This is a genomic window from Candidatus Aquiluna sp. IMCC13023 (assembly GCF_000257665.1).
GTDB lineage: Bacteria > Actinomycetota > Actinomycetes > Actinomycetales > Microbacteriaceae > Aquiluna.
Genome location: NZ_AJKR01000002.1, coordinates 282439 through 340109 on the forward strand (window position 1 = coordinate 282439; position 57671 = coordinate 340109).

Below are 57671 nucleotides of genomic sequence, written 5' to 3' on the forward strand. Positions count from 1 at the left end.
GGCCTTAGTTCTGTTCCGGCAAGTTTCTCGAGTGATGTTCAGACTCTTGCTGTCATCTCATCTAGTCAAGGCAAGGGTCTCGGGAGAATGCTTGCAAATAAGTTAATCTCCAAAGCCTTGGCACTTGGTTCAGAGGCAGTGTTCCTCGAGGTGCGCGTTGATAATAATGCGGCAATAAGCCTTTACAGCTCGCTTGGATTTGAGCAGATTGACCTCCGAAAAAACTATTATCAGCCCTCTGGGATGGATGCCTTGGTGATGAGGTTGGCCATTGAGCAACCCATTGTTCTGGGTGTTGAAAGCACCTGCGATGAAACTGGAATCGGGATAGTCAAGGGCAATCGGCTTCTTGCAAACGCTCTTCACAGCTCCATGGACGAGCACGCAAAGTTCGGCGGTGTTGTGCCGGAGGTGGCTGCAAGAGCCCACCTCGAGGCGCTGAAGCCAACCATTGCTCAAGCCCTCAAAGAGGCGAATCTCACGATGAGTCAGATCGACGCGATTGCGGTGGCCAATGGCCCGGGGTTGGCAGGCGCCTTGATGGTTGGAATTGGAGCGGCCAAGGCGCTTGCGATAGCGCACAACTTGCCTATTTACGCTGTCAACCACTTGGTAGGCCACGTGGGTGCGGACGTGCTGGAAAATGGAACAGTTTCGCTGCCGACGATTGCACTCCTGGTTTCGGGAGGGCACACGTCCTTGCTGTTGGTGCGTGACTTACTTGATGATGTTGAGCTACTGGGTGAAACAATCGATGATGCCGCCGGCGAAGCTTTTGACAAGGTAGCCAGAGTTTTGGGCCTTCCATACCCGGGTGGACCGCAAATAGACAAGCTGGCAGAGGCTGGAAACCCAAAAGCAATCCGATTCCCACGTGGATTGTCGTTACCAAAGGACATGGAGGCTCACAGGTTTGACTTTTCATTCTCGGGCCTCAAGACGGCAGTGGCAAGGCACGTTGAAAAGGCCAGCGATGCCGGACTGGAGATTTCAAAGCCTGACGTTGCTGCAAGCTTTAGGGAGGCAGTAGTGGATGTGCTGCTGACCAAGGCGATCAATGCCTGTGAGGCTCACGGGGTCGAGCGATTACTGCTTGGCGGCGGCGTTGTTGCCAACGCGCGGCTCAGGCAGGTGGCGAAAATTCGCTGCGACGAAGCTGGTATTGAGCTGCGGATTCCACGTTTCTCGCTGTGCACGGACAATGGAGCAATGATTGCCTCCATTGGTGCACAGCTAATAATGGCCGGCCGGCCACCGAGCGGTCTTGGCTTCGGAGCGGAGTCCACCCTCGAGGTCACAAAAGTCCAGACGATTTAGGCGCTACCAGCGGGGATTCGTCGGCATGCGTGGTCATGACGACTAGTCACTAGTTGCTAGTCGTCAGCTGAGGGGCTGACAGACCAGTGCTTTGCGAGCGTCGCCCACCCTGGTGAGAATTAGAGTGGCGGCGTTTTTTCCTTTTAGTTTCAACTTCGGTCGAAGCTGCTCAGGAGTGATGTCTACTCCGCGTTTTTTTATTTCAAGTGTTCCAATGTCAAGTTCGCTCATTCTCTTGGCAATCCTCTTGACATCAAGAGGCAAGGACTCCATTACCTCAAATCCCCTGAGCCAAGGAGAACTCAGTTCACTGTCGGAACTTAGATATGCGATTGAAGGTGCGATGCCCCAGAGTCCATTTTCGATAGCAAACGCTCCAAGAAGGTGGGACCTAACAAGTGCTGGGTTGGGGTCGTAAACATACTTTCCAACTTCACTTATCGGTGCCTGAATAAGGTCTCCGGAATACTCGGTTATTGTGTCGGCCAAAATAAGGGCTGATCTCTTGCCGCTTTCACCCAGCTCGCCAAACCACAGCACGGTTTCTACAAGTTCATTGTTGTGGGAGACCCAATTTGCTTCGCAGTCTTCCGGGATCAATTCGTGAGGCAAGCTCCCGGCGAGCTTTATGCCCGCCGTGTGCTTGGCTCCGATTTCAAAGGCAAAGTTTAGATTCGGTGAAAAGTCCTCTGGCTTGAGCATCACTCTTCCCGCTGCTTTTGAACTAAGTTTTCTTCTTGCCGGGTCAAGCCAGAATGATGTCGATTTGGATTCGATTTTGAGAGCATCGGCATTTGAGACCGCAGCCATTGGATAGTTGTTCAAATTGTGTTTTGCGAAGTTGGCGGTCAGGCCGTCCTTTTCGATTGCGGTTACCTCAAGTCCCGCCTGGGCGAAGGCCAGTGCGTCTCCGCCAATGCCACAACCAAGATCCGTGACCGACTTGATTCCATGGGTCAAGAATTTTTGGGCATGCCAAGCGGCAACTTGCTGCCGAGTTGCTTGCTCGAGGCCTTCCTCGGTGAAGAGCATCGTGCTTGCAAGGTCCGAGCCAAATTTTGACACTGCTCGCGAGCGCAGTTTGGCTTGGGAGATGCACAGTGCTACCAGCTGAGGCTCATGCCCCTGCTTCCTAAGATCAGATGTCAGTTTGAGCAGGTCCGCTTTTGCGTCCAGGAAGCCCAACTTGCCAAGTAGTTGCTTGGCTTCAGGTCCAAAAATTGTCTCGTCTAGATCGGGCACTCATTAAACCTACCGCTGTCGATAGCGGTCACTGACCTTGACCAAGTGCTTGATAACACCTAAAGTTGCATTAGCACTCTCGATGGGAGTCTGCTAATTCACAAACTTTAGACAAAGAAGAGGTAACAGTGTCGGTTTCTATTAAGCCACTTGAAGATCGCGTTGTTGTTCGTCCGCTTGAGGCCGAGCAGGTAACTGCGTCAGGTCTGGTTATCCCAGACACAGCAAAGGAAAAGCCCCAGGAGGCTGAGGTCATTTCAGTTGGCCCAGGTCGCTTTAGCGAGGACGGCGAGCGCATACCTGTCGACTTGAAAGTTGGAGATCTTGTTATCTTCTCCAAGTACGGCGGAACTGAGCTTCGTTACGATGGCCAGGACTATTTGGTGCTGTCAGCCCGCGACGTTCTTGCGGTTATCGAGCGCTAGAAATTGACAAAAAAAGACCCGGAAATCCGGGTCTTTTTTTGCGTTTAATGCCCCTAGGCTTGCAAGGTGAAGAAGCGTTCTATAAATACGGTGGGCCTGACATTTGGAGCGGGCGCTTACTTGATTTGGGGTTCGTTTCCGCTACTTATCCAGCTATCTAAATTCGCTTCTCCCTTTGAGACTGTCGTTTGGCGAGTGGTGTTTGGCTTTTTGTTTGCCGCGCTTCTGGTAACGATCACTAAGACCTGGGGCCAGATTATGGCTTTGGTAAAAACCCCGAAAAAACTTGTCTGGGTTGCAGTCGCGGCCATTTTTATCTTTATCAATTGGCAGGTCTACGTCGTCGCGGTTGTTACCGGTAATGTGATCGAGACCTCTCTTGGTTATTTCATAAACCCGCTGGTCACAGTCATGTTTGCAGTGATTTTACTGAAAGAAAAGCTCAGACGAATGCAGTGGGTCGCATTAAGTGTTGGGTTTATCGCGGTCGTGGTACTCACTATTGACTACGGTCGCCCACCCTGGATAGCTATTATTTTGGCGTTGAGCTTTGGAACCTATTCGCTTGCCAAAAACAGAGTGGGCCGAAACATTGGTGCCCTGCAGAGTTTCACAATTGAATCAGCGGCGGTGCTGCCAATCGCCATCATTCAACTAATTGTCGTGGCATCCTTCGGACCGGTAATGCTCCTCAGCGGCCCTATGGAGGCAGCAGTCCTGATTGGCTTTGGAATCATGACCGCGGTGCCGTTGATTTTGTTCGGCGCTGCTGCAAGCCGAATCCCTCTTTCGATGATCGGGTTTATTCAGTACCTCACTCCAGTGCTGCAGTTCTCTGCCGGATACTTCATATTGGGCGAGGATATGCCTCCGGTTCGTTGGATCGGATTTGGATTGGTTTGGGTGTCTCTGGCAATTCTTACCTCAGATGCCCTACGAAAAAAGCCGATTTTGCCGATTGTGGAGGCCCTCTAGATTCGCAATCGAATTGTTACTCAATCTAACTTTTGACCAAATAATACTGTTTTACTCACTGTTTTAGTTTTTTTCGACCGATAGCGTTGAAATAGCCTAGAAAAACAACGACTTTATTCTATGGGTCTCTCCTTTTTGAAATTTTAGGCGGTGCGTTAACCTCCTTGAAATGTCGCAGTTAGTATGCTTTGAGTAGCGCGCGGGCTCCCTGCCTGTGTTCGCATTTAAATTGCTATTTCAAGGAGCAACAATGACCGTAAAGAACAACAGGTCGCGTGCACTCATGGCTTTGTCTGCAGCAGGCGTTTCGGCGCTTGTTCTGGCTGGCTGTGCAGCGACAACAACCGCCGGCGGCTGTGAGCTAGGTCCTGAGCAGGATGGAGACCTAGTACTAAACCTAGGTACCGCACTGCCTTTGACCGGTAACCTCGCTTTCCTAGGCCCACCAGAAGAAGCTGGTGCTGCTCTAGCGATTGACGAGATCAACGCTGCCAACAAGGGACTCACAATTGACGCTACTTTTGGCGACTCTGGTGACACCGACAACAAGGCTTACGACACTGAAATCCCACGTCTTCTTGGCGCAGGTGCTCAGGCAATCGTTGGTGCTGCATCTTCAGGTGTATCACTTCAGTTCATCGACCGCGTTATTGCTGAGTGTGTAATTCACTTCTCACCAGCTAACACCTCAGCAGCTTTCACTGACTACGAGGACAAGGGCCTGTACTTCCGTACCGCTCCTTCAGACGTACTTCAGGGTGAAGTTCTAGGTAACCTAATCGCAGAAGACGGCCACCAGAGAATCTCATTTATCGTTCTAAATGACTCATACGGTACCGGTCTAGCTGAGTTCACCAAAGCTGCCTTCGAGGCTGCTGGTGGAGAGGTTATTGCTGAGCCTACCTACAACACTGGTGACACTAACTTCACCGCTCAGATTGCTGAGGCACTAGCCGGAGACCCAGACGCAATCGTTCTAATTACATTCGACGAGGCAAAGACCATCGTGCCTGAGCTAACAAGCCAGTTCCCTGGTGACAAGCTTTACTTCGTTGACGGTAACCTAACCAACTACTCTGATGACTTCGCTGCTGGCACCCTTGAGGGTGCTAAGGGTACCTACCCAGGCGTGAACGAGGCAAACATTGCTGACTTCGTTGCGAAGCTTGATGCAAACTGGCAGGCACGCGGCAACGCAGCCTTGGAGCTAAACGCTTACGGTCCTGAGACCTATGACGCAGTTATAGTGCTTGCACTTGCTGCTCTAGAGGCGCGTAGCACCCAGGGTGCCAACATGTCAGAGAAGCTTCAGGAAGTTTCTGGAGGTTCTGGAAGCGGTACCAAGTGCACGAGCTTCGCTCAGTGTGCTGACATCATCAACGATGGTGGAACCGCAGACTATGACGGTCCATCGGGAAACATTACCTTCAATGACGTTGGAGACCCAACAGACGGTAACATCCTGATCCAGCAGTTCGATGGAAACAACGTTCCAGCTACCATTCGTGGCTAGTAACTAGTTTCAATCAAGAAACCCCCTCGGGCTTAGGCCCGAGGGGGTTTCTCTTTTAACTGAGTGTTTTGGCCTTTATTGAAACCCCGTGACTGGGTGTCAGGCATTTTCGTCTCTAAAGATGTCAAGAGCCGCTTGCGGTTGAAGGCGCTTAAAGAAGTAATCCCTCAGCATGGCCAAGGGATTACTTTGCTCCAACTGAACGGGGTTGGTAACTCTACTTCGACCTGCGGGAGGTCACTTCAAACGCTGCACCGATGGCAACCCCAAGGGCGATACCCAGGCCAACGTTGTCGATCGCTACGCCGAAAGCCACACCAATCACTACACCTATTGCTACGAAAAAGCCCGGAGGACGTGTCTTTTTAGGTGCCAAGGGTTCCCAGGTAGAGACCGACGACCTGTGGGTCGTTCAGAAGCTCTCTACCGGTGCCTGTGACGGCATCGGTGCCCTGATCTAGAACATAACCTCGGTCAGCGATTTGAAGGCAACGACGAGCGTTCTGTTCAACCATGATGCAGGTCACGCCTGCCTTGTTGATCTCTGAAACTCGAAGGAAGGCCTCATCCTGCCTAACAGGGCTAAGGCCCGCAGAAGGCTCGTCGAGCAGCAGAACGCTTGGCTCCATCATCAGTGCCCGGCCCATGGCAACCATTTGACGTTCTCCACCGGATAGTGAGCCGGCGCGCTGCTTTAGGCGCTTGCCGAGCTCGTCGAAAATAGAGACTACGAATTCAAGACGCTTCTCGTAGTTTTTTGGATCCTGGAAAACACCCATTTGAAGGTTCTCTTCAATGGTTAGTGAGGGAAAGACATTGTTGTTTTGGGGAATATACCCAACACCCTTAGCAACCAGCTGGTTTGGCTTCTGACCCACGATGTCTTCACCGTTCAGAGTGATTGACCCGTCACGAACCTTTACGAGCCCGAATATTGATTTCAGGAGGGTTGACTTACCAGCACCGTTAGGTCCGATGATTCCGATTAGTTCGCCCTTGTCGGCGTATAGGTTGGCCTCATTCAGAATGTTTACTCCCGGCAAGTAGCCGGCGGTGAGGTTCTTGACATCTACAACTCGGGTCATTTGTCTTTCTCCTGGTCGATGATGCTAATTCTCCCTGTGACAACACCAAGATCAGTGTCCTGATGGGCACCCAGATAGGCGTCAATTACGGCCTGCTCGTTCATAACAGTCTCTGGCGGGCCTTCGGCCACTACTTTACCTTCGGCCATTACGACCACCCAGTCTGCAATGTGTCGAACCATGTGCATGTCGTGCTCAACAAACAACACGGTCATACCTTCTTTTTTCAGGTCCAAAACATGGCCAAGCAGGGACTGAGTCAGTGCAGGATTAACACCGGCCATTGGCTCATCGAGCATTACCAGCACAGGGTCGGTCATCAATGCCCTTGCCATCTCCAGCAGCTTGCGCTGACCGCCGGATAGCGATGCTGCGAAATCTGCCTGCTTGGTGTCAAGCTTGAATCGCTTCAGTAGCTCAATTGCCTTGAGCTCAATCTCAGCATCCTGCTTTCTCCAGGATCTTGGAAAAAGAGCGCGGAAGATGCTCTCGCCGACTTGATTCTTCGCGCCAAGTTTCATGTTGTCCAGCACTGTCAAAAGGCTCAAGGCCTTGGTTAGCTGGAAGGTTCGAACTTGACCCATCTGGGCAACTTTGTAGCTTGGAACTCCCGATAGCGAAGTGCCTAGGAACGCCCACTCGCCAGTATCAGGTGTGTCAAAGCCAGTTAGCAGGTTAAACAGGGTTGTCTTGCCGGCACCATTTGGTCCAATAAGCGCGGTGATGGCGTTCTTCGGAATTTCCAGGTGCTCGACATCCACCGCTGTGAGGCCACCGAAGCTCTTTTTGACATGGTCAATAATGAGCATTGGATCGGTCTTTTTACAGCCTGGTGCCGCTTCGCCGATGTGTAGACCGGTTGATTTTATTGGTGAGTCGTTATTTGACAAAGGTCAGCTCCCTCTTGTCTCCGAAAATACCCTGAGGCCTGTAAATCACAAGCAACATCAAACCGATACCCACCAGCACGAATCTCAGCGTTGCCGCTTGAGTTCCGGAAACTGGCAAGATGCCCGCTAACGCGAGCTCCGGCAAGATGTTTGATAAGAATGCCTGGAGTGTCCAGAAGATAACTGCACCAATAACCGGACCCCAGATTGTCGCGGCACCACCGAGTAGCAGTGATGTCCAGATGAAGAAGGTGATTGAGGTCACATACACACCCGGAGAAACGTTCGCGAATGCGGCGTAAATAATTCCACCCATTCCACCGAAGATGCCGCCGATGATAAGTGCCTGAAGTTTGTAAGCGAAGACGTTTTTACCGAGAGCCCTGATGGCCTCTTCGTCCTCGCGGATACCCTTGATAACTCTTCCCCAGGGTGAGCGCATGAGTGCCCACAGGAACCAAACACAAACAGCTAGGACACCTAGTCCAAAGGTAAGAACCCAAAGAGTTTCGGAGTTGTAAGTCCAAGGTCCCCAACCATAGGATCCCGGTGGGAATGGGTTTGCACTCGTGAATCCGCCGGCGTTGTTGTAACCAAAAAGACCGTCCGCGCTACCAGTGACATCGGTGAAGGCTGTGGTCAGGAACAACAGCCTGACGATCTCGGCCGCCGCAATGGTCACGATTGCTAGGTAATCTCCACGAAGCCTCAGCGTCGGGACGCCCAACAGAATGGCGAACAAGATAGATCCGATGATGCCGACAATCATGCCGCCCCACCATGGGAAACCAAAAGTTAGGACCGATATCGCGTACCCGTAGGCACCGATGGCCATGAATCCTGCGATACCGAAGTTCAGCAGGCCTGCGAAACCAAAGTGCATTGCCAATCCAAGTGCTGCAAGTGCAAAAGCAATTGTGGTGGGCGTTAGCAGCCCTGCCAAGGTGTTATTTATAATTGTTCCCCAGTCCATGAGCTACCTCCTATCCGACTCTCTGTCTTCGTCCCATAAGGCCCTGTGGCCTAAAGAGTAGTACTCCAATTAGCACGACGAGCGCGCCGACGTACTTCAAATCTGAAGGTATGAACAAGCTCGAGGTCTCAACCAGAATTCCCACTACGAGAGCTCCAATCAATGCACCGAATGCCGTTCCAAGACCACCTAAGGTAACGGCGGCGAAGATGAGAAGCAGAATCTGCGTTCCCATGTCCCACTTGATTCCGGGTCGGAAATATGCCCAAAGAACTCCGGATAGTCCTGCTAGTGCAGCCGACACGATCCAAACAATTCGAACTACTTTGTCGACGTCGATACCGGACGCGGCAGCTAGGTCCGGGTTGTCCGAGATTGCGCGCGTAGCTTTTCCAGTGTTGGTTCTAAGTAGCCAGAAGGCAAATGCAAGAATCGCAACAATGGAAATGCCCATCGAGTAGAGGTCATTGACGCTCAGTGCAACGGATCCAAAGAGGTTAATCTTCGGCGAATCAAAACCTGGAAGCTGTTCGGTTCCACCACCGATGAAGAACTGAATTATGTACCGAAGAGTTAGCGATAGGCCGATGGAAATGATCATCAACTGAACAATGCCCAGGCCTTTGTTCCGAAGCGGCTTCCACAACCCGGCATCCATGGACCACCCGAACCCGGCAGAAATAATCACGGCCGCCGGAATCGCAGCCCAAATTGGTACTTGAAGTACTGTGCCAAGAATCAGAGCAGCAACAGCTCCGAAGGTAACCATCTCTCCGTGTGCAAAGTTAGACAGACCAGTTGTTCCGAATACCAGAGACAGACCTACCGAGGCAAGCCCGAGCATAAGTCCGAAGTTGATTCCGTAAATAAGACGGGCAACAAATTGGTCAAAGAACGAAACTTCATTTCGCTCACCCTGGCCAATAAAAAAGTTTTTTACGACACGGTCGGAGAGCCCAAGGTCGACATCTTGGGTGGCTCCGCCCTCTAGGACAGCGATGCCTGGAGGAAGTGTTTCTTGGTCCAGGGTGACTGTATAGGTGTCCTTAGTCGGCACTCCAATTAGCCAGCTTCCGTCATCGCTGGTGAGAACCTCAGCGGTATAGGACGGCCCTTCGACCACAATGCGGACCCCGCCAATTGCTTCGCCCTTAATTTTCACGTTACCAAGCACAGCGTGGTCAAACTCTTCTCCGACGCTGTCGGCCTGGGCTGGTGACACCAGAAGACCAAGGCCGATGATCAGAGCGGTGAATACGACTACTACTAGTTTCAGGAAACGTTTTGGATTGCCCACGGAGAGGAAATTCACCTGTCCTCCATATCTGGGTGAGCTGCGTCGCTCACAGTTGACCCTAAAAGGGGTATTGGAAAATAATACCAATTCATAAGAGTACACAATTGTGAACGTACCTATTTGTAATAAAAATTTCACACTTATTTGAAGCGGCTTAGCTCTGTAGACTTTGACCACACCGTCCCGAGCCGTTGCGAGGTTATTTTGGAGCATTCAGACCCTTTTTCCCTAATCGGGTTAACTTACGACGATGTCCTATTGATGCCCGGCAAGTCGGACGTCATCCCCTCGGGGGTAGGCACTTCAACAATGGTGTCCCGGAACATCAGCATTAACATTCCTCTGATTTCGTCCCCGATGGACACTGTGACCGAGTCCCGCATGGCAATAGCCATGGCCCGGCAAGGCGGCCTCGGTATCTTGCACCGCAACCTTTCTATTGAGCAGCAAGCCGACCAAGTGGATCTGGTAAAGCGCAGCGAAGCCGGGATGGTTTCTCACCCTGTTACCACTACTCCTTATGCGACCATCCAGGAAGTAGACGACCTTTGCGGCCGCTACCGCGTTTCCGGGCTCCCGGTTATAGACGAGGACGGCAAGCTGGTTGGCATAGTCACAAACCGAGACATGCGTTTCGTGCTTGAGGTTCAACGGACGACCACTTTGGTCAAGGACGTTATGACCTCGATGCCCTTGATTGTTGGTAAGGCTGGCATCCACCCAGATGAGGCGATGGCACTACTTGCTCAGCACAGAATTGAGAAGCTTCCGCTAATTGATGACAACGGCAAGCTCAAGGGCTTGATTACCGTGAAGGACTTTGACAAGAGCGAGAAGTACCCAAATGCCTCTAAAGATGGAGCAGGGCGGCTATTGGTTGGCGCAGCTGTTGGCGTTGGCCCCGACGGCTGGGAGCGAGCAATGGCTCTTGTCGAGACCGGTGTAGACATTCTTGTTGTTGATACGGCTCACGGTCACAACTCAGCTGTGCTTGAGATGATCAAGAAGTTAAAAAATGAGCCTTTTGCAAAGCACACCGATGTACTGGGTGGCAACGTGGCAACAACCGAGGGTGCCAGGGCAATTGTCGAGGCAGGCGCTGACGGTGTAAAAGTTGGCGTTGGCCCTGGGTCAATTTGTACAACCAGAGTGGTGGCCGGTGTGGGTGTTCCTCAAATCACCGCCGTTCACATGGCGGCGCTCGCAGCCAGAGAGGCGGGCGTTCCAGTTATCGCCGATGGTGGCCTTCAATATTCAGGAGATATCGCCAAGGCCCTGGTAGCTGGTGCCAACTCGGTGATGCTCGGTTCGCTTTTGGCGGGAACCGATGAGGCCCCTGGAGACATTACATATGTAGGTGGCAAACAATTTAAGACCTACCGCGGCATGGGCTCCCTCGGTGCAATGCAGTCCCGCGGTCAAGCGCAGTCCTACTCAAAAGACCGCTACTTCCAGGACGATGTCCTGAAGGAAGAAAAGCTTGTGCCAGAAGGCATTGAAGGACGCGTTCCTTACAGGGGAACAGTTCCAACCGTAGTTCACCAACTAGTTGGAGGGCTAAGGGCTTCGATGGGCTATGTCGGAGCCGCAACAATCCCTGAATTGCAGCAGAATGGCAAGTTTGTCCGGATTACTCCCGCCGGGCTCCGCGAATCACATCCGCATGACATCCAGATGACCATTGAGGCGCCAAACTACGGCGCCCGCTAGGCAGGTAATAAAAAATGACTGAAGTAGAAATCGGCCGATCGAAGAGAGCAATCAACGGCTACGCATTCGATGACATCGCAATTGTGCCAACCAGAAGAACCCGGGACCCGGGAGATGTTTCAACCAGCTGGAGTATCGACGCCTTCCAGTTCGACATGCCGGTAATCGCGGCCCCTACTGACTCGGCAATGAGTCCTGCGACCGTGATTGCACTTGGGAAGCTCGGCGGACTTGGTGTTCTTGATTTGGAAGGCCTCTGGACCAGGTACGAGGATCCAACTCAGCAGTTAGCTGAAATCGCGAATGCCAAGGACGAGGACGCCACGGCAGTCTTGCAGCGCGTCTACTCTCAACCGATTCAAGCCGAACTCATCAGGGCTCGTCTTGAAGAAATTAGAGCCGCCGGTGTCAGGGTTGCCGGAGCACTTTCTCCTCAGCGAACAGCGGAGTTTTCCGAGATTGTTTTGAAATCCGGAGTCGATATGTTCGTTATTCGTGGAAACACAGTTTCGGCCGAGCACGTGTCGCAAGGAGCAGAAGCGCTAAACCTCAAAGAATTCATTTACCAGCTTGATGTTCCGGTGATTGTGGGCGGGGCAGCTACCTACACCGCCGCATTGCACCTCATGCGAACTGGTGCAGCCGGAGTCTTGGTTGGCTTTGGCGGCGGAGCAGCCAGTGCTACCAGAAAAGTTTTGGGCATTCATGCTCCGATGGCCACCGCCGTTGCTGATGTGGCTGCGGCCCGCCGTGACTACATGGATGAATCCGGTGGTCGCTACGTTCACGTAATTGCTGACGGAGGACTTGGCACATCCGGCGACATGGTTAAAGCAATTGCTTGTGGAGCGGATGCCGTGATGTTGGGCACCGTTCTTGCAAGAGCTGCCGAAGCACCAGGCCAAGGCTGGCACTGGGGCCCAGAGGCGGTAAATTCCTCGCTTCCAAGAGGTCAGCGAGTGTGGGTTGGCTCGCATGCTCCACTTGAGCAAATTTTGATGGGACCCACTAGCTCTGCAGACGGCACTGCAAACTTAATAGGAGCACTGCGTCGGTCAATGGCCACCACCGGGTACTCGGACGTCAAAGAATTCCAGCGCGTCGATGTAGTTGCGAATTCATACATCTAAATGAAACCGAGTTTCTTCTCGATTGCCCGCAAGCCCAAATGGCTCGGGGGGCTAGCGATAGCCGCATTGGTGGCGATTTCCTTCTCGTTGCTAATGCAGTGGCAGCTAGAGCGAACCTTTAGTTACGTCGGCGTAAGTGAGCAGGAGCTAGCGCCTGTTCCACTAAGTGAACTTGCTGGACTCGAGGGCATTACTCCTGGAGCCTACGATCGCCTCGCGACCGTGAACGTAACTTTAGATCCAGAAAACTCATTTATTGTGCAGGACCGTCTTCAGCTAGTTGGCAATGATTTGGTTCCAGGCTATTGGCTGATCACCAACTCTTTTGTCGAAATTGGTGACCAATTAGTTAGTCTCACCCTTGGCCTGGGTTATTCCGAGGACGTCTCTGAACTTCTCACGGCACAGAGCGAACTGGAAAGTTCGAATCACAGCATCACCGGCTACGTTGAGCCGAACGAGGCAGTTAGAGAATCTGACTCGAAAGACTTGCTTGGTTCGGTATCGCTCGCGCAGCTTGTGAATCTCTACAGCCCGGAACAGGTGGTTAGCTATCCGGTTTATTTGATACTCAGCGAGGGCATAGATCTTCCGGTCGAAAGGATTTCGATCGACATCAGGGCTCAGGAAATAGAGGTCAACTGGTTGACCGCTTTTTACGCAATCGAGTGGGCCTTTTTCGCCCTAGTGGCCTTTTATCTTTGGTGGCGACTAGTTCAGGATGAGCGGGCACGACTGAGTACGTGACCGAATTGTTATTTTTTATTGTGGTTTTTTGCCCGTTTCTATCTTTTTAGCTGAGAAAAGCCTGCTAATTTATTAGCTACTACGGGAACCAGACAATTTCGGAGACTACAAAGATGTTGGCAGAAGAGCGAAGGCTACAGCTGAGCGAGTGGGCTCGCGTAGAAGGCCGTGTCGATGCAAACGTAGCTGCCTCGAACCTAGATGTCGCAGTTGAGACCGTTAGAAGAGACTTAGATGTTCTTCAGCGCCGCGGTGTTCTGCGCCGCGTGCACGGCGGAGCAATTTCACTTGAGAGATTTGCTCACGAGTACACAATCCCAGAGCGATATGGACAGAATCCGAATCAAAAGCGACTGGTCGCCGATGTTGCGGCTTCCTTTATCCCCGATGAGGGATGCATCTTTGTTGACGGTGGCACTACTACTGAGTGCCTGGCTGTTTATCTTCGAAACAAGCCCGGTCTGTTGGTAGTAACCAACAACCTGACCTTGGCCGGAAAGATCGCCGATTCGACTACGCAGACTTATTTGCTCGGCGGCAAAATCAGGCCCGCCACCTTGAGCGCCGTGGGCGCCAAAACTTGTGAAGACCTGCGGGAACTAACTGCTTCGGTTAGCTTCATCGGGGCCAACGGCTTCTCTCTAGAGGCAGGGGCCACGGCATTTGATACCGACGAGGCCCTAGTGAAAAAGACCATGATGGCTAACTCCCGGGAGCGAATCCTCTTGGTTGATAGCGGCAAATTTGGCTCGACCTACCCGGCAAAATTTTCTGCTTTTTCAGGTTTTGACCGCATAGTGACTAACGTCGATGTCGACGCTTCGTTCACAGATGCGCTTGCGGGAAGCGGGGTCCAGATTGCTCTGGCCCAACAATAAATTTCACTGGCAGAGAAGCCAGTGGAAGAGGATGGAGAACGGCCGATTACTTGCCTGCAAGCAAGCAGTTGACCTGACTCTGTTTAATAAATACAACCCCTTATTAGGAAGGTAGTACCCATGGCTAATTTCATCCCCGCGGGTGACGGCACTCACACAGGCTGGAAGTCGTTTGTTCAAAAGGTCGGTGGCAACCTCGCCGGCATGGTAATCCCAAACATTGGCGCATTTATCGCCTGGGGCTTGCTGACCGCACTGTTTATCCCAACCGGCTGGCTCCCAAATGAAGAGCTAAGTTCAATGGTTGGCCCAATGATCATCAACCTATTGCCAATCCTCATCGGTTACACCGGTGGACGTTTGGTCCACGGTCAGCGTGGTGCTGTTATCGGTGCCGTTGCAACCGTTGGTGTGATTGTTGGAACTTCAATTCCTATGTTCCTTGGCGCCATGCTCATTGGTCCATTGGCTGCATGGGTATTGAAGAAGATTGACGCCGTGCTAGACCCAGTAACCCCAACCGGCTTCGAGATGTTGATTGGTAACTTCTCACTAGGAATCACCGGAATGCTTATGGCAATCCTTGGATTCCTAGGAATCGGACCAACCGTAAACGCGTTCTCCGACGTTCTTGGAAGCGGCGTGAAGGTTCTAGTTGACACAGGCTTCTTGCCTTTGGCCTCAATTTTGATTGAGCCAGCAAAGATCCTGTTCTTGAACAACGCCATCAACTTCGGTGTTCTGGCTCCAATCGGAGCGGTTGAAGCCGAAGAGACTGGCAAGTCAATCATGTTCATGCTTGAGTCAAACCCAGGTCCAGGACTTGGACTACTAGTTGCATTCTGGTTGGCAGGACCGAAGATCCTTCGCGGTTCAGCTCCGGGTGCAATCGTTATCCACTTCCTTGGTGGAATCCACGAAATTTACTTCCCATACGTACTACTTAAGCCAATCGTTGTTCTTGCAGCGATTGCCGGTGGTGCAACTGGTGTTGCTACTTTCGCGGCTACTGGAGTCGGCCTTGTTGCCACCCCATCACCAGGATCGATCTTCGCTTACATGGCGATGACCCCTCCGGGTAACCACTTCGGCGTGCTTTTGGGCATTGCGTTGTCAGCAGCTGTTTCCTTCGTTGTGGCCTTCTTCATCTTGAAGGCAACTCGCTCCGGAGATGATGCTGCAGATCTAGACGCTTCGAAGGCAAAGAGCCAGGCCATGAAGACCGGAGATGCTGCGTAATTATGGCGACTATATCGGGCGCCTCTGTCAAGAACATAGTTGTTGCTTGCGAGGCCGGAATGGGCTCATCTGTGATGGTTGCAAAGCAGCTTGCTAAGCAACTTAAGGCCCAAGAGGTCTCAGTGACTCATTCCCCTGTGAACCAACTGACTGAAACTGAACACGATCTAGTTCTTTGTCACCGCGGCCTTGGCTCAAGGGCCAAGCAAGCGGTGCCGAACTCGGTTGTGATTATGTTTGATATGTTCCTAGGCGATCTAAAAATCGCCGAAGTTGTGTCAAGAATAAAGTCAGGCGACGACATCAGCGATGACTGATTTAGTCCAACAGGCCGGAATAAAGCTAGATGCCACAGCCTCCTCCCCGGAGGAGGCTGTGGACATCTGCGGCAAGCTACTTGTCGAGCTAGGCGCGATAACGAGTTCCTACGCCGATGCCATGTGGGAGCGAGAACAAATCTTCCCCTCCGCTATCGGCATGGGCTTTGCCATTCCGCACGGAACCGACGAATCACGAGCGCACGTTATTTTTGATCAGCTGGTGTTTGTTCGATTGGCCAAGCCAATTTCGTGGGCTGATGATGAAGTGACTTGCGTTCTTGGCATCGCCTCCCAAGGCGATGGACACGTGGAGTTACTTGGCAACTTAGCCGAGATGATTCAGGACGAGGACAAGTTGGCAATTTTGCAAAACTCAGACAATCCTGAGGAAATTGCTCAGCTGCTTCTTGGCAATGACTAGCTGTAACTCAGAGTACGAAAAAAATAAGAACCACTGAGTAAGACAAAATCTAGAAGCACTCAGAACAGTCACAGGAGAAAAACTATGCGGGCAGTGCACTTCGGAGCCGGAAACATCGGGCGAGGCTTTATCGGGGCAGTTCTGCAGGATGCCGGTTACTTTGTGACTTTCGCTGATGTGAATATAGAGTTGATCGCCAAGTTGCGATCCTCCAACGGGTACAGCCTCATCGAACTTGGCGAAGCCAAAAAAGAAACCCATTACGAAAACTTTGAAGTCCTAGACTCAACTGCTGATGAAGCCGCGCTAATCGCTGCCATCGGCCGCGCCAACGTCATTACCGCATCAGTTGGCACGAATATTCTTCCCGCTATTGCGCCAGTAATTGCGCGGGGCATTCAAGCACGGTCAATCGATTCTCCGCTTGTAATCATGGCCTGTGAAAACGCTATCAATGCAACGGATATCTTGAGCTCAAAGATATTGGAGACGCTTATTAGGCTCCCGAAGAACATCTTTTTTGCTAACACTGCTGTCGACCGAATCGTTCCAATGCAGCAAGCAGACACTGAGCCAGACGTCGCTGCAGAAAAGTTTTGCGAATGGGTCATCGACAAAAGCGGGCTAGCTGGAACTGATCTAAAGATTCCAGCGGCAACCATGGTCGATGACCTGCAACCATTTATTGAGCGAAAGCTTTACACGGTGAACACGGCGCACTTGACAATTGCCTACTTGGGCCAACGTCACGGCCATGACACAGTCGCCGAGTCGCTTCGGGATCCGATTGTTCGCGATGTTGTGTCAAGAGTGATGGAGGAGACTTCCATGGTTCTGGTCACCAAGCACGGGTTTGATTCAAGTGACCATGCAAATTATGTCCACCGAACCCTACTGCGCCTCGCAAACCCTTTGCTAGATGACCAGGTCGAGCGAGTTGGTAGACAACCCTTGAGAAAGCTATCCCGGTTTGAGCGCCTTATTGGACCGGCAGCGCTTTTGGCTGAGCTGGGTGAGAAGCCCAGCGCGCTGCTAGAAGTGGTTGAGGCATCCTTGGAATTCTTTAGTCAAGACGACCCTGAGGTTCAATTACTCAGCTCTAAACTGGACTCCTTATCACCCTGGGAATTCACATCGCAGGTTTGCGGAATCCTGCATGATCACCCATTGGCCACCTCGCTAGAGCAGGCAATTGCAAAGCACCAGGGGACACTTAGTCACAAATGACCAGTCGGTATCACGCCGGGAGTTAGTTAGTATTTTTTATTAGAACCTTGAAGGAGAAACCAATGGCCACAATAAATGGCTCAGTTACCGTATTGGATCCGATTGGCCTGCACGCCAGGCCCGCAGGCCAAATCGTGAAGCTAGTAAAGGAGTCAGGCCTGGAGGTTCGAATTGGCAAGGCTGGCCAGGAGTTAGCCAAGGCAAACTCGCCGCTTCGCATGATGGCCCTGAAGGCTAAGACGGGTGAAGAGTTGACCATTGAAGTCGACTCTGATGACGAGGCTGTAGCCACTGCCTTGATTGCCCAGGTTCAAGATTTTTTGAAGGGTTAGATTTGCTAGACAGCGGCACAATTCTTACCGGTATGGGCGTGGGTCTTGGCTCCGTCGCCGCCGAAGTATTTCGAGTAAGGCCTGTAGCTTCATTGCCAAAGGCGGCCAAGCACTCCGGTGATGAAGCTCTGGAATTAGAAAGCCTGAAGACTGCCATTGCGGCAGTTTCACTGGAGATGAATGACCTAGCCGAAAAGGCAGGTGAGACCTCTGCTGAAATTTTTGAAGCCCTGATCATGCTGCTGGAAGACGAAGAGCTATTTGAGACCGCATCGGCTCAGATCTCCCAGGGTTGGAACGCGGGCACTGCTTTTATTAACGCGGTCGAAGAATACGCCGATATTTTTGCAGGAGACACTACTTTTGAGGAGCGCCTAAACGATATTCGTGACCTTGCCAGACGAGTTGCCGCCTCGATCGCGGGCATTTCACTTGGACTGGATATTCCCACCACTGGAAGGTTCGTAATTGTGGGTGAGGACTTCTCACCGGCTGATACCGCTCAATTCACTCAGGCAGTTGTCGGAGTTGTCACGATCCAGGGTGGTCCGACTTCACACACTGCAATCATCTGCAGATCAAAATCGATCCCAGCGGTTGTTTCATGTCAGCAGGCCAAAGACTTGGTTGACGGGATGCAGGTCCTAGTTGACCCGGTGGGTGATCGAGTTGTGGTGGATGGCCAGGAAAGTGACATTACCGAAGCTCTGTCCTTCATCGCAAAAAGCGAAGATCCGATTATTCCGGTGCGCGCAAATATTGGCTCGCTGGAAGACGCGATAGCGGCGAGTGCCTCTGCGGCTGAAGGGGTAGGGCTATTTAGAACCGAGCTTCTGTACTTGTCTGCCAAGACCCAGCCAACTAAGCAGTCTCAGGCCACTAGCTACACAGAGATCTTGAAGGCGGCTCCAGCCGGGCCAATTGTTGTCCGCACCATCGATGCTGGCAGCGACAAGCCGGTTCCGTTTTTGGACATGGGTGACGAAGAAAATCCGGCACTCGGCGTCCGCGGATTTCGCCTGATTGAGAATCACCGTGACTTTATTGTTGATCAACTAGAAAGCCTCGAAATGGCAAGAGAGCAGTCAGGCCGCGAAGTTTGGGTGATGGCACCGATGGTTTCGACTTACTCCGAAGCAATTGAGTTCGCCGCGCTTGCCAGGGAGTCTGGAAACTTCAAGGTTGGAATCATGGTTGAGACGCCCAGCATCGTCTACCAAATTGCACAATTGGCCGGTGCTCTGGACTTTATCTCGGTGGGCACCAACGATTTGTCTCAATACCTATTTGCGGCTGACCGCATGAACCCATCTCTCGGTGCGATGCTCAATCCTTGGCAACCGGCGCTATTGAGAGCGCTGGAGCAAATTGCTGCTGTCAGCCAAGAAGCCGGTGTTTCCTCAGGCGTTTGCGGTGAGAGCGCCTCGGACCCAGCCTTCGCCGTAGTTCTTGCCGGCATGGGGTTCCAGTCCGTGTCTTCGTCTCGTTCTCAGGTGGGAATAGTAAGACAGGCCCTGAGCTCTGTGACAAAGGAACAGGCTAAAGAGGTTTTTGAGGCAGCACTTACGGGTCTGGATGCCGATCAGGCAAAATCTGCGGCCCTTGCGGCCCTTGCGGCAATCTCAGCCAAGTAAACTCAAGAGCATGTCAAGCCCGAATCCAGCTCAAGTTCCTCAAATAAAAAAGGTTCTCCGCTTTTATAAGGCCTCTTCCTATGTAACCGGCGGGTTCCTGATTTTGCTGATGATTACCTGGGGCATTAGACGCCTGCCATTTTTAGGTTTTGATCTTTGGCTGCTCGGTCCAAACGGGTTTTTTAGTTTTGAACAATACGGCGTTGATGGCGAAGGCTTGCCCGATGTCGGTTTCAATCTGACGGTTTGGATCCTAATTATCCACGGCTGGCTCTATGTGGTTTATCTATTTGCGGACTTTAGAATCTGGACCCTCATGCGCTGGTCGTTCACTAGGTTCTTGCTGATTGCCCTCGGCGGCGTCATACCGTTCTTGAGCTTTTACACCGAGAACCGCTACGCCAAAATGGCGCATGAACAGCTTGCCAAACTGGAGGGCAAATGAAGCCGGTACTAGTTGTTGACTTTGGAGCTCAGTACGCTCAGCTGATAGCCAGGCGCGTTCGCGAAGCCAATGTTTATTCGGAGATTGTTCACCACAGCGTCACAGCGGCCGAGATTGCAGCCAAAGAACCAACGGCAATTATTCTTTCCGGAGGCCCGTCCAGCGTCTATGAGGATGGGTCGCCAGCTCTTGATCCAAAGATTTTGGAGCTCGGCGTTCCAATTCTCGGTATTTGCTACGGCTTTCAAGTTCTTGCCCATCACTTAGGTGGTCGAGTAGACAAGACCGGCAAAAAGGAATACGGCGGCACGGACCTCACAGTGAACAAGTCTGGAACGCTTTTAAGTGACCAACCGCTATCCCAGGTTTGCTGGATGAGTCACGGTGATCAGGTCGTTCAGGCTCCTGAGGGCTTTGATGTTTTGGCCTCCACTGCCACAACTCCAGTTGCGGCCTTTGAATCCAAAGAGCGCAAGATTTACGGCGTTCAGTGGCACCCAGAGGTGGTCCACTCCGACCAGGGTCAACGAGTCCTAGAAAACTTTCTTTACGTTGGAGCCGGGATTGAGCCAACTTGGAATTCTGGAAATGTAATCGCGGAGCAGGTTGCAAAAATTCGTGCGCAGGTTGGAGACGCCAGGGTGATTTGTGGTCTGTCCGGCGGGGTTGACTCTGCGGTCGCCGCAGCACTTGTCCATAAGGCCATTGGAGACCAGCTAACGGCAGTATTCGTTGATCATGGTTTATTACGTGAGGGCGAAAAAGAGCAGGTTGAGCGCGACTACGTCGCGGCAACCGGAATCAGGCTGGTAACCGAGAGCGCCGAAGATGTCTTTTTATCAGCACTTGCTGGCGTCAGTGATCCAGAGCAAAAGCGCAAGATCATCGGACGCGAGTTTATTCGTAGCTTTGAAAAAGCCGAGCAGAAGCTCATCGCCGAGGCCAAGGCTGATAATCGACCAATAAAGTTCTTGGTTCAGGGAACGCTTTATCCGGATGTGGTTGAATCCGGTGGCGGCGCAACAGCTGGAATTAAGAGCCACCACAATGTTGGTGGTCTTCCAGAGGACCTGCAATTCGAGCTCATTGAACCTCTTCGCGAATTGTTTAAGGATGAAGTTCGGGCAATCGGCGCCGAGTTAGGGCTTCCGGACGAGATAGTTTCTAGGCAGCCGTTCCCAGGCCCTGGTCTCGGGATTCGAATTGTTGGCGAGGTTACAAAAGAAAGACTTGACTTACTTCGCAAGGCGGACGCAATTGTTCGCGAAGAGCTTTCGGCAGCCGGCAAAGATGCTGAAATCTGGCAGTGCCCGGTTGTCTTATTGGCCGATGTGCGCTCGGTAGGAGTTCAGGGAGATGGCAGAAGCTATGGCCACCCAATTGTGCTTCGGCCTGTCTCATCGGAAGATGCAATGACGGCCGACTGGTCCAGATTGCCCTATGACTTGTTGGCAAAGATTTCTAATCGCATCACCAATGAAGTTCCAGATGTGAATCGGGTCGTGCTGGATATCACCTCTAAGCCTCCGGGCACGATTGAGTGGGAATAGCGTGCTGGTTTTTGGTCATCGCGGTGCTTGTGGGTATCTTCCGGAAAACACCATCGAATCGATGGAACTCGCTTTTGAGCAGGGCGCGGATGCGGTCGAGTTCGATGTGGTCTTCACCAAGGATGGTCACGCAATCATTCGCCACGATCTAGATCTAGCCAGCACTACCGACATCAACGACCACAGCTTCCTGTCCACCAAGATCGACCAACTCACAAAAGATGACGTCTCAAGGCTACGAGCCAAAGAACGGTATCCAGACGGCAGGGTTGATTCGGCTTCCCAAGACGGTAAATACTTTGTGCCAAGCCTCCGCCAGCTTTTGGGACACCAGCAGTTCAATGGCAAGCATCTGATCATCGAGATAAAGCACGGTGCGCATTTCGAGGCTCTTGGAATAGACCCAATCCAGGAAGTAAAGACTCTGCTTGATCAAAGCGACTGGTCCAGCCGCGACATGAAAATTAGCCTTGAGAGCTTCGAGTTCGAATTTCTAAAAAGAGCCAAAGTCGAGATTGGGCCGGAAATCAATTACGTATTCCTAAGTGCCCGGGACACTCTGCCCGAGGGCATAACAGAACTAACGGATGAATTACTCGTTGAAATTGCTGATAACTTCGACGCCGTTTCTGTTGCGATGTCCATGGTCCTGACCGGTGATCTTGTGGCTCGGGCGAAAAAGATGGGGTTAGACATCTACGCCTTCACAGCCCGCCTGGAGACAGCCGAGGGAAATGTCGAAAAATGGTTTGAACGTCTTGTTTCGACGGGAGTCGATGGAATTTTTGCCGATCAGCCTGATCTGTTGATCAAAACCGTAGCCGACCTGACCTAAGCTACCTGCGATGCCGTTAGAGATTTTTGAGCAACCGAACCCGGATGATTTACTAACCGGGCTAAACCCGCAGCAGCAGCAGGCAGTGCGCTATCGCGGACGAGCGCTGCTAATTGTCGCTGGAGCTGGCTCCGGTAAGACCAGGGTGCTAACTCACCGCATGGCACACATGCTAGCCAATAAAGAAATTTGGCCATCTCAGATTCTTGCTATTACTTTCACCAATAAAGCTGCGGCCGAAATGAGGGAACGGGTTGAGAGCCTGATCGGTCAAGCCGGGCAGGGCATGTGGCTGAAGACCTTCCACTCTGCTTGCCTTCAAATTCTTCGGAGAGAAGCCCAACGCCTAGGTCACGACTCAAACTTCAGTGTCTACGACACTGGAGACACTCGTGCGCTATTGAAGCGACTGCTTCGAGAAGCTGGCGCAGAAGATGCGGACATAAAACCTTCGCAGGCAGCCGCAATCATCTCCAATGCTAAAAACGAATTGAAGGACGCCGAAGACTTCGCTCGAAATGCTGATCGCTCGAACCCCAGAGAGCGTCTTGTTGCCGAGGTGTTCCAGGCCTACACGTCCGAACTGCGCAGAAATAACGCCTTTGATTTTGATGACCTAATTGTTGAGACTGTGGGCCTATTACAGGCATTTCCGGAACTTCGCGCTAGGTATCAAAAGCGATTCCGTCACGTGCTCGTCGACGAGTACCAGGACACCAACCATGCCCAATACGCACTCATTCGAGAGTTCACCAGGCCATTGCCAGAAGAACATGCAATTTTTGATGAGCAAACCGGCGAAGTACTTGGCCCAGCTGACCTAACCGTCGTTGGAGACTCGGACCAGTCAATTTACGCATTCCGAGGAGCTTCGATCAGGAACATTACCGAGTTTGAGCGCGATTTCCCAGGTGCAGAAACTATTTTGCTAGAGCAAAATTACCGCTCCACTCAAAACATACTTTCGGCTGCGAACGCGGTTATTTCGCAAAACCCATATCGACCAGCCAAAAACCTTTGGACCGATTCGGGCGCCGGTGACAAAATCACCATGTTCACAGCTTACGACGAGCGAAATGAAGCAGCTTTTGTCGTCGATAGAGTCAAGAAGCTGCACGACGAAGGCGTCAATTACCGAGACATCGCGGTCCTTTATCGCACTAACTCGCTAACGCCATCTCTAGAGGCTGAGCTCAAGAGCCAGCAGATTCCCTATGCGGTTATCGGGGGCTTGAAGTTTTTTGAGCGTCGAGAAATCAAAGATGCGTTGGCCTATTTGTCCGCAATTTCAAATGGGCGGAATGACGAGGCCGTAAGAAGAGTCATAAACATCCCAACTCGTGGCATTGGTCAGAAGACCGAACTAAAAATCGCTCAGTTTGCCAGGACAAATGAAATGAGCTTTCGACAAGCACTCTTATTTGCTTCCGACTTGCAACTCGGACCCAAGCTCCAAGCATCTGTGACGGCCTTTGGGGAATTGCTCAACGAATTAGAAGCAATGACTGTTACTGATGGCCCGGCCGAGGTTTTGAAATTAGCGCTTACTAGGAGCGGATATCGTTCTGAGCTGGAGCTATCAAGGGACCCCCAAGATGAAGCACGGGTTGAAAACTTAGATGCCTTGCTCGGACAGCTATTCGAGTGGCAAGCTCAGTTCCCGGAGGGCACAGTTGCCGATTACCTTGCCGAAGTTACGCTTTCGGCAGCCGCGGATGAGATCGAAGATGAATCCGGCAGCATTTCTTTGATGACGCTTCACACCGCAAAGGGGCTTGAGTATCAGGTCGTGTTCATGATTGGTCTTGAGCAGGGAACATTGCCTCACATCAGGTCTTTTGATGAACCCGGTGGACTGCAGGAGGAAAGGCGGTTGATGTATGTCGGCATGACAAGAGCCCGCGAGCAACTGTTTATCTCTCATGCGCTTCAGCGAACGATTTTTGGAAACACTTCCGGTTTCACCACCTCCATGTTTTTAGCCGACATACCTCAGGAACTAGTTGAAGCCGAAGGATCCGAACGATCCACCGACAGGGCTTATGAGCGTTCGGTTGGCTTCACAAGAGAGCCTTCAAAGTGGAAGGGCGCGATCAACTCGCCAAGTGCGGTCAGGGACAATAAAGACCTTGAGCTTGCAGTGGGCGACCGAGTCAATCACGACACTTTCGGCGAGGGCGCTGTTGTTAGTGTGTCGGGTCAAAACCCAAGACAAACTGCCGAAGTTCGTTTTGAATCGGGGGTCACAAAGCGGCTACTTGTGAAAATGGCACCAATAACCAAGCTCTAGGTAATGAATGCGTTTTTTCAATCGCTAGACTTTAGAAGGTTAAACGTCGGCTAAAAAGAACTGAAAGACCAAAGTGGATCTATTTGAATATCAAGCCCGCGACCTTTTCGAAAAACACGGAGTTCCGGTTTTACAGGGTCGAATCGCAGATACACCTGACGAAGCGGAGGCAGCAGCGACCGCTATCGGCGGCACAGTTGTCGTCAAAGCCCAGGTAAAAACTGGAGGGCGCGGCAAGGCCGGCGGTGTAAAAGTGGCTCACAGCCCAGCCGAGGCCCGGCAAAAAGCCGAAGAAATTCTTGGACTTGACATCAAGGGCCATGTTGTAAAGCGCCTAATGATCGCAGAGGGCGCCAAGATCGCTCAGGAGTTTTACTTCTCAGTCCTTCTAGACCGTTCAAACCGAACCTTCTTGTCACTTTGTTCTGTTGAGGGCGGCATGGAAATCGAGCAGCTTGCCGTTGAACGCCCAGACGCATTGGCAAAGATTCCGGTCTCCGCTGTTACCGGCATAGACAAGGCCTTGGCCATGGAAATTGCGAAGGCCGGCAGGTTCCCGGAAGAGCTAATCGACTCAGTCAGTGATGTAATCCTCAAGCTCTATGACGTCTTCGTAAAAGAAGATGCGACCTTGGTTGAGGTAAACCCGTTGGTGCTAACCGAAGACGGCAAAATTCTCGCCCTCGACGGCAAAATCACCCTCGATGAAAACGCGGATTTCCGTCACCAGCGCGATGACATGGAGCGCGATGCGCTCGACCCACTAGAAGCCAAAGCAAAGGCGATGGATCTGAACTACGTGAAGCTCGACGGCGAAGTAGGAATCATTGGAAATGGTGCCGGGCTTGTTATGTCCACGCTAGACGTCGTGGCTTACGCCGGAGAGGCCAATGGCGGAGTAAAGCCCGCAAACTTCTTGGACATCGGCGGCGGAGCGTCCGCAGAGGTAATGGCCGCGGGTCTAGATGTAATTCTCAATGACCCACAGGTCAAAAGCGTGTTTGTGAACGTCTTTGGCGGCATCACGGCCTGCGACGCGGTTGCTAACGGCATCGTTGGAGCACTAAACACTCTCGGCGCCAAGGCTTCTAAGCCACTTGTTGTCAGACTTGATGGAAACAACGTTGAAGAAGGCAGAACAATTTTGAAGGAATTCAACCACCCGCTAGTGGTACTTGCGGACACCATGGATGGTGGGGCTAACACCGCCGCTGAACTTGCGAACGGCTAAGGGGCTAAAAAATGGCAATTTTTCTAAACTCAGATTCTAAAATCATCGTTCAGGGCATGACCGGTGCCGAGGGAATGAAGCACACTCAGCGAATGCTGGCTGGCGGATCGAACATCGTTGGCGGTGTAAATCCTCGCAAGGCCGGCGAAACTGTCGAAGTTGAGGGCAAGTCCCTTCCGGTTTTCGGAACTGTCGCGGAGGCGATGAGCGCCACCGGTGCAAACGTTTCTGTTATTTTCGTGCCGCCGGCTTTTGCCAAGCAGGCAATCGTCGAAGCAATAGACGCTGAGATTCCACTTGCAGTTGCTATTACCGAGGGAATCCCGGTCCACGACTCAGCTTCGGCTTGGGCATACAACGTCGAAAAGGGACTGAAAACCAGACTTATCGGCCCAAATTGCCCGGGAATCATTAGCCCGGGTGAATCAAATGCCGGAATTACTCCTTGGAACATCACTGGAAAGGGACCAATTGGCTTGGTTTCTAAGTCCGGAACCCTTACCTACCAGATGATGTTTGAACTAAGAGACATCGGCTTTACAACGGGAATCGGTATTGGCGGGGACCCTGTTATTGGAACCACTCACATCGATGCCCTCGAGGCATTTGAGAATGACCCTGAGACCAAAGCTATTGTGTTGATTGGTGAAATTGGCGGCGACAGTGAAGAGAAGGCAGCGGAATACATCTCCAAGCACGTGACCAAGCCAGTTGTTGCCTACGTGGCTGGATTTACAGCTCCAGAGGGTAAGACCATGGGTCACGCGGGTGCGATTGTTTCTGGGTCTGCCGGAACAGCTCAGGGCAAGAAAGAGGCATTCGAAGCCGTTGGTGTGAAGGTTGGCAAGACGCCATCTGAGACCGCCACCTTGATGCGCGACATTATCGCCAACCTATAGCGCGAACCGTGAACCGGGGGCTTAGCTTCGCAATAGCCGCACTGCAGGCTTTGATAATCATTGCCACTGTGGTGGGACTGATGATTGCTCCGCTAACACTTGCTTGGTTTATAGAGGGCGACGGACAAGTTGAATGGATTCTGGCGCTCAGAGTAGCTGTCTATGCATTCTTGCTGGCATGCGGAGTCCCAATTGGCTTTGCTGAAGGAGAGATCCTAGGCATAGGTTTTGAAGCGTTCTTCCTCACAGCGCTGCCACTCGGGCTTACCGGCGTAATCGTTCTAATGGCAATCAGAATCGGTCATCGACTATCGGCCGCTGCCTCGCTTTGGCCGGCATGGCTCGGAGGGTCGCTAGCTTTTGGCGGCATAAGCTACGGAGCCTCACTGCTTGTGGCAGATGATTCGGTAATCGCAGGCACCTGGGAACCGCTTTATTATCCGGCAATATTTTTTGGATTAATACTCATCGCATCGTCCGTGAGCGGTAGAAGATTTGAGCTATTCGAGGGCGCAAATGGCCCGGAGGCCAAAGAGCGAATCTGGATCAGAGGTCTCTTTACTATCGCCTATGCGAAGTTGCACTGGTCAATTCGAACTGCACTAAACCCCGGTGTCAGGGTTGGTTTGTCGGTTGTGGCAGTTTTGATTTTTGCAAGCTCGGCATTGATTGCTCTTGGTTTAGGCTTCGGCTGGATTCAAGTTATCGGTCTTTATCAGGGGCTGGGCTTGAGTATTTTGGGCGGGGTCATGGTGACCATTGGTCAGCTGGCAATCTTGCCAAACCTAATTGTCTATGGGGCATCTTGGATTTCTGGGGCAGGGTTTGCAATCGGCACCGGCTCTTATGTTTCCCCGTTTGCGTCCGAGCTGGGTCCACTTCCCGCACTTCCGGTGTTTGCAGCCTTACCAACCGGGGGCTTTGAGCGCGGGCTTATTTTCGTACTTATTCCATTACTGGCCGCACTTATCGCAACGTTTTTTGTAGCGAGGCACGCGGATCAATTGCGCTGGGAATACAGCACCAGACTAAGTGGGGCTCTATCCCTGTCGTTGGTTGCTGCCTCAACCGCAGCTATCGCCGTCTTCCTTGTAAGCCAGGCAGCATCAGGCAGCTTTGGCCCGGGTCGGTTTGAAACCGTTGGGGCCAATCCACTGATGTTCGCAGGAGTGGTGTTTGTTGAGGTTCTAGTGCCCAGCTTCTTAGCTGCTTTGGTAATTGCTAAGCCATACGGCGATGCTTCCGAGCGAAAGTAGACTGGGTTCATGTTCTCGGTTGTAGTGCTTATTTCAGGTGGCGGTTCAAATCTTCGTGCGCTTTTGACAGCGGCGGCCAGCCCGCTATACCCGGCGAAGGTAGTTGCGGTTGGGTCCGATAAGGCTGCTACCGGCCTAGAGCACGCCGAAGAGTTTGGGGTTCCGACTTTCGTTGTCGAACCTTCAAGGTTCGAAAGCCGAGAAGCGTGGGCCGAGGTTTTGCTTTCGAATATTGAATTCCATAAGCCCGACCTAGTGGTCTTAGCCGGGTTCATGAGGGTCTTGCCTGCAAACATTGTCAACCAGCTCTCTCCGCGAATGATTAATCTGCACCCATCGCTGTTGCCCGATTTTCCAGGGGCCAATGCCGTCGCAGATACTTTGGCAGCTGGGGCTACAGTAACTGGAGCGACCATTCACATTGTTGATGAGGGCGTGGATACCGGCAAAGTTCTGACTCAAGTCAGCATTCCAGTTGCACTCGGAATCTCAGAAACTGATTTGCAAGAGCAGATTAAGCTGGTGGAACAAGAGCAGCTAGTTCAAGCGGTTCAGGACATTGCAACCGGAGCACTCGTGCTCGCCGAAAAGGAACACAATGCCTGATGTAGTGGCCATAAAAAGGGCATTAATTTCCGTATCGGATAAGACCGGGTTGATTGAGCTGGCTACCGCCCTGACTGCGGCTGGAGTGCAGCTGGTGTCAACCGGTTCAACCGCCAAACAAATCGCTTCTGCTGGTATGGCCGTGAAAGAGGTCAGTGAAGTAACCGGATTTCCTGAAAGTCTGGATGGTCGAGTAAAGACGCTGCACCCGTCCATCCACGGCGGCATTCTTGCCGATCTGAGACTTGAAAAGCACAATCAAGAGCTTGCCGAGCTAAACATCGAAGCTTTTCAGCTAGTGGTTGTAAACCTCTACCCTTTTGTTGAGACCGTTGCCAGCGGGTCAACCGGGGATGCAGCGATCGAGCAGATTGATATCGGTGGACCCGCAATGGTTCGAGCTGCCGCCAAAAACCATGCCAATGTGGCGATAATTGTCGATCCAAAGAATTACCCGCTTTTGATAGATGCGCTTGATGAGGGTGGGACAACACTCAGGTTTCGGCAAAAACTTGCTCAGCAGGCATTTGCTCACACCGCCGGCTATGACTCGGCGGTTGCAAGCTTCCTGGCGCGCGAATTCGGTGAAGAGGCCACTCCGGAATCGATCAATATTTCGCTCACCAAAGACCAGGACTTGAGATACGGCGAGAACTCTCATCAGTCGGCAGCACTTTATTTCTCTGGTGATTCTTCAGGTGTGGCAACTGCCATTCAGCATTCGGGCAAGCAGATGAGTTACAACAACTTTGTTGACGCAGATGCCGCGCTTCGGGCAGCCCACGACTTTCAGGCCCCCGCGGTAGCGATCATCAAGCATGCTAACCCGTGTGGAATTGCTATCGGAGCAGATGTCGCAACTGCCTATCAGGCTGCCCACAATACCGATCCGGTTTCGGCCTTCGGAGGAGTAATTGCAACCAATAGCGAAGTTACCGAGGCAATGGCCCTAGCCGTTGCTGATATCTTCACCGAGGTCATAATTGCGCCCTCGTTCAGCTCGACAGCAATTGAAATACTGAAAAAGAAAAAGAACTTGCGAATTTTGGAGCTATCAAGTCCTTATGTCAGAGCGGCGTTAGACATTCGTCAGGTTTCGGGCGGCATGCTTATTCAGGATTCAGACGGATTTGAAGGCCTGAATAATCAGAACTGGCAATTGGTCGCTGGTAAGGGTGTTGAGGCTGACCAGATGCGCGACTTAGAGTTTGCATGGATCGCTTGCCGGTCAGTGAAATCCAACGCGATTTTGCTGGCTAAAAATGGGGCCGCCGTTGGGATTGGCATGGGTCAGGTCAACAGGCTGGATTCTTGCAGGCTGGCGGTTGCAAGGGCTGGCGACAGAGTGGTCGGTTCGGCCGCAGCCTCCGACGCATTTTTCCCATTCGCCGACGGTCTTCAGGTGCTGATAGATGCCGGGGTATCGGCAGTTGTCCAGCCGGGCGGAAGCGTTCGAGACGAGGAAGTGATTGCCGCAGCCAGCAAGGCCGGCATCAGCATGTACTTCACGGGCGAAAGACATTTTTTCCACTAGAAATAATCAAAGCGCATCAAATGTTTACGAGAAAGGCCGTTTGGCCAGAATTACCTCGGAGAGAGCTATGCAGCAGGCTGAATTGGGGACTATAAAAACCCTTTGGCGACTGGTCCCTTTTGCAAGACGGGCACTATGGCGCATTGGCCTTGGCATACTCGCTGCAATCGGCGCACACATGGTGGCTCTTTCAATCCCGCAATTTTTGCAGTCACTGGTGAACTCACTGGTGGACGGCGGTCGGGCCGCATTGCTACCCGCTGTCGGTTTGATTCTCTTGCTCGGGGTTATAGAGGCTGCTCTAGTACTTCTCAGGCGTTGGTTGGTTCTGACTCCTGGAACATTCGTAGAGGCTGATATGCGGAACACTTTGTTCGCCAAGCTTCAAGACTTACCAGTTGCATTCCATGATCGCTGGCCATCGGGGCAGTTGCTTTCCAGGGCGGTTGCCGACCTGGGTCTAATTAGGCGTTGGCTCAGCTTTGGAATTGTGCTACTGATCGCGAACTTCATCACCCTGGTGGTTGGACTATTGATTCTGTTCACCTACAACTTCTGGTTGGGGCTTATCTTTTCAGTAGCGTCTATTCCGATTTGGCTCATTGGATTCCGCTTCTCGCGCGGTTTTGGCACTATTGCCAGGCTCGCTCAGGATCAGTCGGGAGACCTTGCAACACGGGTAGAAGAATCTGTTCATGGCGTCAGAGTCCTAAAGGCTTTCGGCCGCGGCGGTTTTGCAGCTGAACAATTTGCAACCCAGGCCTCGGAACTTAGGAACACAGAGATTAGCAAGGCAAAAGCCGTCGCAAACATCTGGCTCTACCTAATGATGATTCCCGAATTTGCTCTTGGCCTGGCTCTCTTGGCCGGGATTTGGTTTACGGCTAACGGGGAAATGACGGTTGGGACACTCGTGGCTTTTGTTGCAACCGCGATGGTCCTTCGTTGGCCAACTGAGTCCCTTGGATTCTTGCTGGGTATGACACTTGAGGCGAAGACAGCCACAACGAGAATCTTCGAAGTGCTGGATGAGCCGGACCTAATTGCTGATCCGGTTTCTGGCAAGACAATTAAGGAACCCAAGGGCCTACTTGAGTTTCATGAAGTTCACTTTCACTACCCGGATGCTGATCCGAAAAATCGCGACTTGGTCGATGGCGTCAGCCTTCGAATAGAGCCGGGTCAGTCGGTAGCACTTATTGGGCTTACCGGAAGTGGCAAGACAACCCTGACGGCTCTAACAACAAGGTTGTATGAGGTAACCGGCGGCTCGATAACTATCGATGGGGTCGACATTAGAGATTTGACTCGAGCCGACCTTAGATCAAACATCGCAATGGCTTTTGAGGACGCCACTCTTTTCTCATCCAGCGTTCGCGACAACGTTCTCCTGGGCAATAAAGATCAAAGCGAGGATGCCCTAAAGCAGGCCCTCGAGATTGCCCAGGCGCAGTTTGTATACGATTTGCCACAGGGCCTTGATACGCCAATCGGCGATGAAGGTCTGAGCCTCTCGGGTGGTCAGCGCCAGCGATTGGCATTGGCAAGAGCGGTGGCGGCCAAACCTAAGATCTTGGTTTTGGATGATCCACTGTCGGCCGTTGATGTTGACACCGAGGCAATGGTCGAAGACGCGCTTCGACATGTTCTGAAATCAACCACCGCCCTGATAGTCGCTCACCGACCTTCGACGGTGATGTTGGCCGACAAGGTCGCTCTAATGCAAGATGGCAAAATTATTGCCTTCGGTACTCACCGCGAACTACTAGACACCAGCACCGAATACCGCCACGTCATTACCTCTCTGGACACTGACCAGAAAGAGCGTGAGGTGAACGTATGAGTCTTTACGGAACCAACAACGAAGAAAGAACCGATCTAACCAAAACCGAATCTAGGTTCATTAGGCAGCGATCCCGAAAGCTTCTGGGTTCGTTGTTGCTCCCACTTCGCGCAAGGCTTTGGCTCGCTGTAGCAATGATTTTTATCTCCACGACGCTCAGGGTTGCGGGTCCAGCGCTAATCGCATTCGCAATTGACTGGGCACTTCCTAGAGCCATTGAGGACGACTTTTATCCGCTGTGGATGATAATTCTGCTGTATTTGGGAGCCGCAGCTTTTAGTGCGCTGATGGTTTATTACTTCATGATCCTTACGTCAAAAATAGCCCAGTCAATGCTGTTTGCATTGCGGAACAGAATGTTTGTCCACACACAAAAGCTTTCGGTCGAGTTCCACGAGCGCTACACCGCGGGGCGAGTAATCGCGAGGCAGACCTCGGACCTAGAGTCGATTTCCGAACTACTGTCTGGTGGCTTAGGAGAACTAGTCGTTGGAATCTTCTTCATGGTATTCACCGCTGGTGCGCTCTTGATCCTTGATCCAATTAGCTTCCTTGTTCTTATGGCCGCAGGTATCCCACTTGCGATTGTGACTAGGTGGTTTCAGATAAACACGAACCGTGGCTTTAGAGCGCAGCGGGTTGCATCTTCAACCTTGATTCAAAACTTTGTCGAGACCATGACCGGTATCCGCGCGGTCAAGGCATTCCGCAAGGAGGGTCGCAACGAGAAGCACTTTGGTGGCTTGGTGGAAAAGTACCGGCTATTGAACGCAAGACTGATTCAACTTTTTGGAATTTACGATCCAGCATTGATATTAATCGGCAACGCGACCGTTGCTGCGATCCTGCTCGTGGGTGGATTCCGAGTGCTTGACGGAACGTTGGGCATAGGGGTTTTGACGGCAGCAATTCTTTACGCCAGAAGGTTTTTCGACCCGATGGAACAGATTGCAATTTTCTATAACTCTTACCAGTCGGCTTCTGCTGCTCTTGAGAAAATTTCCGGTGTGCTGCAAGAAGAGCCGTCGGTACCAGATCCTGAGAACCCGGTTGAGCTGAAGAACATCAACGGTGGTCTAGTTTTTGACAGGGTGAAGTTCCAGTACAACACCGGTGATATTGTGTTGCACCCGTTCTCGCTGGATATCCCAGGTGGCCAAACTATCGCTCTGGTCGGGACCACTGGCGCCGGGAAGTCGACTCTCGCAAAACTCATATCAAGGTTCTACGACCCTAGCGAAGGGGTCGTTCGTCTTGACGGTTACGACCTAAGAGACATTTCGAATGTGAATCTGCGTCAAAAGGTAGTTATGGTGACTCAGGAGGCATACCTGTTTACCGGATCGGTAGCCCAGAACATTCAGCTAGGGCGCCCGGGTGCATCGATGGATGATGTGGTCAAGGCCGCCAAGGCAGTGGGGGCGCACGAATTTATTCTGGAACTGCCCTACGGCTATGAGACGGATGTCAATAAGCGTGGCGGGAGAGTTTCAAGCGGCCAGCGCCAGTTGATCTCCTTTGCACGTGCCTTCCTGGCGGACCCTGCAGTTTTGATTCTGGATGAGGCAACTTCTTCCTTGGACATACCCTCGGAGGCAATGGTGCAACTTGGTCTAAAGACACTGCTTGCGGGTCGGACCGCTGTGATCATCGCGCATCGACTCTCAACGGTTTCGATAGCGGATCGTGTTTTGGTAATGGAGCACGGAAAAATTATTGAGGATGGTTCACCGGAGCAGCTAGTGGCCTCGGGAGGTAAATTCTCGAAGCTCTACAAATCCTGGAAAGATTCTCTGGTTTAGGGCTCATTGACTGAAACCGATAGGCTAGGGACGGTCATTTAGGCCCGAATCACGCGCTTAATCAGGAGAGTAATGAACAAAATCAGTGTTGTTGGAAAAGTTGTTGAGCTAGACGGCGACGAAATGACTCGCATCATCTGGCAGGACATCAAGGACAAGCTGATTCTTCCTTATCTGGATATTGACCTGGAGTATTACGACCTATCGGTTGAAAATCGAGATGCGACTGACGATCAGATCACCATTGATGCAGCTCACGCCATCAAGAAGTACGGCGTTGGAGTCAAGTGCGCAACGATTACTCCGGACGAAGACCGAGTGGTCGAATTCGGATTGAAAAAAATGTGGCGTTCTCCGAACGGAACCATTCGAAACATCCTTGACGGTGTTGTATTTCGCGAGCCAATTATCATCTCAAACGTTCCGAGGTTAGTCCCGGGTTGGACCAAGCCAATCATCATTGGTCGTCACGCACACGGTGACCAGTACAAGGCCACAGACATCAAAATACCTGGCAAGGGCACTGTCACCATGACATGGGCCCCAGCTGACGGCTCAGAGCCGCAGGTATTGACAATTGCGGACTTCCCGGAGAACGGCGGAGTTGCAATGGGAATGTACAACTACATGGATTCCATTCGTGATTTTGCAAGAGCCTCCTTCAACTACGGCCTGGCTCGAAACTATCCGGTCTACATGTCAACCAAGAACACAATTTTGAAGGCCTACGACGGAGCGTTCAAGGACGCCTTCGAGGATGTTTTCAATACCGAGTACAAAGACAGGTTTGAAAAAGCTGGCCTCACCTACGAGCACCGTCTAATCGATGACATGGTCGCAGCTTGCTTGAAGTGGGAAGGCGGGTATGTTTGGGCTTGTAAAAATTACGACGGTGATGTGCAGTCCGACACCGTGGCGCAAGGCTTTGGCTCTTTGGGTCTAATGACCTCGGTGCTAACAACCCCAGATGGCAAGACGGCACTGGCCGAGGCTGCTCACGGAACTGTGACTCGTCACTACCGCCAATGGCAACAGGGCAACAAGACCTCTACCAACCCAATTGCATCGATCTTTGCCTGGACAAGAGGCCTGATGCATCGAGCAAAACTGGATGACACCCCTGAGGTGGCAAAGTTCGCGCAGGCACTTGAAGATGTAATTATCGAAACGGTTGAGTCTGGAAAAATGACAAAGGATTTGGCTGCGTTGGTTGGAAAAGATCAGCCTTGGCAGTCAACCGATGAGTTCATGGCATCGATTGCCGAGAACCTTCAGTCAAAAATGGCCTAAATAACCAGGCCGCTAGCGGCTTGTGGAAAACTCCCTGCAGGAAACTGCAGGGAGTTTTACTTTGTGTGGCATGAAACTTCGATCATTATTAGCCCTTACTTTTTGCTCCTCAATAGCTTTTGGAGCTGTACCCGCTCAAGCCGAAGAGTGTCCAGACGGAATCTGCGAACTGGTCTTTGAATACACCGGTAATGCCGAGTACTTCACGGTCCCTGACGGCGCCAAAAATGTTTCCTTTGAAATCAGTGGAGCCGCCGGAGGTAGAGGCGGCATGGGCGGCCGCGTAACTGGGGAGTTCATAAACTTCCCGACTGGGTTCTGGGTGTTTGTCGGCGGCGAGGGCGTCATCAATGCTGAGGCCCCAGGCGGATATAACGGAGGCGGCCGAGCCGGAGGCTCCAGGGGCAACGAGGGTTCCGGTGGGGGAGCCAGCGACATTCGCTCCGGTACGAACCTAAACGATCGGATTGTTGTGGCCGGAGGCGGCGGAGGTGGCGGCGGCTATGCCGGAGCTGCTGGTGGTGCCGGTGGAAACCTAGTCGCCGACAACGGCGGATCGGGACAAGGTTCTGGAGGAGGCGGCGGTCGGGAAAGCTCTGGGGGTTCCGCGGGTGCCTCCAACGGCGGCAGTTCGGCACAACCCGGTGGTTTTGGGATTGGAGGAACTGGAGGTAGCAGCTGGAACGCCGGCGGTGGAGGTGGCGGCGGCGGTTGGTTCGGTGGCGGCGGTGGTGGAGCGGATGACGACTCTTGCTGCGCTGATGCCGGTGGCGGCGGAGGAGGGTCTTCATATGCAAACACGTCTCTAGTGACCAACATCAACCATCAAGCAGGAGTCCAGAATGCAGCGGGCCGAGTGGTCATTCGATATGAGGTTCCATCGATAATCACTTTGTTTGCTGGCACCCAGCTAAGTAATAACGAGATTTCGATCAGCATGGAGGTAGAGGGTAGCTTTAGTCCCAACTCGACCCATCTGGAAGTCGTGGACACTGCCTGCATCGTAAGTGAACCTGAGTTAACTGGATCAACATATGTCTTTCAAATTCAGGGCTGCGTCGACTCGAGATTCCTAGCTGCATTGGCACCTGAAGCCGCGGCTTTGCTAACTGATGACACGAGTGCCTCGCTGCAGATCGAGCTTGACTTGGTTGGGCCCGAGTTCACCTTCGATCAAATTATTTCTGCTGATCACGACTACGTGTTTGACCTTATTGGCAGTGAGGATAATTCTGGTTTGTCTTCTGAGGACATTCTTGTCGCAGGATGTGACGAAACAGTGCTTCTGAACCAAAGGCTAAGCCTGAACGATTGCCAGGAGGGCGATATCATAATCACTCTTGCGTCAAACGTTGTGACTGACTCAATGGGTAATCTGGGTCCTTCTGAGCCTACTGTCCTTGAACTATCAAGAGACACAATCGCTCCGACATCGCAATGGCTCGAGCCTGAAATCACCGAGATAGACGGCAACTTTAACTTGGTAATCTCGCTCAGACACGACGATTCTCTAGTGGAGGACGCCGCCGTCGAGTTTCTCGCCGATGAAATAAGTTGCCTTCCAATTACAACATTTTCAGAAGGAGAAGTAACCTTCGAATATATTGGCTGCGCGCCTGGGAGCATGAGCTGGAAATTAGCGGCATTTTCCCTGATTGATTCGGCGGGAAACTCAGGTCCAGCTATCGACTCAGTTCTCGAGCTCACACTTGTAGCCCTAGAACCAACCACAGAACCAACCCCAGCAACACCAGAGCCGGCGCTTGAGGTGGCTCCTCGTGAACCCGCGTTACAGATTCCGAGTCAACTAGCGCCAGGGCTCCCGGATGAGATCCATTCACCGATTGAGGCGCCCGAGTTTGTAGACCAAGAGATCGTTGAAGAGATCCTGGAGTTCGTTGAAAGTGAAGAGGTTATTCCAATTGAAAAAGAGTCACCGCCCAAAGCGGTCTCCACGGTTCCAACTCGGTCAAAGCAACCTGTCTCATCGCCAGTTGATTCAAAGTCAGCGCCGGCCGCTTCTGAGCCTGAGCCTCAAGAACTCGAGAGCGAAGCCACTGTGAAAAAAGACCAAGGCGATTTACTCGATCAGAGCGAAATAGCTTCACAGTCAGCCTACGTAGCTGAGTTGGCTTCGGGAGACCAAAAACCTGCGCGACCAGACTCTGTTGCTCGGATTTCGCCTTGGTTGGCGGGTGGAGCGGTAGCAGCAGTCTTGGCTTTTATTGTTTATCGGAAGATGATGGTACGTTGACCATCAAGTAGCACTCGATGCTCGGCAAACCAGCGAACTGCTTGGGTAAGGGTCTTGGATTCCACGTCTTGGCCGATCTGAACCAGGTGTGACTTGGTGGATGCATGTTCAACTCTGGTCACGTTTTGTTCAATGATCGGACCTTCATCGAGATCTTCGGTCACAAAGTGGGCGGTCGCACCGATGAGCTTCACGCCTCGAGCATGAGCCTGGGCGTATGGGTTGGCGCCTTTAAAGCCCGGCAAGAATGAGTGGTGGATGTTTATTATCTTTCCAGCAAACTCCTCACAGAATTCGGCGGAAAGAATCTGCATGTAACGAGCCAGAACAATAAGTTCGATGTCGTGTTCAATAATAATTTCACGCAATCGTTTTTCGAAGTTGGCCTTATCGCCGAGGTTGTTAGTTGGGAGTGATTCAAAATCAACTCCAAAAAAACTAGCTAACTGTTGTAGGTCGTCAGAGTTGCCAAAGACCTTAGGGATTTCGATTGCAATTTGCCCAGCGCGCTGACGGTAGAGAAGGTCATTTAGGCAGTGATCGGCTTTGGTAACTAAGACGATAGTCCGCATGGGCCTGTCTACATGGTCAAGCACGTACTGCATCTGAAAAGTCTCGGCGATGGCCTCAAATTGTTTTTCGAAGTCTGCCTTTGTTATGTCCGCTTCAATCTGCAGTCTCATAAAAAAGCGGCCAGTGTCCTGTGAGGTGAACTGCTGGCTCTCGGTAATGTTTCCAACGGCAGCAACCACGGCTCCAGAGATTGCGTGGACTATGCCTGGTCGGTCTGGGCAGATAAAAGTCAGAACCCAATGTTCTTTGGCAGCTTGCATTCCTCAATACTATTGGCGCCTACCAGCCCGACCGAAATAACTCTGATAAAGTTGAGAGATGCTTACTCATTCAGTGAAATTTATGTCCCCGCTAAGCGAAGTTGATCCGGAAATTGCCGCGGTTTTGCAGCAGGAGCTTGATCGTCAACGCCACACCCTGGAAATGATTGCGAGTGAGAACTTTGTCTCCGCTGCAATTTTAGAAACCCAGGGTTCAGTCCTCACCAATAAGTACGCTGAGGGTTATCCGGGCAAGCGTTACTACGGCGGCTGTGAAGCGGTAGACATCGCCGAAGATCTTGCAAGAGAGCGTGCAAAGGAATTATTTGGCGCCGAACACGCAAACGTTCAGCCGCACTCGGGAGCCTCTGCAAACGCGGCGGTACTAATGGCCCTGGCAAGTCCGGGAGACCGCATTTTGGGTCTAAACCTTGCCCACGGCGGTCACTTGACTCACGGCATGAAGCTTAACTTCTCGGGACGCATGTATGAGGGGCACTCATACGAGCTAGATCCAGAGACACATCTGATTGACATGGAGACCGTTCGTCAGCGAGCAATAGAGGTAAAGCCAGCGGTTCTGATTGCGGGATGGTCTGCATATTCAAGGCATCTAGATTTTGCTGCATTCAGGGCAATCGCCGATGAGGTGGGCGCCAAGTTGTGGGTGGACATGGCTCACTTCGCAGGACTTGTTGCTGCCGGAGTTCACCCAAGCCCAGTTCCTTTCGCCGATGTGATTTCCACTACAGTTCACAAGACCCTTGGCGGTCCTCGCTCCGGTCTGATTCTTTGCAAGCAAGAGTGGGCAAAGAAGATTGACTCAGCGGTTTTCCCTGGACAGCAGGGTGGGCCATTGATGCACGTAATTGCCGGCAAGGCCGTCGCATTCAAGGCAGCTATGCAGCCGGAGTTTCGAGAGCGTCAAGAACGAACCATTTCTGGTGCGCGAATTATTGCAGACAGGCTGAACCAAGCCGATGTCACTGGGGCCGGAGTTTCAGTGTTGACTGGCGGCACCGATGTTCACTTGGTGCTTGTTGATCTTAGGAACTCTGAGGTTGACGGTCAAATGGCCGAGAACCTATTGCACGAGGCCGGTGTGACAGTGAACAAGAACTCAGTTCCTAACGACCCTAGGCCGCCAATGGTGACCTCTGGGGTGCGCATTGGTACTGCGGCTCTAGCAACCAGAGGCTTTGGCGACGAAGAATTCGTGGAGGTTGGAGACATCATTGCTAACGCCCTCATTCCAGGTGCTGATTTACCCGCATTGAAAGCAAGAGTTAGAGTTCTGACCGAAGCCTTCCCGCTTTACGACGGACTAGAAACTAGGTAGTTGGTTGACCGCTCTAATACTTGATGGCTTAGCAACAGCCAAAGCCATAAAGACAGAGCTTGCAGCTGAGGTTGTTGGTCTGAAGGCCAGGGGTATCAACGTTGGGCTCGGAACAATCTTGGTGGGCGATGACCCGGGGTCACTTTCTTATGTGTCCGGTAAGCATAGGGATTGCGCTGAGGTTGGAATCGAATCTATTCGAATCGATCTTCCAGCAACTGCCTCTAGAGCCGATGTCCAGGCTGCTATACAGGACCTCAATCAAGCCAAGGAAGCGACCGGCTTTATAGTTCAGTTGCCGCTTCCGGGTGGAATCGATGCCAACGAAATGCTGGAACTAATCGATCCCGATAAAGATGCCGACGGACTTCACCCGGTGAATCTTGGCCGGTTGGTTATGAACACCGGTGGTCAAATCAGTAGCCCACTGCCCTGCACTCCAAGCGGGATCATCGAACTCCTAGAGCGCTACGACGTGAGTCTTCGAGGGGCAGAAGTTGCAATTATCGGTCGAGGGCTGACCGTGGGTAGACCGCTCGGGCTAATGCTCACTCGCAAGGGCATTGATGCGACACCAACTTTGCTCCACAGTGCATCCAGGCACATCGAGGAAGTTATTTCGAGGTCAGATATTGTGGTGGCGGCTTTGGGAAGCCCTCACTTCATAAGACCTGAGTGGATAAAGCCCGGCGCTGCGGTGTTGGATGTCGGAATAACAAGAGTTGACGGAAAGCTTGTAGGCGATGTCGACCCTGTTGTTGCGACGGTTGCCGGTCACATCTCTCCGAATCCAGGCGGTGCGGGCCCAATGACCCGAGCAATGCTCGTTAGAAACGTTGTGCTGGCTGCCGGCTAAAAACGGGACCTGATGGCCCAAAGATCCGGGAATACCGGGTTGAAAAGCGTGCTTGCCAAATAGCCTGCTCCCGAAGAGCCTCCGGATCCAATTTTGTGCCCGATAGTGCGCTCAACCATCTTGACGTGACGATAACGCCACTCCTGAAGCCCCTCATCCAAATCGACTAGAGCCTCGCCAATCATGGAAGCTTCCGGGTCATTTCTGTGAAGTTCAATAAGAATATCCTGCAGACCCTCGTGGGGTTCCCAGGCTTCGGTGACGTCTCTAGATAGCAACTCCTTTGGTATTGCTTTTCTCGAGTTGAAATAGTGCAGGGCCGAATCCCACAACGACATCCTTGTCATTGCAGCTTCTACTCTTGCGCGAGCAGGGGAGCCGGCAATTAGATGCTCCGCCATCCCCATGCCCGATTTGGCATCGGCTTTTGCCCCAGCCTGATCTCGTCTTCCAAGAACGGCCTCAAGTTCGCGGAACTGTGCAGACTGGAATCCGCTCGCGGAGCTTAGGCGCTCTCGAAATGAATTGAACTGCAGCGGCGTCATTGTTTCCAGGATGTCCAGTTGAGAGACGCAAGTCTTCATAATGGTTCGGATTCGACCTAGCAGTGCCATGGATCGATGAGAGTTACCTTCTTGCAGCGTGACCTGTAGGGCGGCGACTTCGTGAAGGACCTGCTTGAACCAGAGTTCATAGACCTGGTGGATTGTGATGAACAACAATTCGTCGTGCTCTGGGCCATCGCTCAAGGGCAGTTGCAGCGCGAGTAGTTCGTCAATCTTGAGGTACGAAATATAGGTGACGTGCTTATTCTGTTCCACTGTTATCCATTCGCTGTGTCCGAGTGTTCACTGCCAGCTTTTCTGGCTATTTAGTTTGCATATAAGAGAAGGCTTGAGGCTTAGGTAACCCGGTTGGCATCTTGCTCGATGCTCATGTACTTTCCGCTTTCGACCAAGTCTCGCAATCGCGAAAACCCCTCGAATACCTCTGTGTAGCTGGTCGCCAGCGGAGAAATAGCCACCCGAATTGCGTTCGGCTCTCGATAGTCAGGTATTACCTTTGAGATCTTCCGCATCGCGTATGCGATTTGTCTTGCTTCCGGGTGAGTCAAGATTATGTGACCACCTCTGAGTGCTGCTTGAGAGGGAGAGGCAACTTCAAATCCCAGTGGCTCTAGCCATTGCCTGAACAAGTCCATCATCAGCTCTGTGCCTTTGGCGGCCTTCTCCTCAATAAGTTCAATACCGGCGCGCTCAATCATCTCGTAGGCAACCTCAACAGCTCTGATGCCGATGATTGAGGGACTGGCAATCTGGTAGCGCCGAATGGTGTCAGCCGGCTCAAAATCCGGCCCCATTTCAAACTGCATTTCCTGCGCGAACCAGCCCTGAATTGGAACCCGAAGCTCCGTCTGAATCGATTTTGAGACAAACAGCCAAGCCGGTGAACCCGGGCCAGAATTGCCGTATTTGTAGGTGCACCCAACCGCTAGGTCAACGCCGTTTTTCTCGAAATCTAGCTGAATAGAACCGGCGGCGTGAGAGCAATCCCAGACCACAAGCCCTCCGTGTTGGCGGACTAGATCGGTTATTGCTCTAAGGTCTTGCCTTGCACCGGATCGATAGTTGATTGCTTGAAGAGTGACCATTGCGACGTCGTCGTTCAGGTGCTTAGCAAGCTCGGAAGCAGTAACTCTTTCGAACTCTGACTCGATTCTTACTGCCCCGGGTCCGCCAGAGCCGTCGGTATCAAGTGTTACAAGATTGAGCCCCATTGATTCAGCGATGCCGGCCAGAATGTATCGGTCGGTGGGGAAATTAGATGAATCGATAATCACTGTCTTGCGCCCCGGCCTTGCCCTTATGGCTGCAACGCAGAGTTGGTAGAAATTCACGCTGGTGGTGTCGCAGACCAGGGTTTGACCCTCGCCTGCTCCAAGCACGGCACGAGCCAAAAGATCTCCTGCGGGTTGGGCTTGATCTATCCAGTGCGACCAACCGTCTACTAACTCCGGTCCCCACTCGCTGGTTAAAAACTTATTTACCTCATCGATTGTGCGCTTTGGCAGCCGGCCCAATGAGTTGCCGTCCAGGTAGCAAACCTCGGAGTCCGATATCACAAACTCGTCGCGAAAGTGTGCCAATGGATCGTTAGCATCCAGAAGGGATACCTGTTCGGCAGTGATCTGATTATGAGCGGTCATGCCCCCTACTCTATTGCTAAACCAGCAGTTGGTGCTTTGCTAGGTCAGTGTAGAGCGGGGTGGATTTCACTAGCTCAGAGTGGGTGCCAACTCCAACAATTTCGCCATGCTCTAGAACAATAATCTGGTCTGAATCCACCACTGTGGAAAGTCTGTGAGCAATTATCAAAAGGGTGCGGTCATGCGCTACGGCATCGATGGCCTCGCGCATGCGCTGTTCATTCGGACCGTCTAGAGCACTGGTTGACTCATCTAGCAGAAGGATCTCGGGAGAGGCCAGCAGCGCTCTGGCAATAGCCAAGCGCTGTCGCTCACCACCTGAGAGCATGATGCCATTTTCACCGACTTCTGCGGCCAGGCCTTTGGTGTCTCGTTTTAGTACCTCGGCAAGGTTTACCTTTTTGAGGACCGCTTCGAGCTCCTCATCTGTTGCGTCAGCTTTGCCCAGCAACAGGTTGTCCTTCAGCGATCCCGCTAACACTGGAGCGTCCTGTTCAACATAGCCAAGTTGCTGCCGAAGTGAGTCTCTTGAAAATTCAGTTACCGGTTGACCGTCGAGCAGAATTTGTCCCTTGGTCGGCTCATAGAACCGCTCGATCAGCGAGAAAACGGTAGATTTGCCAGCACCTGAGGGTCCAACCAGAGCGACTCTTGAACCGCGAGCAATTTTCAGATTCAGCTGTTTCAATATCGGTTGAGGCTCTTCACCTTCCTCGGTCGCGTAGTGAAACTCAACGTCTCTGAATTCAATGGCGGTGTTGTTGGTGCCCTTTCTAGGCAGCTTGTCTCCACCAGATTCTTCCTCATCAAGATCCATGATCTCCTTGATGCGAGCCAGCGCACCTAAGGCTCCCATCACTGACGTGTAGGCACCAAAGGCTGAGATAAGAGGCCCGATCATGAAAAACAACAGGATGACAAAGGTAACCAGTGAGGCAATGGTTGTTGCGCCAGTTGCAACCCTTAGGCCACCTAGCCCAAGCACAATTATGAAAGCTGAGTTGAAGGCGACCTGAGCAATAGGGGAGACGATGGCTGAAAGCCTTGCAATGCTGAGTCCCTGGTCGTAGGCAGCCTCAGCGTCCTTGTGGATTTCCTCAGTTTCGCGAAGCTCTGCCCGGGAGGCCTTGATGGTTCGGATTGCACTTAGCGCTCGCTCAACCGCAGCGCTCATCTCACCAACGCGCATCTGCGCTTTGGTAGTTGCAGAGCGTATTCGCCTACCGGTAAGTGCAATCGCTCCAACGGCGACAAACACAACAAGCAGCGTTGTTCCCAGAAGCAGCGGGTCGATAAAGGCCATCACAATTATTGCGCCAGCAAACTGCAGTATTCCTCCGAGAGCATCCACTAGCCCTTGAGTCAACACGGCCTTCAGCAGTGTTGAATCCGATCCGACCCGAGAAACAAGGTCACCGATTCGGCGGCGGTCATACTGCCAAATTGGAAGCCTCAGCATTCTGGCAACCAGCGCTTTTCTCGTGGTCAGCACCACGCCCTCGCCGGTCTTGTAGAGCAGGTAGTACTGGAACCCATTCACCAGCGCCGAGGTTATGACTAGGCCCACAATCAGCGAGGCAAGCAGGGTGGTATCCAGATTTTCTTGCACAGCTGTAATGAGCTGACCAATCAAGAGTGGTTGCCCCAGCGCTAACAGTGAACCGATAATCGACAGCACCAGTGCCAAAATCAAAGTTTTCTTGTGGTCCGCCAGATACGGCAGAAGGTCCTTCAGCTTCGCCCTCGGACCGCGATACTCACGGCTCTTTGGGTTCTGAGTTGGATCTTGGTAATACTCGCTCACTGCTTTATAAACCTAACTTCTTATGGAAGCCATCCCCAAAGACCTGTTCATTGATCAAAAAGTTTATTTCTTGAAGAGAAAGGGCTCTTGTGTAGGCGGTATTTATTGAGAATCTCTCATAATCTAGGTCCTGGAGAGCTGATTTTATGCTCTTATCCAAAACTCTCAGGAACATCAAAGTAGTATTTGGCTGCCGTGGAAAGTCGTTCATCACAGTTCCGCACCCGTACCCAAAAACTCTTATGGCTAGATCCGCCTCATCTGGAGTCGTTTTTTGGATAAACCCGTTGTCAGGAACGGCTATCGCCGGTCGCAGCTCAACACGCTTTTCCCAAATCTGAAAACAGGTTCTTAGGTCGTTGCGCTTTGCGATTTTTTCCCCGAAAACATCCTCGTACTGAACGGCAACGTCAACATCTAGAACTAGATGGAAGCTCGGATCCAAGCGGTTTTGGACCGACCACTTACGCCAGGACCGAGGCACCAAAAAGGCAATGTTGCTGGAGAATTTAGCGGCTCGATTGAAAAATGGCACGGAGAGCGCATTATTTCTTCCAAACGGAGGATTTGAAATGGTTAGCAAATCCGTGTCTTTTGTTTCCCACTCGAGAAAGTCAGCTTGGATCACGCTCGGGTGCATCGGGTACTTATCGACCGAAGTTATCGCCGTTATTCCTGCCAAATTGAGTGCCTCAATAAAACTGCCGGTACCACCTGCGGGCTCAAGAAAGGACCTTTCAATCGCACGGGGGATGGTTCTTAGGGTCAGCTCCACGAGTTCGTTTGCAAGGTCTTTTGGGGTGTAGTACTGCTCGGTTCCGCTAACCCTGCGGTTACCAAGCTTTTTAGTCATCTACTAAAGATACAAGCGCCGTAGCTAAAGTTCTTCTTTGAGGCAGCAGTCGAAATGAGATTTGCAGACCTCAGAAATGCCGAAGATCCCTATAACCAGGCCGCGGCCAGCAGCATATTAGAAGTTACCGTTAGCCGGCCATTAGCGTCGACATGGCAAGCGCGGCCTGAACGGCCTCTGCGCCCTTGTCTTCCTTGGACCCCTCGAGGCCAGCTCGATCAAGTGCTTCCTGCTCGTTGTTTACCGTTAGCAGGCCGAAACCCAAAGGCTTGTTTGCATCGAGTTGCACTCTTGTTAGACCCTCTGTTGCCGAAGAGCAGATGTAGTCAAAGTGTGGCGTGCCGCCCTGAATCACAACGCCAAGCGCGATGACTAAATCGGCGCCTTTTTCAAAAGCCCATTTCGCCGCTAGTGGGAGTTCGAATGCTCCCGGCACCATGTTTAATTGCACATCAACCGCTCCGGAAACTTTGAGTTCGTTTTGAGCTCCCGAGATCAAGCCCGCCATTATTTCCGGGTGCCAAGAGGTTGCAACAATGACGACTTTTTTGCCGATTGCTGAAACTTTAAGGTTTGGTGCTCCGCTACCGCTCACTTGTCCAGATTAGCGGGTAACTCATGTCCCATGCGTTCGCGCTTAGCGGCTAGATACTCAAGGTTCTGCTCTGCTAGGCCAACAATCAGGGGAACTGTCTCGGTCACAGCTATTTCAGCGTTCTCCAGAGACTCTCGCTTTTCAGGATTGTTTGTCAGCAAGCGAACGCTTTTGATGCCTAAGTCTTGCAAGATAGCAATCGCTGCTCCGTACTCGCGTGCTTCGCTTGGGAGACCAAGAGCAAGGTTCGCATCCACGGTGTCTAGGCCCTGTTCTTGGAGTGCATAGGCTTTTAGCTTGTTGAGTAGTCCAATACCGCGGCCCTCTTGGCCGCGCAGGTAAATGACTACTCCGCCTTTAGGATCCGCTGCGATGGCATCCATTGCACCTTCTAGCTGTGGGCCACATTCACACTTCAGCGACCCAAAGGCTTCTCCCGTAATGCACTCTGAATGCAGGCGAACAAGAACATTTTTTCCAGTCGGATTGCCCGAGATGATGGCTACGTGGTCTGCAGTTGTTTGCACGTCGTAATAGCCTCGTACGCGGAAGTCGCCGTGCGTCGTGGGCAACTTTGCTTCGGCGTCGAAACGAATCCTATTAGTGCTGGGATTCAGCTTCGGGGCACGCTTAGCCAAGTGCTCCTTCAGGTTCGAAATGCTAGTCATAGGTAAGTCAAACCTTAGGGCGGTCTGAAATAATTCCTGTCGGCGCATCATTGTTCCGTCGTCATTGACCATCTCGGCCATCATGGCAACCGGCTCAAGGCCAGCTAGTTTCATGAGGTCAACTGCGGCTTCGGTGTGGCCGGCTCTTTCGAGCACCCCACCGTCTTTCGCTCGCAGCGGAAGAACGTGACCTGGGCGTATCAGTGAAAGCGGTCCGGAGCTCCGGTCAGCCAGCACTCTCGCGGTTAGTCCCCTGTCGGCGGCTGAGATACCGGTTGTTGCGCGATCGGTAGCGTCGACGCTCACCGTGTAGGCAGTGCGGTGCGGGTCTTGAGTTTTTACCCACATCAAGGGCAGGTCAAGCTCATTGGCTCGCTGCTCGGTCATGGGCGCACAGATATATCCTGAGGTGTAGCGGATCATCCAGGCCATCCACTCGGTCGTTGCAAACTCAGCGGCAATTATCGCGTCGCCTTCGTCCTCGCGGTCTGCAGCGTCGGTAACCAAAACCGGCTTGCCAGCCCGCAGCGCACTAAGAACCTCTTCGATACTTGATTCGACAATTTCCATTTACTTGAACTCCATGAGTCTCTCGATGTGCTTTGCCATTACATCAACCTCAACGTTGACCTTTGATCCGGGCTTTTTGGAACCCAGCGTTGTCACCTGCAGCGTCTCAGGAATCAAAGAAAGCCCAATCACATCGTCGGATATTTCATTGACGGTGAGCGAGATGCCGTCAAAGGTGATCGACCCCTTCATCACTACGTATCTCAAGAGCTCGCGAGGAATTCTGATTCTTACCCAATCCCAGTTCTCACTGGTCTCACGCGAGACAAACTCTCCGACACCATCGATGTGCCCTTGGACGACGTGTCCGCCGTAACGAGTCTGGGCATTCATCGCGCGTTCTAAGTTGATTGGGTCACCAACTACCACCTCCATGAGGCTGGTTAGTTTGATGGTTTCCATCATGACGTCTGCGGTGAATCCATTCTCATCAATCTCGATAGCGGTTAGGCAAGTGCCCGAGCAAGAGATCGAATCTCCTCGCTTCAGGTCGTCCAGCACCATTTTGCCCTTTATCGTTAGACGCAATGCATCTGGCTGCTTGGTAATTCCAGTTACGGTTCCAAGTTCTTCAATGATTCCGGTGAACATTAGGCGCTCCTCGCTCTGATAAATATGTCGTTTCCAAGTTGTCTGGTTTCAAGTATTTGAAGCTCGGCTGCATCTTCGATGCTGGCAACTCCGATTTGACCGAGTGCCGTGTTTGGGCCACCGAGAAGTTTTGGCGCCAAGTAAACAATGAATTCATCTACCAATTTGGCTGCAACGAATGCGCTCGCAAGCTTCGGCCCACCCTCAACAAAAACGTGCTTTATGCCCAGCGCCCAAAGTTGCTGCAGTGCGTCGTGCAGGTCACGCGTTTGGATTTGAATGGTTTTTGCTTTGTCATTAAAGAGACGCAAATCATTCGGAATTGCTGATTCGCCCAAAACTATTCGGATTGGTTGATCTTCAAAATAACTACCGTCTGGCCTCCTGGCCGTTAGCTCGGGGTCATCGGCAATGGCGGTACCGGTTCCCACCAAAATACTGTCCGCGCTTGCACGCCTCGAATGAGTGTCTGCCCTTGATTCAGGGCCGCTAATCCATTGGCTAGTGCCATCAGAGGCCGCACTGCGGCCATCTAATGTGCTAGCCCACTTCAGGGTCACAAATGGCCTACCGAGGCGCTTAGAGCCGAGCCAGACTCGATTTTGCTCTTCGGCTTGCTTTAGAAGCACATCGGGTATTACTTCGATCCCTGCATCTTTCAAGGTTCGAGACCCCAGGCTTGACTCATCCCCGGGATCAGCGGACGCGAATACAACTCGACTGACGCCAGCTTCAACAAGAGCCAAGGCGCAGGGCCCAGTCTTACCAACATGGTTGCACGGCTCTAGAGTGACCACTGCGGTGTGATTTTCGAGAGAAGCGCCTGGAAAAGTTTCTGCGAAGTGCTCAAGGGCCATGACCTCGGCGTGGTCGCTGCCGACACCCTTATGCCAACCCTCACTCACGACGGCGCCAGTCGAATCCAAAATTACCGCGCCAACCCGAGGGTTTATGCCAATAGCTGGCCCGTTTAGAGAGATCTCCAGGGCGCGGCGCATCGCGGATTCGTATTGCTCTACGCTTGGCATCTTTCCCTCTCGATTCTGGTAACACAGAACCGCGGGAACGGAAAATAAGAGGGCGCAAGTAGCGCCCTAGTTCTTCTCTCATCCGGACTTTAACCGTCGGTCTTGGATTTCCACCAAGTCAACCGCCTGGAGTCTCATCGCTGGTTGCGATGTTCCCAGTCGGGTCGCGGACTATAACCGCCGGTTCAGATTTTCACTGACCCCGAAGAACTGTGCTTACCTGAAACAATACTCTTTTGAGCTTAGAAATTCCTCAGACCGGAGTTACCAGCCCAAGGTTTGCATACACGGCCTTGAGAGTTTTTTCTGCAGTCGCGTTGGCCGTAGCTGCCCCTTTGGCAAGCAATCGATCTAATTCAGCCGGATCCTCGAGTAGTTCATTGGCTCTAGTTCTGATGGGCTCCAGTGCCGCAACTACTACTTCAGCAACTTCAGTCTTGAGTGTTCCGTAACCACTGCCAGAAAGGCCTGCTTCCAATTTGGAGACCGGCTCTCCGGTGAGTGCAGAGTAAATACCGAGCAGGTTAGAAATGCCCGGCTTGTTTTCCTTGTCAAACCGGATATCACCATCGGTGTCGGTTACTGCAGATTTTATTTTCTTGGTTATTTGCGCGGGCTCGTCCATTAGGTTTATCAACCCCTTGGGGTCATTAGCTGACTTTGACATCTTTGCGGTCGGCACTTGAAGGTCATAAATTTTGGCGGTTTCTTTTAGGATTTCTGCTTTTGGAATGGTAAAAGTTTCGCCGTATCTTGCATTAAACCGCATCGCCAAATCGCGGGTAAGTTCGAGGTGTTGACGCTGGTCTTCGCCGACAGGAACTGCGGTCGGTTGATAAAGCAAAATGTCCGCCGCTTGCAAGATTGGGTATGTGAATAGGCCGACAGATGAATTGTCTGCGCCACCCTTTTGGCTCTTGTCCTTGAACTGCGTCATTCTCGAGGCTTCTCCGAAACCGGTTATGCAGTTCAGCACCCACGCTAGTTGAGCGTGAGCAGGGACATGAGACTGTACAAACAATGCACTCTTGGCTGGGTCTAATCCTGCCGCCAGATACTGAGCCGCTGTTCGACGAGTGTTTTCGCGGAGCAGCTTTGGATCCTGCGGGACCGTAATCGCGTGCAGGTCAACGATCACGTAGAAGGCGTTGAACTGATCCTGCATCGCCACCCACTGGGTAAGTGCACCCAAGTAGTTTCCAAGGTGAAGGCTTGCAGCAGACGGTTGCATTCCTGATAGCAGGTTTGGTTTAGTCATCTTCTATTCCTACAGTTCGTACTCAACGACAACGGGGGAGTGGTCGCTCCACCTGGTGTCATAGCTCGGTGCCCGATCTACCTGATAAGTCTGGCTGAGTTTTGCCAATGCCGGGGTAGCAAGCTGGTAATCAATTCGCCAGCCAGCGTCAGTGTCGAACGCTTTACCCCGATAAGACCACCAGGTGTATGGGCCGGGTTGGCCTGGGTGACTGGTTCTTCCAACATCTACCCAGCCCATGTTCTGGAAGCCATCGAAATACACTCGCTCTTCTTGCAAGAAACCGGAGTTTTTCAGGTTGCCCTTCCAGTTTTTTATATCTAGTTCGGTGTGGCCAACGTTTAGGTCTCCAACGACAACGGCGTGTTGGCCTGCGTCCATCAGCTCCTGCATGCGAATCGTCATGGCATCCAGGAACTTGTATTTCTCAATTTGCTTGGGGGTGTCTACTTCTCCGGAGTGAACGTAACAACTGATAACAGTTACCGTTTGGTCACCAACCTCGATCTTGGCCTCTAGCCAGCGTCCAGCAGAATCAAAGTCATCCGGCCCAAGTTTTGTCGAGGATGACAGGACCTTGTGCTTGGAAAGTACTGCAACTCCGGCCCTGCCCTTGGCGGTGGCGAGGTCATCAAAAATGTTCCAGCCCTCGGCAACCGCAAGCGGTCCGTTAGTAGAAAGCTCTACCAAATCTTCGGTAGGGGCTCGAACTTCTTGAAGGCAAAGCACGTCGGGGTTAGATTCCTGAACCCACTCGCCCATGTTTTTGCGCGCTGCGGCCCGGACTCCGTTTACGTTTACGCTTGCAATCTTTAACATCGTCACCAATCTATGAGCTAGATGAGCGCGTAGAGATCTTCACCGCGCACTTCAATTGTTATTTTGCCCAGAGCACTTCTTGCCGGACCGGACTGAGGTTCGCCGCTATCAGTGTCGAATCTTGCTCCGTGGCAACCGCAAACTATCTGTTCTTCGCGTATGCCAGTCACGATGCACCCGGCGTGAGTGCATGTCGCGTTGAAGGCACGGAAAGTTTCTAGAGCTGGCCGGGTAACCAAGATAGTGAGTGCATCGCTTATCTTGTACTTCATTCCAGAGCCGACAATCACTTCACTGGCTTTACCGAGTAATTGCTCTGATGCGGGAGGTGCGCTTGTTTCGTCACCTGTGGCGCTAGGGGAAACTGTTGGTACTGGTTGTGCTTCAGAAGCGCAGGCGGCCAAGGTAAAGGCGGCGGATGTGGCGACAATCCCAGTAAGGGCAGTTCGTCTATTTACGGTCATTGAATTGTCAACAAATAAATTGTCTAAGCTCTTCCGCGCAAGATGGCTTGTTTCACCTCGGCTATGGCCTTAGTCACTTCAATCCCTCTTGGGCATGCTTCGGTGCAGTTGAAGGTAGTGCGGCAGCGCCATACCCCTTCTTTATCGTTCAAGATATCCAATCGCAGTTCTGCGTTTTCGTCTCTGGAGTCAAAAATGAATCGGTGGGCGTTCACGATGGCAGCTGGGCCGAAGTATTGACCATCGGTCCAGAACACAGGACAGCTGCTTGTGCAAGCGGCACACAAAATGCACTTGGTCGTGTCGTCGTAGCGCGCACGATCTTCAGGAGATTGGAGACGCTCTTTCTTAGGCTTATCGGTGGCAACCAAGAATGGGTTGATCTCCAAGTAAGCCTTGTAGAACGGCGTCATGTCGACAATCAGGTCCTTCTCTACCGGTAGGCCCTTGATTGGCTCTACGTAGATGGGCTTAGAGATGTCGAGGTCCTTGATAAGCGTCTTGCAGGCAAGTCGGTTTCTACCGTTGATACGCATTGCATCGGAACCGCAAACACCGTGAGCGCATGAGCGACGGAACGTAAGTGAGCCATCTTGCTCCCACTTGATTTTGTGAAGCGCGTCTAGAACTCGATCAGTTCCATACATCTCGACGTCAAAGTCCTCCCACTTTGGCTCAGTGTCATTCTCTGGGTCAAAGCGCCTGACGATAAGTGTGACCGTGAAGGACTCAATCGTTGGGACGGATAGTTCAGCCATTAGTACTTGCGCTCCATAGGTTGGTAGTTAGTCACAACAACAGGCTTCCACCCAATTCTCATGTTTGTTCCGGTGTTCTTTTCTATTTTTTCCTGCTTGTAGACCATGGAGTGAACCATGAAGTTTTTGTCATCTCGCTCGGTGTAATCCTCGCGCAGGTGTGCACCACGTGATTCTCGGCGCTCGCGGCAAGCAATTACAGTGACCTCGGCAAGATCAAGCAAGAAGCCCAATTCGATCGCTTCTAGTAGATCAGTGTTGAATCGCTTGCCTTGGTCCTGAATAGAAATGTTTTCGTAGCGCTTGCGCAATTCCTGGACTTTCTCCAAAGCTTCGTTCAGTGTTTCTTCGGTTCTGAATACCTGAGCGTTCTTGTCCATGGTTTCCTGAAGTTCTTTACGCAGCTGAGCAATTTTTTCTTTGCCCTTTGCCATTCGCACCTTGGCGATCATTGCAATCACATCATCGGCTGCGTTTTCCGGCATCGGCACCTGAATTGCTGTTTTTGCATACTCGACCGAATACTGTCCAGCGCGCTTTCCGAATACGTTGATATCTAGCAGTGAGTTGGTTCCCAAGCGGTTCGCGCCGTGTACTGAAACACAAGCACACTCTCCGGCCGCGTATAGACCTGGGATGACAGTGTCGTTATCCGAAAGCACTTCGGCCTTGATGTTGGTTGGAATCCCACCCATCGCGTAGTGAGCGGTTGGAAAAACTGGTATCTGTTCGGTGTAAGGCTCAACACCAAGATATGTTCTTGCAAACTCAGTGATGTCCGGAAGCTTTGCGTCAATGACCGCGGGCTCAAGGTGAGTCAGGTCAAGGAAAACATAATCCTTATTTGGTCCGCCACCGCGGCCCTCGCGAACCTCGTTCGCCATTGCTCTTGCGACCATGTCTCTTGGGGCAAGGTCTTTGATGGTCGGGGCGTAGCGCTCCATGAATCTTTCACCGGAGGAGTTCCTTAGAATTCCGCCCTCCCCGCGAGCCGCCTCGGACAGCAAGATTCCCAAACCGGCAAGGCCGGTCGGGTGGAATTGGTAAAACTCCATGTCCTCCAGCGGGATACCTCTTCTAAAGGCAATCGCCACTCCGTCACCGGTCAAGGTGTGAGCGTTCGAAGTGGTTTTGTAAATCTTCCCAAATCCACCGGTTGCAAAAATGATCGACTTTGCCTGGAAAACGTGAATGTCTCCGGTGGCAAGCTCATAGGCAACGACTCCTGCTGGCTTGCCGTCGTTCATTACCAAATCCAGAACGTAGAACTCGTTGAAAAAATTGATTCCCATCTTGACGCAGTTCTGGTACAAAGTCTGCAGAATCATGTGGCCGGTGCGGTCAGCTGCGTAACAGCTGCGCCTAACCGGTGCCTTGCCGTGGTCTCTGGTGTGACCACCGAAGCGGCGCTGGTCAATCTTGCCGTCTGGGGTTCTATTGAAGGGCAGTCCCATGTTCTCTAAGTCAATTACTGCCTGAACCGATTCTTTTGCCAAGATTTCGGCTGCATCCTGGTCAACTAGGTAGTCTCCACCTTTTACAGTGTCGAACGTGTGCCACTCCCAGTTGTCTTCTTCAACGTTTGCAAGCGCTGCGGCCATTCCGCCCTGGGCAGCTCCGGTGTGGCTTCTAGTTGGGAACAGTTTTGAGACGACACCGACGTTGAGGTCTGTGCCAGCTTCGATTGCGGCTCTCATGCCGGCACCTCCGGCACCAACGATTAGTACGTCAAACGAGTGATACGTGATGTTGTCGTCTGATGCTACTTTTTCTGCCAATTTATTTCCCTTACTTACTGCGCTGGGCAGAATGAGGCCAACAGCTCAGCGGATGCGCCAGCTGGGCATGGGTCGAATGTGAAAATCACTAGAGTTCCAAGCAAAATCAAAAGCGCACAAACTGCCCACAAGGTTGTGGTTAGGGCGCGGCGAACTTTGACCTGGCCGGCGTAGTCGTTGACGATGGTGCGCATTCCGTTGGTTCCGTGAATCAGAGCGAGCCAAAGCATCGCTAGATCCCAAACCTGCCAGAACGGGTCTGCCCACTTGCCAGCCACAAATGCAAAGTCGATAGCTTTGATGCCATCACCAAGAACAAGGTTCACCACTAAGTGGGTGAAGATAAGAACGATTAGCAATGGGCCGCTGACACGCATGAACAGCCAGCCGTACTTCTCCCAGTTAGCCTGCTTGCGAGTCCTAGGACGATTTGGTGTTTCGATAGTTACGCTCATCATCAACCCCTAGTGTCCAAAAACTCGTGCGAGGTGCATCGGAGTAAACCCTGCAACCGCGACGACAGTCACCGTGATCACAACCCAGAACATCACGCTTTGATATTTCGTTCCCTTAGACCAGAAATCAATCGCGATTACGCGAAGACCATTCAGGCCGTGAAACAAGATTGCACCCACTAGACCCAGCTCTGCTAGACCGACCACCGGGGTTTTGTAAGACTCTATGACGATGTTGTAGGCCTCAGGGCTCACTCGGACGAGCGCGGTGTCCAAAACATGGACGAGTAAAAAGAAAAAGATACCGACGCCACTGATGCGGTGTAGTACCCAGGACCACATACCGACTTTGCCGCGGTAAAGGGTTCCTGCCGGCTTTATTGCCAAGCTAGCCTCCATGGATAGATCAGAATTTGACCTTAAGTCTAACCCAGGAAATCCCAGCCTTTTGAATCTAAGCCAATAACACCTAGAGTGAATTCGTGAATAAAAAATCAACCGCTGGCCAAGACCATTTCTTCGCAATCATTCCGGCTGGTGGTGTGGGGTCAAGGCTGTGGCCGCTATCCAGAGCCAATGCTCCAAAGTTCCTGCACGACTTGACCGGTTCCGGGCAAACGTTGCTACAGGACACTTGGGATCGCCTATCGCCCTTGGTGGGCAATCGAATGATGGTAGTTACCGGCGATGTGCATGCAACCACGGTTGCAAAGCACCTGCCTGATTTAGACCCAGCGAACCTAATTCTTGAACCTTCACCCAAGGACTCGACTGCGGCTATCGCCTTGGCAGCGGCAGTGCTTTATAAAAGAGACCCGGAAGTGATAGTCGGCTCGTTTGCGGCAGATCACGTAATCAAAGACGACGAAAAACTTCTGCACGCAATCGAAGCTTCAATTGAAATAGCGGCCACTGGGAAAATCGTAACCATTGGAATAGTCCCGACCGAAGCATCCTCGGCTTTTGGTTATGTCAAAAAAGGTCCGGCGATAGCTGGCACCGAAGGATTTGAAGTCGCTGACTTTATTGAAAAGCCGAACATAAAAAAGGCCCAGAAATTTGCGGCATCCAAAAAATATCTTTGGAACGCCGGGATGTTCATCGCGCCCGCGAAGCTTTTGCTCGATGTGCTTGCAAAGACGCAACCAAAGCTCCACGCAGGTGTCATGGAGCTAGCCGAGCATTGGGACACTGAGAATCGCACTGAGAAGTTGCATTCAATCTGGCCGGGACTCGACAAGATCGCGATCGACTATGCGATCGCCGAGCCAGCGGCAAAGCTGGGCTTGGTGGCCGTAGTGCCTGGCAATTTCGAATGGCATGACGTTGGAGACTTCGCCGCAATCGCTGAGCTGCAGTCACAGGGCAATAGCAACAACCTTGCGGTGCTTGGATCAGCAAAAGTCCTGTCCGATTCTTCATCAGGAATATTGGTGAGTGACACGAATCGATTGGTTGCGCTGATTGGACTTGAGGACATCATTGTTGTGGATACAGCCGACGCACTTCTTATCACGACAAAGGCCCACGCTCAAAAGGTCAAAGCAATGGTTGAGGCGCTCAAGCAAACCGGGCACTCCGACCTTCTTTGAACAAACATCTCAATAATGTAAAGCTTTGGAATATAGGTTTCAGCTGCGATTTGTGCCGCTAAAATAAGTCCAAAATAGGCGCGTCCAGCGCCTTCACATAATTCAGGAGGAACCTTGAAGCTACGTAACGCATCCGCTGCTTTCGCTCTAATGGGCGTTTCAGCACTAGTGCTGTCAGGCTGTGCTGCCGCCCCAGAGGCCGAGCCAACCGAGACAGCTGCCGCTACCGCAACCGAAGAAGCAGCACCAGCCATTGATTACTTGGCATGTGCAGTTTCTGATGAGGGTAGCTGGAACGACAAGTCATTCAACGAGTCTGTATACGACGGCCTAGAGAAGGCTGAAGCAGATCTTGGAGCACAGATTGCCGACGCTGAGTCAATCTCCGCCGAGGACTTCGCTCCTAACTTGCAAGCAATGGTTGACCAGAGCTGCGACATAACTTTCGCAGTGGGCTTCAACTTGGTGGCCGATGCCAACGCAATCGCAGCTGCTAACCCAGCCATGAGCTTCGTAACCATCGATGGATGGTCAGAGGGCAACGCAAACCTAAAGCCAGTTGTATACAACATGGCTGAGTCTTCTTACCTTGCAGGATATGCAGCAGCCGCCTACTCAACAACCAAGGTTGTTGGAACTTACGGTGGACTTCAGATCCCAGCAGTTACTGACTTCATGGACGGTTTCTACTACGGCGCAATGGCCTGGGCTAACGAAAACGGCGTACCTGTGAGTGTTGTCGGCTGGGACCCAATGGCCCAAACCGGTCAGTTCATCGGTGACTTCGTTCCAAACTCTGGAACCTCAAAGTCAATTGCTGCCGCTCTGATCAACGAGGGTGCTGACGTGTTGTTCCCAGTTGGTGGCGACCAGTTCGGTGCCTCATCCGAAGCAATCAAGGAAGCCGGCATCGATGGCGTCATGATTGGTGTTGACAAGGACGTTGCACTTACCAGCCCAGAGTACGCACCATACATTCTTACTTCAGCTGAGAAGCGCATGACCAACGCCGTCTACGACATCATTGCTGAGCTTTCAGCTGGTGGAGCATTCGACGGTGAGGCATACGTTGGAACTCTTGCGAATGGCGGAACTGGCCTAAGCCCGTTCTATGACTTCGACTCCAAGCTGTCTGACGAAGTAAAGGCTCGACTAGTCGAGATTGAAGCCGGAATCAATTCCGGTGAAATTAATCCAAAAAGCTAGTTAAAGAATCGAAAAGGCCGTGGGGTGAATCCCACGGCCTTTTTGTTTTCAGTTTTTGACATAAAGTAATTGCACAAAGGAGTGTCTTTTGAAACTTGAACTACGCGGAATCACGAAGCGCTTTGGTGCAGTTACCGCAAACGAAGATATTGACCTAGTTATTGAGCCCGGTGAGATTCATGCGCTGCTTGGCGAAAATGGAGCAGGCAAGTCCACGCTGATGAACGTCCTCTACGGTCTTTACACCGCAGATGAGGGCCACATTGAAATCGATGGCGTAAAGCAGAACTTCTCGGGACCAGGCGACGCGATGGCGGCCGGAATTGGAATGGTCCATCAGCACTTCATGCTCATTCCTGTATTCACTGTTGCAGAGAACGTTGCCCTCGGCCACGAGCCGACCAAAGCCCTTGGGGTAATTGATTTAGCTGAAGCCAAAAAACAAGTATTAGAGATTTCGGAGCGCTTTGGGTTCAACATAGACCCGGACGCTCTAATCGAGGACCTTCCGGTGGGGGCCCAGCAGCGAGTAGAAATTATCAAGGCGCTTTCGAGAGACGCCAAAATCCTCGTGCTGGACGAGCCGACAGCAGTGCTGACTCCTCAGGAGACCGACGAGCTCATGGAGATCATGCGCCAACTTGCCAAAAGCGGCACCTCCATTGTTTTCATAACCCACAAGCTTCGCGAAGTAAAAGCAGTTGCCGATCGAATCACTGTCATTCGGCTAGGCAAAGTTGTGGGTTCCGCCAAGCCTGATGCTGAAACTTCGGAACTTGCATCGCTAATGGTTGGTCGCGAGGTGATG

The 57671-nt window shown here is 52.1% G+C and carries 54 protein-coding genes and 1 riboswitch (2 of these 55 only partly in view); of the genes, 32 read left to right on the forward strand and 22 right to left on the reverse strand.

Translation table 11 applies throughout. The features are described from left to right. On the forward strand, positions 1 to 1317 hold the 3' portion of the coding sequence (tsaD, locus tag IMCC13023_RS02375) for a tRNA (adenosine(37)-N6)-threonylcarbamoyltransferase complex transferase subunit TsaD (RefSeq protein WP_007540838.1). It extends 165 nt beyond the left edge of the window; 1317 of the gene's 1482 nt are visible here — the last part of the coding sequence; the start codon falls outside the window, past its left edge; its stop codon occupies positions 1315 to 1317. Between the two features lie 63 nt (positions 1318 to 1380). On the opposite strand, the gene IMCC13023_RS02380 is transcribed toward tsaD, so the two are convergent. Beyond that, the gene (locus IMCC13023_RS02380; protein ID WP_007540840.1) at positions 1381 to 2559 is read right to left on the reverse strand and encodes a class I SAM-dependent methyltransferase; all 1179 of its coding nucleotides are present in this window, start codon (positions 2557 to 2559) and stop codon (positions 1381 to 1383) included. A 128-nt stretch (positions 2560 to 2687) separates the two neighbouring features. Between IMCC13023_RS02380 and groES the strand changes: the two genes are divergently transcribed. The 3 genes from groES to IMCC13023_RS02395 all read left to right on the forward strand — a co-directional run bounded on the left by groES (position 2688) and on the right by IMCC13023_RS02395 (position 5472). After that, positions 2688 to 2984, forward strand: a complete 297-nt coding sequence (gene groES, locus IMCC13023_RS02385) for a co-chaperone GroES (protein ID WP_007540841.1) — start codon at positions 2688 to 2690, stop codon at positions 2982 to 2984. Positions 2985 to 3050: 66 nt separating this feature from the next. Beyond that, a complete protein-coding gene (gene rarD / locus IMCC13023_RS02390; RefSeq protein WP_100207038.1) occupies positions 3051 to 3959 on the forward strand; it encodes an EamA family transporter RarD in 909 nt (302 codons plus the stop codon). 250 nt (positions 3960 to 4209) lie between these two features. Beyond that, positions 4210 to 5472: an ABC transporter substrate-binding protein gene (locus tag IMCC13023_RS02395; RefSeq protein ID WP_040324837.1), complete on the forward strand. Its 1263-nt coding sequence runs from the start codon at positions 4210 to 4212 to the stop codon at positions 5470 to 5472. A 217-nt stretch (positions 5473 to 5689) separates the two neighbouring features. On the opposite strand, the gene IMCC13023_RS07360 is transcribed toward IMCC13023_RS02395, so the two are convergent. From IMCC13023_RS07360 to IMCC13023_RS02420, 5 genes are read right to left on the reverse strand one after another with little or no spacing between them, the layout of a single operon-like run. Beyond that, positions 5690 to 5848 carry a glycine zipper domain-containing protein gene (locus tag IMCC13023_RS07360; RefSeq protein ID WP_007540847.1) on the reverse strand — a complete coding sequence of 53 codons (159 nt, stop codon included), beginning with the start codon at positions 5846 to 5848 and terminating at the stop codon, positions 5690 to 5692. After that, positions 5838 to 6557 (reverse strand): ABC transporter ATP-binding protein, encoded by a 720-nt coding sequence (locus tag IMCC13023_RS02405; protein WP_007540849.1) that lies wholly within the window; start codon positions 6555 to 6557, stop codon positions 5838 to 5840. The genes IMCC13023_RS07360 and IMCC13023_RS02405 overlap by 11 nt, the downstream gene beginning before the upstream one ends. Next, complete coding sequence (locus IMCC13023_RS02410) at positions 6554 to 7447, reverse strand: ABC transporter ATP-binding protein (RefSeq protein ID WP_007540851.1); 894 nt, start codon at positions 7445 to 7447, stop codon at positions 6554 to 6556. The genes IMCC13023_RS02405 and IMCC13023_RS02410 overlap by 4 nt, the downstream gene beginning before the upstream one ends. Continuing rightward, on the reverse strand, positions 7437 to 8420 hold the full coding sequence (locus IMCC13023_RS02415) for a branched-chain amino acid ABC transporter permease (protein WP_007540853.1): 984 nt from the start codon (positions 8418 to 8420) through the stop codon (positions 7437 to 7439). Before IMCC13023_RS02415 ends, IMCC13023_RS02410 begins: the two co-directional genes overlap by 11 nt. A 10-nt stretch (positions 8421 to 8430) precedes the next feature. Next, positions 8431 to 9732, reverse strand: coding sequence for a branched-chain amino acid ABC transporter permease (locus IMCC13023_RS02420; protein ID WP_502685259.1), 1302 nt, complete (start codon positions 9730 to 9732; stop codon positions 8431 to 8433). A gap of 189 nt (positions 9733 to 9921) precedes the next feature. On the opposite strand from IMCC13023_RS02420, the gene guaB reads away from it, so the two are divergent. From guaB to IMCC13023_RS06975, 23 genes are all read left to right on the forward strand, one after another. Next, positions 9922 to 11427, forward strand: coding sequence for an IMP dehydrogenase (gene guaB / locus IMCC13023_RS02425; RefSeq protein ID WP_040325022.1), 1506 nt, complete (start codon positions 9922 to 9924; stop codon positions 11425 to 11427). Between the two features lie 14 nt (positions 11428 to 11441). After that, complete coding sequence (locus tag IMCC13023_RS02430) at positions 11442 to 12557, forward strand: GuaB3 family IMP dehydrogenase-related protein (RefSeq protein ID WP_007540859.1); 1116 nt, start codon at positions 11442 to 11444, stop codon at positions 12555 to 12557. Beyond that, positions 12558 to 13304, forward strand: a complete 747-nt coding sequence (locus tag IMCC13023_RS02435) for an SURF1 family cytochrome oxidase biogenesis protein (protein ID WP_007540861.1) — start codon at positions 12558 to 12560, stop codon at positions 13302 to 13304. A gap of 113 nt (positions 13305 to 13417) precedes the next feature. Next, positions 13418 to 14182 (forward strand): DeoR/GlpR family DNA-binding transcription regulator, encoded by a 765-nt coding sequence (locus IMCC13023_RS02440; protein ID WP_007540863.1) that lies wholly within the window; start codon positions 13418 to 13420, stop codon positions 14180 to 14182. Between the two features lie 120 nt (positions 14183 to 14302). Further along, positions 14303 to 15421, forward strand: coding sequence for a PTS transporter subunit EIIC (locus IMCC13023_RS02445; protein WP_007540865.1), 1119 nt, complete (start codon positions 14303 to 14305; stop codon positions 15419 to 15421). Positions 15422 to 15423: 2 nt separating this feature from the next. After that, positions 15424 to 15738 (forward strand): PTS sugar transporter subunit IIBC family protein, encoded by a 315-nt coding sequence (locus tag IMCC13023_RS07400; RefSeq protein WP_007540867.1) that lies wholly within the window; start codon positions 15424 to 15426, stop codon positions 15736 to 15738. Further along, a complete protein-coding gene (locus IMCC13023_RS02455; RefSeq protein WP_007540869.1) occupies positions 15731 to 16162 on the forward strand; it encodes a PTS mannitol transporter subunit IIA in 432 nt (143 codons plus the stop codon). Before IMCC13023_RS07400 ends, IMCC13023_RS02455 begins: the two co-directional genes overlap by 8 nt. An 84-nt stretch (positions 16163 to 16246) precedes the next feature. Then, positions 16247 to 17389 carry a mannitol-1-phosphate 5-dehydrogenase gene (locus IMCC13023_RS02460; RefSeq protein ID WP_007540871.1) on the forward strand — a complete coding sequence of 381 codons (1143 nt, stop codon included), beginning with the start codon at positions 16247 to 16249 and terminating at the stop codon, positions 17387 to 17389. 62 nt (positions 17390 to 17451) lie between these two features. After that, positions 17452 to 17721, forward strand: coding sequence for an HPr family phosphocarrier protein (locus IMCC13023_RS02465; RefSeq protein ID WP_007540873.1), 270 nt, complete (start codon positions 17452 to 17454; stop codon positions 17719 to 17721). A gap of 2 nt (positions 17722 to 17723) precedes the next feature. After that, positions 17724 to 19355 carry a putative PEP-binding protein gene (locus IMCC13023_RS02470; protein ID WP_007540875.1) on the forward strand — a complete coding sequence of 544 codons (1632 nt, stop codon included), beginning with the start codon at positions 17724 to 17726 and terminating at the stop codon, positions 19353 to 19355. 10 nt (positions 19356 to 19365) lie between these two features. Continuing rightward, positions 19366 to 19800 carry a DUF3817 domain-containing protein gene (locus IMCC13023_RS02475; RefSeq protein WP_007540877.1) on the forward strand — a complete coding sequence of 145 codons (435 nt, stop codon included), beginning with the start codon at positions 19366 to 19368 and terminating at the stop codon, positions 19798 to 19800. Continuing rightward, positions 19797 to 21350: a glutamine-hydrolyzing GMP synthase gene (guaA, locus tag IMCC13023_RS02480; RefSeq protein WP_007540879.1), complete on the forward strand. Its 1554-nt coding sequence runs from the start codon at positions 19797 to 19799 to the stop codon at positions 21348 to 21350. Before IMCC13023_RS02475 ends, guaA begins: the two co-directional genes overlap by 4 nt. Continuing rightward, the gene (locus IMCC13023_RS02485) at positions 21337 to 22185 is read left to right on the forward strand and encodes a glycerophosphodiester phosphodiesterase (RefSeq protein ID WP_162097425.1); all 849 of its coding nucleotides are present in this window, start codon (positions 21337 to 21339) and stop codon (positions 22183 to 22185) included. Before guaA ends, IMCC13023_RS02485 begins: the two co-directional genes overlap by 14 nt. 10 nt (positions 22186 to 22195) lie before the next feature. Continuing rightward, positions 22196 to 24475 carry an ATP-dependent helicase gene (locus tag IMCC13023_RS02490; protein ID WP_007540882.1) on the forward strand — a complete coding sequence of 760 codons (2280 nt, stop codon included), beginning with the start codon at positions 22196 to 22198 and terminating at the stop codon, positions 24473 to 24475. A gap of 73 nt (positions 24476 to 24548) precedes the next feature. After that, entirely contained in the window at positions 24549 to 25706 is a 1158-nt protein-coding gene (sucC, locus tag IMCC13023_RS02495; RefSeq protein ID WP_007540884.1) for an ADP-forming succinate--CoA ligase subunit beta, read from the forward strand. Between the two features lie 11 nt (positions 25707 to 25717). Continuing rightward, positions 25718 to 26605: a succinate--CoA ligase subunit alpha gene (gene sucD / locus IMCC13023_RS02500; RefSeq protein ID WP_007540886.1), complete on the forward strand. Its 888-nt coding sequence runs from the start codon at positions 25718 to 25720 to the stop codon at positions 26603 to 26605. Between the two features lie 8 nt (positions 26606 to 26613). Continuing rightward, on the forward strand, positions 26614 to 27861 hold the full coding sequence (locus IMCC13023_RS02505; RefSeq protein ID WP_007540889.1) for a cell division protein PerM: 1248 nt from the start codon (positions 26614 to 26616) through the stop codon (positions 27859 to 27861). A 9-nt stretch (positions 27862 to 27870) separates the two neighbouring features. Further along, positions 27871 to 28467, forward strand: coding sequence for a phosphoribosylglycinamide formyltransferase (gene purN, locus IMCC13023_RS02510; protein ID WP_007540891.1), 597 nt, complete (start codon positions 27871 to 27873; stop codon positions 28465 to 28467). Beyond that, positions 28460 to 30001 carry a bifunctional phosphoribosylaminoimidazolecarboxamide formyltransferase/IMP cyclohydrolase gene (gene purH / locus IMCC13023_RS02515; protein WP_007540893.1) on the forward strand — a complete coding sequence of 514 codons (1542 nt, stop codon included), beginning with the start codon at positions 28460 to 28462 and terminating at the stop codon, positions 29999 to 30001. The genes purN and purH overlap by 8 nt, the downstream gene beginning before the upstream one ends. Before the next feature lie 67 nt (positions 30002 to 30068). Beyond that, positions 30069 to 31844, forward strand: a complete 1776-nt coding sequence (locus IMCC13023_RS02520) for an ABC transporter ATP-binding protein (RefSeq protein ID WP_007540895.1) — start codon at positions 30069 to 30071, stop codon at positions 31842 to 31844. After that, positions 31841 to 33646: an ABC transporter ATP-binding protein gene (locus IMCC13023_RS02525; protein WP_007540897.1), complete on the forward strand. Its 1806-nt coding sequence runs from the start codon at positions 31841 to 31843 to the stop codon at positions 33644 to 33646. The genes IMCC13023_RS02520 and IMCC13023_RS02525 overlap by 4 nt, the downstream gene beginning before the upstream one ends. A gap of 72 nt (positions 33647 to 33718) precedes the next feature. After that, a complete protein-coding gene (locus IMCC13023_RS02530; RefSeq protein ID WP_007540899.1) occupies positions 33719 to 34936 on the forward strand; it encodes an NADP-dependent isocitrate dehydrogenase in 1218 nt (405 codons plus the stop codon). Positions 34937 to 35006: 70 nt separating this feature from the next. Further along, positions 35007 to 37190 carry a glycine-rich protein gene (locus tag IMCC13023_RS06975; protein ID WP_007540901.1) on the forward strand — a complete coding sequence of 728 codons (2184 nt, stop codon included), beginning with the start codon at positions 35007 to 35009 and terminating at the stop codon, positions 37188 to 37190. On the opposite strand, the gene purU is transcribed toward IMCC13023_RS06975, so the two are convergent. Further along, positions 37166 to 38023: a formyltetrahydrofolate deformylase gene (gene purU / locus IMCC13023_RS02540; RefSeq protein ID WP_007540903.1), complete on the reverse strand. Its 858-nt coding sequence runs from the start codon at positions 38021 to 38023 to the stop codon at positions 37166 to 37168. The genes IMCC13023_RS06975 and purU overlap by 25 nt on opposite strands. A gap of 82 nt (positions 38024 to 38105) precedes the next feature. Between purU and glyA the strand changes: the two genes are divergently transcribed. Together glyA and IMCC13023_RS02550 are read left to right on the forward strand one after the other, a co-directional pair. Continuing rightward, entirely contained in the window at positions 38106 to 39362 is a 1257-nt protein-coding gene (gene glyA / locus IMCC13023_RS02545) for a serine hydroxymethyltransferase (protein ID WP_007540904.1), read from the forward strand. Positions 39363 to 39366: 4 nt separating this feature from the next. Beyond that, positions 39367 to 40218: a bifunctional methylenetetrahydrofolate dehydrogenase/methenyltetrahydrofolate cyclohydrolase gene (locus IMCC13023_RS02550; RefSeq protein WP_007540906.1), complete on the forward strand. Its 852-nt coding sequence runs from the start codon at positions 39367 to 39369 to the stop codon at positions 40216 to 40218. Here the strand turns inward: IMCC13023_RS02550 and IMCC13023_RS02555 are convergent. The 15 genes from IMCC13023_RS02555 to sdhC form a co-directional block, all read right to left on the reverse strand. Further along, the gene (locus IMCC13023_RS02555) at positions 40215 to 41039 is read right to left on the reverse strand and encodes a tryptophan 2,3-dioxygenase (protein WP_007540908.1); all 825 of its coding nucleotides are present in this window, start codon (positions 41037 to 41039) and stop codon (positions 40215 to 40217) included. The two genes, IMCC13023_RS02550 and IMCC13023_RS02555, sit on opposite strands and share 4 nt — an antisense overlap. Positions 41040 to 41119: 80 nt before the next feature. After that, positions 41120 to 42424 (reverse strand): kynureninase, encoded by a 1305-nt coding sequence (locus IMCC13023_RS02560; RefSeq protein WP_007540910.1) that lies wholly within the window; start codon positions 42422 to 42424, stop codon positions 41120 to 41122. 16 nt (positions 42425 to 42440) lie between these two features. Further along, on the reverse strand, positions 42441 to 44228 hold the full coding sequence (locus IMCC13023_RS02565; RefSeq protein WP_007540912.1) for an ABC transporter ATP-binding protein: 1788 nt from the start codon (positions 44226 to 44228) through the stop codon (positions 42441 to 42443). 4 nt (positions 44229 to 44232) lie between these two features. Beyond that, complete coding sequence (locus tag IMCC13023_RS02570; RefSeq protein ID WP_007540914.1) at positions 44233 to 45081, reverse strand: hypothetical protein; 849 nt, start codon at positions 45079 to 45081, stop codon at positions 44233 to 44235. A gap of 130 nt (positions 45082 to 45211) precedes the next feature. Then, positions 45212 to 45676, reverse strand: coding sequence for a 6,7-dimethyl-8-ribityllumazine synthase (ribH, locus tag IMCC13023_RS02575; RefSeq protein ID WP_007540916.1), 465 nt, complete (start codon positions 45674 to 45676; stop codon positions 45212 to 45214). Beyond that, the gene (locus IMCC13023_RS02580) at positions 45673 to 46914 is read right to left on the reverse strand and encodes a bifunctional 3,4-dihydroxy-2-butanone-4-phosphate synthase/GTP cyclohydrolase II (protein WP_007540918.1); all 1242 of its coding nucleotides are present in this window, start codon (positions 46912 to 46914) and stop codon (positions 45673 to 45675) included. The genes ribH and IMCC13023_RS02580 overlap by 4 nt, the downstream gene beginning before the upstream one ends. After that, complete coding sequence (locus IMCC13023_RS02585; RefSeq protein WP_007540920.1) at positions 46915 to 47505, reverse strand: riboflavin synthase; 591 nt, start codon at positions 47503 to 47505, stop codon at positions 46915 to 46917. It lies immediately after the preceding gene. Then, positions 47505 to 48533: a bifunctional diaminohydroxyphosphoribosylaminopyrimidine deaminase/5-amino-6-(5-phosphoribosylamino)uracil reductase RibD gene (gene ribD, locus IMCC13023_RS02590; RefSeq protein WP_040324843.1), complete on the reverse strand. Its 1029-nt coding sequence runs from the start codon at positions 48531 to 48533 to the stop codon at positions 47505 to 47507. The genes IMCC13023_RS02585 and ribD overlap by 1 nt, the downstream gene beginning before the upstream one ends. A 66-nt stretch (positions 48534 to 48599) precedes the next feature. Then, positions 48600 to 48747, reverse strand: a riboswitch (FMN riboswitch). A gap of 39 nt (positions 48748 to 48786) precedes the next feature. After that, a complete protein-coding gene (gene trpS, locus IMCC13023_RS02595; protein WP_007540924.1) occupies positions 48787 to 49791 on the reverse strand; it encodes a tryptophan--tRNA ligase in 1005 nt (334 codons plus the stop codon). A gap of 9 nt (positions 49792 to 49800) precedes the next feature. After that, positions 49801 to 50610: an exodeoxyribonuclease III gene (locus tag IMCC13023_RS02600; protein WP_007540926.1), complete on the reverse strand. Its 810-nt coding sequence runs from the start codon at positions 50608 to 50610 to the stop codon at positions 49801 to 49803. 17 nt (positions 50611 to 50627) lie between these two features. Further along, entirely contained in the window at positions 50628 to 51074 is a 447-nt protein-coding gene (locus IMCC13023_RS02605; RefSeq protein WP_050816710.1) for a Rieske (2Fe-2S) protein, read from the reverse strand. A 23-nt stretch (positions 51075 to 51097) separates the two neighbouring features. Then, positions 51098 to 51832 carry a succinate dehydrogenase iron-sulfur subunit gene (locus IMCC13023_RS02610; RefSeq protein ID WP_007540931.1) on the reverse strand — a complete coding sequence of 245 codons (735 nt, stop codon included), beginning with the start codon at positions 51830 to 51832 and terminating at the stop codon, positions 51098 to 51100. Then, positions 51832 to 53580 carry a succinate dehydrogenase flavoprotein subunit gene (gene sdhA / locus IMCC13023_RS02615; protein WP_040325032.1) on the reverse strand — a complete coding sequence of 583 codons (1749 nt, stop codon included), beginning with the start codon at positions 53578 to 53580 and terminating at the stop codon, positions 51832 to 51834. Before sdhA ends, IMCC13023_RS02610 begins: the two co-directional genes overlap by 1 nt. A gap of 44 nt (positions 53581 to 53624) precedes the next feature. Continuing rightward, entirely contained in the window at positions 53625 to 54068 is a 444-nt protein-coding gene (locus tag IMCC13023_RS02620) for a succinate dehydrogenase hydrophobic membrane anchor subunit (RefSeq protein ID WP_007540935.1), read from the reverse strand. Positions 54069 to 54074: 6 nt separating this feature from the next. Further along, positions 54075 to 54464, reverse strand: coding sequence for a succinate dehydrogenase, cytochrome b556 subunit (gene sdhC, locus IMCC13023_RS02625; RefSeq protein WP_007540937.1), 390 nt, complete (start codon positions 54462 to 54464; stop codon positions 54075 to 54077). Positions 54465 to 54547: 83 nt separating this feature from the next. Here sdhC and IMCC13023_RS02630 point away from each other — a divergent pair, with 83 nt between their 5' ends. The 3 genes from IMCC13023_RS02630 to IMCC13023_RS02640 all read left to right on the forward strand — a co-directional run. After that, positions 54548 to 55657 (forward strand): mannose-1-phosphate guanylyltransferase, encoded by a 1110-nt coding sequence (locus IMCC13023_RS02630; RefSeq protein WP_007540939.1) that lies wholly within the window; start codon positions 54548 to 54550, stop codon positions 55655 to 55657. A 114-nt stretch (positions 55658 to 55771) separates the two neighbouring features. Then, complete coding sequence (locus IMCC13023_RS02635; RefSeq protein ID WP_040324845.1) at positions 55772 to 56863, forward strand: BMP family lipoprotein; 1092 nt, start codon at positions 55772 to 55774, stop codon at positions 56861 to 56863. 88 nt (positions 56864 to 56951) lie between these two features. Continuing rightward, a protein-coding gene (locus tag IMCC13023_RS02640) for an ABC transporter ATP-binding protein (RefSeq protein ID WP_007540949.1) crosses the window boundary here: on the forward strand, positions 56952 to 57671 show its 5' portion. The gene runs 786 nt beyond the window's last position; 720 of the gene's 1506 nt are visible here — the first part of the coding sequence; the start codon lies at positions 56952 to 56954; its stop codon lies beyond the right edge, outside the window.

What these genes read in the sequence shown, in the direction of transcription:
- IMCC13023_RS02395 (WP_040324837.1), top strand. Translation starts at nt 4,210, where the DNA reads ATGACCGTAAAGAACAACAGGTCGCGTGCACTCATGGCTTTGTCTGCA.
- IMCC13023_RS02405 (WP_007540849.1), bottom strand. Translation starts at nt 6,557, where the DNA reads ATGACCCGAGTTGTAGATGTCAAGAACCTCACCGCCGGCTACTTGCCG.
- IMCC13023_RS02415 (WP_007540853.1), bottom strand. Translation starts at nt 8,420, where the DNA reads ATGGACTGGGGAACAATTATAAATAACACCTTGGCAGGGCTGCTAACG.
- IMCC13023_RS02430 (WP_007540859.1), top strand. Translation starts at nt 11,442, where the DNA reads ATGACTGAAGTAGAAATCGGCCGATCGAAGAGAGCAATCAACGGCTAC.
- IMCC13023_RS02435 (WP_007540861.1), top strand. Translation starts at nt 12,558, where the DNA reads ATGAAACCGAGTTTCTTCTCGATTGCCCGCAAGCCCAAATGGCTCGGG.
- IMCC13023_RS02440 (WP_007540863.1), top strand. Translation starts at nt 13,418, where the DNA reads ATGTTGGCAGAAGAGCGAAGGCTACAGCTGAGCGAGTGGGCTCGCGTA.
- IMCC13023_RS02445 (WP_007540865.1), top strand. Translation starts at nt 14,303, where the DNA reads ATGGCTAATTTCATCCCCGCGGGTGACGGCACTCACACAGGCTGGAAG.
- IMCC13023_RS07400 (WP_007540867.1), top strand. Translation starts at nt 15,424, where the DNA reads ATGGCGACTATATCGGGCGCCTCTGTCAAGAACATAGTTGTTGCTTGC.
- IMCC13023_RS02455 (WP_007540869.1), top strand. Translation starts at nt 15,731, where the DNA reads ATGACTGATTTAGTCCAACAGGCCGGAATAAAGCTAGATGCCACAGCC.
- IMCC13023_RS02460 (WP_007540871.1), top strand. Translation starts at nt 16,247, where the DNA reads ATGCGGGCAGTGCACTTCGGAGCCGGAAACATCGGGCGAGGCTTTATC.
- IMCC13023_RS02465 (WP_007540873.1), top strand. Translation starts at nt 17,452, where the DNA reads ATGGCCACAATAAATGGCTCAGTTACCGTATTGGATCCGATTGGCCTG.
- IMCC13023_RS02475 (WP_007540877.1), top strand. Translation starts at nt 19,366, where the DNA reads ATGTCAAGCCCGAATCCAGCTCAAGTTCCTCAAATAAAAAAGGTTCTC.
- guaA (WP_007540879.1), top strand. Translation starts at nt 19,797, where the DNA reads ATGAAGCCGGTACTAGTTGTTGACTTTGGAGCTCAGTACGCTCAGCTG.
- IMCC13023_RS02490 (WP_007540882.1), top strand. Translation starts at nt 22,196, where the DNA reads ATGCCGTTAGAGATTTTTGAGCAACCGAACCCGGATGATTTACTAACC.
- sucD (WP_007540886.1), top strand. Translation starts at nt 25,718, where the DNA reads ATGGCAATTTTTCTAAACTCAGATTCTAAAATCATCGTTCAGGGCATG.
- purN (WP_007540891.1), top strand. Translation starts at nt 27,871, where the DNA reads ATGTTCTCGGTTGTAGTGCTTATTTCAGGTGGCGGTTCAAATCTTCGT.
- purH (WP_007540893.1), top strand. Translation starts at nt 28,460, where the DNA reads ATGCCTGATGTAGTGGCCATAAAAAGGGCATTAATTTCCGTATCGGAT.
- IMCC13023_RS02520 (WP_007540895.1), top strand. Translation starts at nt 30,069, where the DNA reads ATGCAGCAGGCTGAATTGGGGACTATAAAAACCCTTTGGCGACTGGTC.
- IMCC13023_RS02525 (WP_007540897.1), top strand. Translation starts at nt 31,841, where the DNA reads ATGAGTCTTTACGGAACCAACAACGAAGAAAGAACCGATCTAACCAAA.
- IMCC13023_RS02530 (WP_007540899.1), top strand. Translation starts at nt 33,719, where the DNA reads ATGAACAAAATCAGTGTTGTTGGAAAAGTTGTTGAGCTAGACGGCGAC.
- IMCC13023_RS06975 (WP_007540901.1), top strand. Translation starts at nt 35,007, where the DNA reads ATGAAACTTCGATCATTATTAGCCCTTACTTTTTGCTCCTCAATAGCT.
- purU (WP_007540903.1), bottom strand. Translation starts at nt 38,023, where the DNA reads ATGCAAGCTGCCAAAGAACATTGGGTTCTGACTTTTATCTGCCCAGAC.
- glyA (WP_007540904.1), top strand. Translation starts at nt 38,106, where the DNA reads ATGTCCCCGCTAAGCGAAGTTGATCCGGAAATTGCCGCGGTTTTGCAG.
- IMCC13023_RS02560 (WP_007540910.1), bottom strand. Translation starts at nt 42,424, where the DNA reads ATGACCGCTCATAATCAGATCACTGCCGAACAGGTATCCCTTCTGGAT.
- IMCC13023_RS02570 (WP_007540914.1), bottom strand. Translation starts at nt 45,081, where the DNA reads ATGACTAAAAAGCTTGGTAACCGCAGGGTTAGCGGAACCGAGCAGTAC.
- IMCC13023_RS02580 (WP_007540918.1), bottom strand. Translation starts at nt 46,914, where the DNA reads ATGGAAATTGTCGAATCAAGTATCGAAGAGGTTCTTAGTGCGCTGCGG.
- IMCC13023_RS02585 (WP_007540920.1), bottom strand. Translation starts at nt 47,505, where the DNA reads ATGTTCACCGGAATCATTGAAGAACTTGGAACCGTAACTGGAATTACC.
- ribD (WP_040324843.1), bottom strand. Translation starts at nt 48,533, where the DNA reads ATGCCAAGCGTAGAGCAATACGAATCCGCGATGCGCCGCGCCCTGGAG.
- trpS (WP_007540924.1), bottom strand. Translation starts at nt 49,791, where the DNA reads ATGACTAAACCAAACCTGCTATCAGGAATGCAACCGTCTGCTGCAAGC.
- IMCC13023_RS02600 (WP_007540926.1), bottom strand. Translation starts at nt 50,610, where the DNA reads ATGTTAAAGATTGCAAGCGTAAACGTAAACGGAGTCCGGGCCGCAGCG.
- IMCC13023_RS02605 (WP_050816710.1), bottom strand. Translation starts at nt 51,074, where the DNA reads ATGACCGTAAATAGACGAACTGCCCTTACTGGGATTGTCGCCACATCC.
- IMCC13023_RS02610 (WP_007540931.1), bottom strand. Translation starts at nt 51,832, where the DNA reads ATGGCTGAACTATCCGTCCCAACGATTGAGTCCTTCACGGTCACACTT.
- IMCC13023_RS02620 (WP_007540935.1), bottom strand. Translation starts at nt 54,068, where the DNA reads ATGATGAGCGTAACTATCGAAACACCAAATCGTCCTAGGACTCGCAAG.
- sdhC (WP_007540937.1), bottom strand. Translation starts at nt 54,464, where the DNA reads ATGGAGGCTAGCTTGGCAATAAAGCCGGCAGGAACCCTTTACCGCGGC.